This window comes from Nocardia sp. NPDC049737, assembly GCF_040674755.1.
Classification (GTDB): Bacteria; Actinomycetota; Actinomycetes; order Mycobacteriales; family Mycobacteriaceae; genus Nocardia.
Window position 1 is genome coordinate 1 of the sequence record NZ_JBFANH010000021.1, and the last position, 56,172, is coordinate 56,172.

The following is a 56,172-nucleotide window of genomic DNA, read 5'->3' on the forward strand; positions in this document are numbered from 1 at the left end:
GCCGCGGAATTCGACACCTCCCTACCGCACTGGCTGGGCAGCGCCGACGGCGGCACGGTCGAGCTGCTCATCCTGTTCGGCTTGCAGGGGCTGCGGTCGCATGTACACGCCGAGCCGCATCGGTGAGCTTCCCCGGCAGCCGGCTCATGCGGTGTTGACGCGACGAGGAAGGTCACGGCCGGGGCGGACGCGCACCCGGCGGAACTCCCACCCCGACGCGACCCGCTAGCGCACCAAATTCCTGGCAGGGTGCCCGTCCTCCAACCGCGCGGCGATGCTTGACTCGTTCCAGAAAGCGGACGAGACTCTGGGCGTGTCCACGGCCACGGAATTCCAGCAGATGCTGCGGGGAGTTTCGCTTCGCGTGACCGCTCCGCGTATTGCGGTGTTGAGTGCGGTGCACGACCATCCGCACGCCGATACGGATGCGATCATCCGCGCCGTGCGATCTCGGCTGTCAGCGGTATCGCACCAGGCGGTGTACGACTCGTTGCGCGTGCTCACCGCCGCGGGCCTGCTTCGATGTATTCAGCCCTCCGGCTCGGTCGCCCGGTACGAAACGCGGGTCGGCGATAACCACCATCACGTCGTATGCCGGGCGTGCGGGTTGATCGCCGATGTCGACTGCTCGGTCGGGGAGGCCCCGTGTTTGTCCGCGTCCGACGACCGCGGCTTCTCGATCGACGAGGCCGAGGTCATCTACTGGGGTCTGTGTCCCGATTGCGCCGCATCGCACGCCAGATGATCACGTCCTGACCGCAGCCCGCCTTACTCATTCAGGAAGGAATGTCATGACATCCGATAGCCGTCCACCCGCTCCGGAGACCGGAACTCGAAGCGCGAGCGAGAGTGAGAACCCGGCCATCCCGTCTCCGACTGCGAAAACCGACCATCGCCCGCGCACCATCAAGGACTGGTGGCCCGAGCAGATCGATGTCTCGGTGCTGCACGCACATTCGTCCAAGTCCAACCCACTTGGCGAGGATTTCGACTACGCCGAAGAGTTCGCGAAGCTCGATGTCGACGCTCTGAAGGCCGACGTCGCCGCCGTTATGACCGACTCGCAGGACTGGTGGCCCGCGGACTACGGCAACTACGGTGGCCTGTTCATCCGGATGAGCTGGCACGCGGCGGGCACGTACCGAATCGCCGACGGCCGCGGTGGCGGCGGTCAGGGCGCGCAGCGCTTCGCGCCGCTCAACAGTTGGCCGGATAACGCCAGTCTGGACAAGGCTCGTCGACTGCTGTGGCCGGTCAAGCAGAAGTACGGCAACAAGATCTCCTGGGCCGATCTGTTGGTGTTCGCCGGCAATGTCGCTCTCGAATCGATGGGTTTCCAGACCTTCGGCTTCGGTTTCGGCCGCCCCGATATCTGGGAGCCGGAAGAAGTGTTCTGGGGCCCGGAGGACACCTGGCTCGGCGACGAGCGCTACAGCGGTGACCGGGATCTGGCGAAGCCGTTCGGCGCTGTCCAGATGGGCTTGATCTATGTGAATCCGGAAGGGCCCAACGGCCGCCCGGATCCGGTGGCCGCCGCGCGGGACATCCGAGAGACCTTCGGCCGCATGGCGATGAACGACGAGGAGACCGCCGCCCTGATCGTCGGCGGCCACAGTTTCGGCAAGACCCACGGTGCGGGCGATCCCGATCTGGTCGGCCCCGAACCCGAAGCGGCCCCGCTCGAGCAGCAGGGCCTGGGCTGGAAGAGTTCCCACGGAACCGGCAAGGGTAAGGACGCGATCACCAGCGGTCTCGAGGTCGTGTGGACTGCCACTCCGACCAAGTGGGGCAACGGCTTCCTGCAGAACCTGTACGGCTACGAGTGGGAACTGACCAAGAGCCCGGCCGGGGCGTGGCAGTGGAAGCCGAAGGACGGCGCGGGCGAGGGCGCCATTCCAGATCCGTTCGGCGGGCCGGCCCGCACCCCGACCATGCTGACTACCGACCTGTCGCTGCGGGAAGATCCGATCTATCGGGAGATAACCCGCCGCTGGCTCGAGCACCCCGAGGAACTGTCCGAGGCGTTCGCCAAGGCGTGGTACAAGCTGCTGCACCGCGATATGGGACCGCTCAGCCGCTACCTCGGGCCATGGGTTGCCGAGCCGCAGCTGTGGCAGGATCCGGTGCCGGCCGTCGATCACGAACTGATCGACGAACAGGACATCGCGGAGCTCGAGCGCAAGGTCCTCGACTCCGGCCTTTCGATCGCGCAGCTGGTCAAGACCGCGTGGGCGTCGGCAGCGAGCTACCGCAGTACCGACAAGCGCGGCGGCGCCAACGGCGCCCGGATTCGGCTCGCGCCCCAGAAGGATTGGGAGGTCAACGAACCCGCCGAGTTGGCGAAGGTCCTGCCCGTGCTCGAGCAGATCCAGCAGGAGTTCAACGGTTCGGCAGCCGGCGGCAAGAAGGTGTCGCTGGCCGACCTGATCATCCTGGCCGGATCCGCGGCGGTCGAGAAGGCGGCCAGGGATGCCGGCCACGACATCAAGGTGCCGTTTGCGCCTGGACGGACCGACGCCACGCAGGAGAACACCGATGTGGAATCGTTCGCGGTGCTCGAACCGCGCGCGGACGGGTTCCGCAACTACGTCCGCTCCGGCGAGAAGGCCCCGCTGGAGCGTCTGCTGCTCGATCGCGCGTACATGCTCGACGTGACGGCTCCGGAGATGACGGTACTGATCGGCGGCCTGCGCGCCCTGGGCGCCAATTACGGCGGCAGCAAGCATGGTGTGCTCACTGAGCGTCCGGGCCTGCTGACGAACGACTTCTTCGTCAACCTGCTCGATATGCGCACAGAGTGGAAGACGTCCGAGTCGGCGGAAAACGTCTACGAAGGTTTCGACCGGTCCTCCGGCCGACCCAAGTGGACAGCCACGGCCAACGACCTCATCTTCGGCTCGCACTCGGTGCTGCGCTCGGTAGCCGAGGTCTATGCGCAGCAGGACGCCACCGAGAGATTCGTGAAGGACTTCGTCGCCGCGTGGGTCAAGGTGGTCGACAACGATCGATTCGACCTCGCCTGATCTCGGTTGGGCCGCCGGTGGCGTGGCAGCACGTTGTGTGTCACGCCTGTTTCGACGCGAGCTCGATCACGGTGATATCAGAGGGTGCGCCGACGCGGACCGGGGGTCCCCACGCGCCGGCGCCGCGGCTGACGTAGAGCTGGGTGTCGCCGTAGCGGTCCAGGCCCGCGACGGTCGGACTGGCAAGGCCCGCAAGGTAATTGCCGGGCCATAACTGGCCGCCGTGGGTGTGGCCGGACAGTTGCAGGTCGACTCCGAATTCGACCGCATCGTGGATCTGCACTGGCTGATGCGCCAACAGCACCGCGGTACGCGCGAGATCACGGTCGCCGAGCGCGGCGGTGAAGTCCGGTCCCTGTCCGATGCGTTCGCCTTGAATATCGTTGACCCCGGCGAGGTCGAAATACGGCAGCTCGGTGCGGCTGTTCGCAAGCAGCCGCAGTCCGAGTTCCTGCACATGCTCGATCCACTGCTCGGCACCGGAGAAGTATTCGTGGTTGCCGGTCACGAAATAGGCGCCGTGTCGTGCCTGCAACCGCGCCAGTGGTTCGACCGCCGAGCGCAGGTGTTCGACGCTACCGTCGACCAGATCACCCACTACGGCAATGAGATCCGGTTGGGTGTCGTTGATCGTCTCGACCACTCGCTCGGCGAATCCTCGGCCCAGAATCGGACCGAGATGGATATCGCTGACCACTGCGATCCGGTAGCCGTGCGCGGTGCGTGGCAGATGGGCCAGCGGCACCGTCAACTGCTTTACTCGCGGGCCGGTCAGCACGCTGTGGGTACCGTAGCCGACCGTGCTCACCGCCGCCAGGGTCGCCGCGGCGCCTACCGCCCGAGAGACGAAGAGTCGCCGTGAAACCGGCGCGGGATGATCCGCGGCCACGGTTGCCGCAATGTCTTCGGCCGTCCTCGAATGCGCCATCCAACGCCGCAAAAGCGGCCGCACCAGCTCACCCGCAAACAGCCACAGCACGAGATAGACGAACAGCGCGCCCCACATATAACCGGGCCAGGCGATGATCTGGATGATCAGAAACGGAACACCGGCCGATTCGGACGCGAACGCACCGATCAAAAGTGCTGTCCCCGCGACGATCACGCCGGTACCGACCCGGCGGGCGATCGACCCGCGCTCCGTCGTATCCCACACCAGCCGCCGCCAGAGATACCAGTGCACGCCGACCACTCCCAGAACGACGATCACCGCACCGACGACGATTCCCACAACGACCACCACGTCCACGGCAGCACTCTATGTCGTCCGAGCATTGGGTGAGAGTGCCGAGTAACGGCCGACGAGTGTTGGATCGGGATCGCGAGTACTACGGTGCCAACCGCGAGTGGCTACCACAGGTGCAGGCCGGCGATGACCCCTAGAACGTGTTCTGCCTCGTGCGGAGTGTGCCGCCCGATGAGCGAATCTACGGTATGACTACGTAGTAATCGGCTGATCCAGCTACCCTGGGACTTCAGAGATGTCCAGTAGTTGATGAGGGAGTCGGCATCGTGCGTGGATTCGGGGATTTGGAGGCGGTGATCATGGACCGCATTTGGGATCGGGACGCGGAAACGACAACGGTCCGCGAAATTTTCGACGAACTGGCCGCCGAGCGTGGTATCGCCTACACCACGGTCATGTCGACCATGGACAACCTGCACCGCAAGGGCTGGTTGGCGCGCGAACGCGCGGGTAAGGCATATCGATATTGGCCGACGCTCACTCGTGAGGAACACAGCGCGCGGCTCATGCTCGAGGCACTCGGCTCCGGCGGCCGCTCGGATCTGGTGCTCAGCCATTTCGTCGATCGGATCAGCGACGAGGAGTCGGCCGGACTGCGGGCCGCACTGCGTCGGCTGACCTCGCGTAAAACCCCAGAGGCGCCGTGAATGTAGCCGTCAGCCTGATGATCTACGGCAGCTTGGTGGCCACCTTCGGCCCGACCGTGCTGCGCAGACTCACCCGGCGCGGCGTCGCACCCCGGCTCGGGGTGCTCGCCTGGCTGGTCGCGATCGCGGGCGCATTGGGAGCCTGGGTCATCGCGGCCGGCATACTGATCGTCGAATTCGCCACCTACTGGCATCCCGCCGATACGCTGCGCGACTGCTACAACGCGCTGGCCACACCGATGCGCATGCACGGTGGCCTGCTGGTCCAATTGGGCACCCTGACCTGCGCGGCCCTGGTCGCCATTGCGCTCCTGGGCATCCTGGCGCACGCCGCACAGGCGGTGTTGTACATGCGACGCAAGACCATCGCACACGGACGCGCCGTTCGCATGGTCGGTCGTCGCGTGCCCGGCGTCGGTGCGGTCGTGCTGGACTCGCCGGAGCGCCAAGCCTATTGCGTGGCCGGCCGCCCCGACACCATTGTCGTGACCAGCGCGGCCGTCGACGCACTGACCGAGAAGCAGCTCGCCGCGGTGCTCGCTCATGAGCACGCACATCTGAGCGAGCGGCATGCCGGACTGCTCCGATTGCTGCGCGGTATCGCGATCACGCTGCCCGGGATGCGTCTGGTGACCGACGGGACGCACGAAATCGGCCGACTACTCGAAATGTGCGCCGACGATACGGCGGCGCGGACGCACGGCCGGGAGCCGCTGCTCGGCGGCCTGCTCGCGATTGTCGGCGCGACCGAACCGCTGCCGACAGCGGCGTTGGGCGCCGCGGCCACCGCCGTACTGGATCGGGCCGAGCGCTTGGTGGCACCGGTCGGCGCGGTGCGGCGCGCGACGAATCGGACCGCATTGCTCGCCGTGATGGCGGCGACCGTGGTGGGTCTTCTCGAGATTGCGGTCGGAGTACTGTTCTGCAGCACAGTGCTGGGATGAATCCGGTACCGGACCGGATATCCGGTGCGGGGTTGGGTCCGGTTGGCCGGCAGAACAGAGGAGGGGCATAGGTGCACGTCACCTGGGAGCAGGTTTTCGCTTGGCGGCTGCGCAGGCAATTCGTCATGTCACCTGACGATGTCGGTGTCACCGAGATCGTCGAGCGCCTGTGCGGTGTGCAGGCTCAGGTGACCGCGGCCGCCGATCTCGCGGTGGCGCTGCGGCGCAGCAAACCCGATCCAGGTGCGCTGCTACCGGAATTGGCGGCGGGCACCCTGATGAAGACCTGGGCCATGCGCGGAACTCTGCACGCGCTCACCCCTGATATGGCGGCCGCAGTTCTTTCCTTGATCGGTTCTGCCCGCACCTGGGAAAAGCCCGCCTGGCAGCGCACATTCGGGGCGTCGCCCAAGGATGTCGCGGCGCTGGTCGATGCGGTGGCGCAGGTGCTCGATGGCGTGGTGCTCAGCCGGGACGAACTGGTCGACGCGCTGGTCGCCGACCCCGCATTCCATCGGCTCGGCGAGGAATTGCGCTCCGGCTGGGGTGCGCTGCTCAAGCCGCTGGCCTGGCAGGGGGCGCTGTGTCACGGTCCCGCCCAAGGTAATCGGGTCACGTTCACCAGCCCGGCCCATCTGGTCAACGGTTGGCGTGGCCTGCCCGAACCCGATGCCGCCGCACCTGTAGCCATTACCGGTTACCTCGGCGCATACGGCCCGGCGACCCCGGAAGCCTTCGATGCCTGGCTCAGCCGCAACAGCCTCCAGAAGACGAGGGTGCGTCGATGGTTCTCGGAGTTGGGGGACGCACTCACCGAGGTCGATATCTCAGGCAGGCGCGCCTACATACTCACCGAACATGCCGACGAACTGGCAGCCACGAAACCGGCCCGCACCGCGGTACACCTTTTGGGCGCCTTCGACCAATACGTCCTGGGGCCGGGCACCGGCGACACCGAACTACTTCCCACCGAACATCGCTCCCGAGTAAGCCGGGCAGCAGGGTGGATTTCTCCCATCCTGGTCCTCGACGGCCGCATCGCCGGCACCTGGGAGACCAGCGCCGACGACCTATCCATCACCACCTTCAACGGCTCACTGCCTCCGACCCTCGAGCTGAAAGCCGCTGCCGACCACGTCGCCGCAGCCATGGGCCACACCGGTTTCACCGTCCACGTGGCGTAGCAACCATCCGCGGCCGACCGAAGGTGACCGCGGTGGATGCGACGGACCTGCCGCTTCCTGATGAGTTCTTTGAAGCAACCAACTATGCTGAGGCGCATGCGCAGGACCAGCTTCGACGAGATGAACTGCTCGGTCGCCCAATGCCTGGAGGTGGTCGGCGAATGGTGGACGCTGCTGATCGTGCGCGACGCACTCTTCGGCGTGAGCCGCTTCGACGACTTCCGCGCACGTCTGGGCATCGCCCGCAATGTACTCACCCAGCGCCTGGAACACCTTGTCGCGCACGACATCATGGTCAAGGTGCCCTACCAGGAAAATCCGGTGCGCTACGACTACCAGCTCACCCCAAAAGGTCGCTCGCTCTGGCTCGTCGTCAATGCCATGCGCCAATGGGGTGACCAGTGGGCCGCGCCCGACGGCCCGCCGGTGCAGGCCGTGCACGAATCCTGCGGCAAGACCACCGTGATCGAACCGGTCTGCGCCGAATGCGGCCAGCGGGTGCACGGGCAGGACCTGAGCCCCGTCGACGGTCCTGGCGCTGCGGGCGGCCGCTCGATCCTGCCCGCCGACCTCCAGCACGCCCACTGATCGATACGTCCATTAGGCTGCGGCGGTGGCGGATGGGCGAGTGCGGAAGTTGATCGACACGGTCGCGTGGGTGCGCATCGAGGACGGCCGCATCCTCTGTGCACGACCTAAAGGCAAGGACATCTTCTACATTCCGGGCGGCAAACGCGAGGGTGCGGAGTCCGATCTGCAGACGCTGCTGCGCGAGATCGAAGAGGAGTTGACCGTCGCGCTGGTTCCGGAAACCGTCGCCCACGTCGGCACGTACGAGGCCGCACTGCACGGGCCGGCCAACGATGTGATCGTACGGATGAGCTGCTACACCGCCGACTATCGTGGCATCCTCGCGGCGAGTAGTGAGATCGAAGAGGTCGCGTGGTTCTCCTATGCGGATCGCGCGTTGGTGCCGCCGGTCGATCAGCTGCTGTTCGACGACCTGGTCGATGCGGGCCGACTGGCCTGAGGTGCCCGCGCATCCGCCGCGCGGGATACGGTCGATGGCATGACCACGGTTCGCTCACTGTTGCGTTGGGCCGCATACGCGTTGGTTGCGCCGGTAATCGGCCTCGGCCCGATAGCGAGCCGGTTTCGCGTCCCGCGCCGATTGCTGGGCATTTTCATCGCGCCGCGAGATCGTCTGGCAGTGCGTGCGGTCGCGCATTCGGTGCTGGCCGGTGCGGTCGGCCTGCTGACCTGGTTTTTTGCCTTCCTGGCGACCATCGCCGCGGTACGCGGAATCTTCTATCCACTCATCGCGGACAACGATCTCGAGCACTCCTGGGGTGGTCCGACGCTGGCCGGAGCCTGGGCGGTGCATGCACTGCTCGGGGTCGGGCTACTGCCCGTATGGGGTCTGGCGCTGGCCGGATTCGGTGCAGTGCAAGTGCGCCTGACCCGCCGGTTACTCGGTCGGCACGGTCCGTGGTGGCCCCTTCCGGTATCGCTGTTGTTGGTCGTCGGTGGGGTGGTGCTGTTCATCTCCTGGTGGCATCAAGTCTGAATGGGGCATGGGCAGGGCCCGCAGATGCGGTGGTGAATCACGTGCGGATCGTGGGGGGCCGGTGAAACGTGCGGGCGCCTGGCTGGCCACTCTCGAACCGGCGCTCGGTGAACATGCCGAACGCCGTCTCGTCGGCTGCCTCATCGACTGGAAGGTGGACGGCATCGCCGGCCACCACATCAGCGCCAGGCTCGAATACCGGTAGCCGCGATCAGGTGGCGACCGGAGACCGCCCGGCCCGTTCGATGAGGTGTTGTACCAGGTTGAGTAGTACTTCTTTGCTGGAGGTGCGGTCGCGGGCGTCGCACAGCATGACCGGGATGTGGTCATCGAGGTCGAGTGCGTCGCGTACCTCATCGATGGTGTAGACGGGTGCGCCCTGGAAGCAGTTGACCGCGACCAGGAATGCCAGTCCGCGGCGTTCGAAGTAGTCCACGGCGGCAAAGGAATTGCCGAGCCGACGGGTGTCGGCGATGACGATTGCGCCGAGTGCGCCGCGGGAGAGTTCGTCCCAGAGGAACCAGAATCGGTCTTGGCCGGGGGTGCCGAATAGGTAGAGGACGAGGTCGCGGTCGATGGTGATGCGTCCGAAGTCCAGAGCCACGGTTGTGGTGGTTTTGTGTTCGACGCCGGATAGGTCGTCGACCCCGGTGGAGACTTCGGTGATCAACTCCTCGGTGCGCAGTGGCGCGACCTCGCTGATGGAGGACACCATGGTTGTTTTGCCGACGCCGAATCCGCCGGCGATGAGGATTTTGACCGAGGCCGCCAGTTGTGGTGTCGCACTGGGGTGGGTGGGGTCAAAGTTTTCGGATGCCATCCAGTACCGCTCGCAATATGTTGAGATCGCCGGGGCCTGCTTCCGGCTGGACCGGTGCCCGGAAGATCAGGTGGCCCTCGCCGATCAGGTCGCCGACGAGGATCTTGGTGACCGCTAGGGGGAGTTTCAGGTGGGCCGCGACCTCGGCGACGGATTGTGGTGCGCGGCAGAGTCGCACGATATCCGCGTATTCCGGTTCGGCTCGCCGCAGGGTGGGTGGTGGGTCGGTGGTGACGACCACGGTGAGCATGTCCAGGTCGTGGCCTGCTCCCATCACCCGCCCGCGGGTGAGTGCGTAGGGCCGGACCAGTGGGCCGGCTTGTTCGTCGTACCATTGCCCGCCGTGGTGTGTCATGGCAGTCGTGCTGGGGTGGATAGGTAGGTGCCGACGCGTTGGACGGTGACGTTCATTTCGTAGGCGACCATGCCGAGGTTGGCTGTTTCGGCGGCTTGTAGTGCTAGGCAGGCGTTGTCGCCGGCGGAGGTGACGAACAGTATCGCGCGGTCGAGTTCGATGACGGCTTGGCGGACGCTGCCGCCGTCGAAGCGGGCTCCGGCGCTGCGGGCGAGGCCGTAGAGGGTGGAGGACATGGCGGCGAAGTGTTCGGCGTCTTCGCGGGTCATGGTGGTGGAGCGGCCGAGGAGTAGGCCGTCGGTGGATAGTACTACTGCGTAGCGTACGCCGGCGAGGCGGTCGACGAGGTCGTCGAGTAACCAGTTGAGGTCACCGGGGCTGGAAGAAGTCACCGTTACCTTCCTGTTCATCCGAGTGTTTACCGCTCGGTCCCTGATAGGTGCCGAATTGCTCGGCGGCCGCCACCTCTGGCAGCACGGCATCGGGGACGGCACGGCGGCCCTGCCTGGTCCCGTTTTCGATGGCGGACATCAGATCTCGCGCCTGCTCCGCCGAACGTTCCCGCTCCGGTGGCTGCTCGGCTTCGGGTTCGGCCGGAGTCGATTGCGCCAGTTGCGGTGCGATGCTGGCTTGCCGGTTGCGGCGCGGCAGCGCTGGCCTGGTGTCGGGCGCGGTGGGCTGCGGCGCCTCGAACGTGGGCGGCGCTTCGACGGCGGGCGGCGCCAGCGGCGGCGCGGTGAGCACCGCGGACTCGGTTTCAGCGCCACCATAGGGGGAGGAGTCGACGAACGGGACCGGATGCCGTCGCCTGCGCGCTGATTCCAGCGGCTCGGAATCCGTTGTCAGAGCGGCTTGTTCATTGGCGAGCAGGGCCGAGGGGATGAGCACGATGGCACGGATGCCGCCGTAGTCGGACTCCGACAACCGGACCGATACCCCGTGCCTGGCGGCCAGCTGGGCGACCACGAACAATCCGAGCCGGGAGTCCGAAGACAACGCCGCGACACCGAAATCCGGTGGCTTGCGCAACATCTCGTTGACCCGGGCGATCTCGGCCTCGGTCATGCCCATGCCCTGATCGCTGATCTCGGCGACCACGCCTTTGCCGACCACATTGCCGCTCACCTCGACCCGCGACTGTGGTGGCGAGAACGAGGTCGCATTGTCCACCAGTTCGGCGAGCAGATGGATGAGGTCGGCCACGACCGAGCCGAGCACATGCGTCTCGGGTAGCCGGGCCACGCGAACCCTTGCGTAGTCGAGGGTTTCGCCGACCGCGCTGCGCACCAGATCGATCAGCGGCACCGGATTGCGCCACTGCCGCCCTGGCTGGCCGCCACCGAGAATGATCAGGTTCTCGGCATTGCGACGCTCGCGGGTGGCGAGGTGATCGAGCCGGAACAGGGTGTCCAGCAGGGCCGGATCCTCCTGGCGCTCTTCGGCCTTGTCAAGAATCTCCAGCTGCCGGTGCACCACGATCTGGCTGCGGTGGGCGATATTCAGGAAGACCGCCTTCACACCCTCACGGGTGCGGGCCTCGTTCACCGCACCCGCGACGGCCGCGGCATGCGCGTGCTGGAAGGCCTTGGCCACCTGACCGATTTCGTCGTGACCGTAATCCAGTTCCGCGGATTCGACCTCCGGATCGATGAGCTCACCCTCGCCGAGCCGGCGCATCAGCTCGGGCAGCCGCTCATCGGCCAGCGCCAGGGTTTCACCGCGAAGCCGCTTGAGCCGGTTGATGACTCGGTTGGCCAGCACGATCGCGATCACGAACGCCAGCAGGCTGACCACAATGACACCGCCACCGGCCCACGCCGATCGCGCGGTGGCATCGGCGGCCTCGTCTTCGGCCAACTTCTGCGAGTACTTGTTCTGGGCGATCCACACATCGATCAGCCCGCGGTTCACCTCGCCGGCCGCGCTGTGCCACTCCTGGGGGCTCAGCGGCAGGGCGGGTGGCGTCGCCTGTTTGGTGGAGCTGCTCGACGAACTGGATGAACTCGACGAGTTGGAGGTGGTGCTCGTTGCCGTGGTGTTGCGTTGGGCCAGCGCGTTTTCCATGGCTATCAGCTGCTGCCAAGCCTGGCTCGCCATCAGCGTGTGCAGGCTCTCCTGCTGCTTCGGGTCCAGTTCGCCCGCGAGATTGGCGGCCTCGGCGTGATAGAAGCCGATCTGGCGCAGGTACTCGTCCATCGGAATGGGGGTCGGCCCATTGGAATTGACGATCATGCCCGCGAGCGCGGTGCTGCGCGACATCGCTTCGGCCACCAGGAAGATTCGCATACCGTCGGCGATGTGCACGCCGATCGTGGCGTCCGGTGCGGACTGCTCGGCGATCTCGGTGCCGAAGGAGATGATGTCGAGCAGTCGGTTGTAGAAGTTGTATGCGTCCGGGACGGGCAAGGTGCCGGCATCGGTGAGCGTTCGGACCTGGTTCATCGACGTCGACAGCGTCATAAAGTTCGCGGCGTTATCGCCGATCTTCGAATCGTCCACCGCCCGGAGTCCGGCGGAGGCATCGATCAGGCCCTTCAGCGCGCCATCGAGGCGCATCCTGGCCACACCTAGTGCGGGGGTTGCGGTCTCGTCGCCGGTCAGCGCGGCCAACGTAAGCTGGCGTTCGCTCTGGACCGCCTCCAGCAATTCGCGGGTGGAGGGTATGGCCTGCTGATTCTGGGCCGCCCAGTCCTTGGCCTTATTTCCCTCGGCAACCAGATATCCCGCCGCACCCACGCCGACCACGAGCAGAGTCAGGCTCGGCACGAGCGCGATCGCCAGAATCCGTGTTCGGACCCCGAGCCTCGCTCTGAACATCGCCATAATCTAAACCAGTTGTGACCATTTCGTTGCGCATGTCCTGCTGAGCGGGACTCGAGTTGACATTTCCGTAGTACTTGCGCTGGCCCGTTCGATGAGATGCTGGACCAGCATCAGCAGGGTGTTCTTGCAGTACTTCCGGTGACGAATACGCGTCGTCATCCGCCAACCCCGAGGAGAGGCTCCTACTGAGAACGGACGCGGCGTATGTTGTGTGTATCTGGGGGTTACTCACAAGTAGGAGGCACCGATGCCCGCGCCGAAAGCCGAAGTGTTCGACCGCCTGAGCGCGATCGCCGCGATCGCTGATCCGGATGGCCGTGCGCGCAAAACGATCGCCGAAACCTTCACCGGCAACCCACTCGGCAGCGTGCCGGTCGGCACCGCCGATGACGTGGTGGCCGCATTCGACAAGGCCGAGACCGCGCAGGCCCGATGGGCCGCGCGTCCGGCCAAGGATCGTGCCGCGGTACTCGAGCGATACCGCGAATTGGTCGTCGAACAGCGCGAATTCCTGATGGACGTGATCCAGGCCGAAACCGGTAAGGCGCGCTGGGCCGCCCAGGAAGAGATCATGGGCCTGATGTTCGCGGCCCGCTATTTCGCCGGGGTCGCACCAGATCTGCTCGACGCACACCGCGTGCCCGGCGCCTTCCCGGTGCTCAACCGAGCGACGGTGCGCCACCAGCCCAAGGGCGTCGTCGGTGTGGTCGCGCCGTGGAACTATCCGATGCTGCTGTCCATCGGCGATTCGATCCCGGCGCTACTCGCGGGCAATGCGGTGATCGTCAAACCGGATAGTCAGACCCCGTTTTCCGCGCTGGCCAGCGCCGAACTGCTGTACCAGGCCGGACTGCCCCGTGACCTGCTCGCCGTCGTCCCCGGACCGGGCACCGTCGTCGGCACCGCCATCGTGGACAATTGCGACTACCTGATGTTCACCGGCTCCTCCGCCACCGGTCGCACCCTGGCCGAACAGTGCGGGCGCAGGCTCATAGGATTCTCCGCGGAACTCGGCGGCAAGAACCCGATGATCGTCACCCGCGGCGCGAAACTGGACAAGGCCGCCAAGGCCGCGGTGCGCGCCTGTTTCTCCAATGCGGGTCAACTGTGTATTTCGATCGAACGGCTGTATGTGGAGAAGGCGGTCGCCGCGGAGTTCACCGAGAAGTTCGTTGCCGCCGTACAGGCCGCGAAACTCGGTGCGGACTACGATTATTCGGCCGATATCGGCAGCCTGATCTCCGAAGCGCAATTGGAGACCGTGTCCAAACATGTCGCCGACGCGACCTCCAAGGGCGCTCAGGTGCTCGCGGGCGGCAAAGCGCGTCCGGATCTGGGACCGCTGTTTTTCGAACCCACCGTGCTCGCCGATGTCACCGACGAGATGGAATGCGGCCGCAACGAAACCTTCGGTCCGCTGGTCTCGATCTACCCGGTCGAGAGCGTGGAGGAGGCGATCGGGCTGGCCAATGACACCGAATACGGTCTGAACGCGAGCGTCTGGGCGCAGAGCAAGGCCGCGGGGGAGCGGATCGCCGAGCGGTTGCATGCGGGCACCGTCTGCGTCGACGAGGGGTATGCCCCGGCTTGGGGCACCACCGCCGCGCCGATGGGCGGTATGGGCATCTCCGGTGTCGGGCGCAGGCACGGCCCGGACGGTCTGTTGAAGTTCACCGAACCTCAGACCGTTGTAGTCACGCGATTCATGAATCTCGATGCGCCGCCGGTGATTTCGCGGGACAAATGGCAGCGGCTGCTGATGACGCTGGTCCGTGGTTTCCGTTTCCTGCCCGGCAGGTAGACACCGCACCCCGCCGTCCCGGTCTGCAGCGGGACGGCGGGGCTTAGCGGTGTCGGCCCAGGGCTGCGGACCCCCTGGCCGATCACCGGTTGGCCGCCCGCGGACGCACCCGCGGGCGTGAATCAGGTATCGACGACTGCGTTTTCGGTAGTCAACTCATCCGATCGGCTCCCGTCCGCGGTGGCGGTCCCGCCGCCAACGCCGCCGTCTCCTCATCGGACAGCAGGCGCGATCTGATGATGAACCGCACGCCCTCTGGCGCCTCCAGCGAGAATCCGCCGCCGCGCCCGGTCACCACGTCCACGGTGAGATGGGTGTGTTTCCACAGTTCGAATTGATCACCGCTGATCCAGAATTCGGTATGCCACGGCAACCGACCCAGCAGCACATCCGCGCCGCCTACCCGGAATTCGCGCACTCCGAAGCACATCGGTGAACTCCCGTCGCAGCAGCCGCCGGATTGGTGGAACAGCACCGGTCCGTGCTGTTCTATCAACCGGCGCAACACTTCTCGTGCCCGTTCGGTGATCGCGACGCGGGCTACTCTGCCGTGCATCAGTAGAACCCGAGTTTTGTCGGTGAATAACTGACCAGCAGATTCTTGGTCTGCTGGTAGTGCTCGAGCATCATTTTGTGGTTTTCCCGGCCGATGCCGGACTTCTTGTACCCGCCGAAGGCGGCGTGCGCAGGGTACGCGTGGAAACAATTGGTCCATACTCGCCCTGCCTTGATTGCCCGACCCATCCGGTAAGCCGTGGTGATATCCCTGGTCCACACCCCGGCGCCGAGGCCGTAGAGGGTGTCGTTGGCGATCATGGTCGCCTCTTCGACGGTGTCGAACCTGGTCACCGCCACCACTGGGCCGAAGATCTCCTCCTGGAAGATCCGCATCGTATTGGTGCCCTCGAAAATCGTCGGCTGGATGTAGTAGCCACCCGGCAGTCCGTCTACCTTGCGTGCTTCCCCACCGGTGAGCACACGGGCGCCTTCCCGCCTGCCGATATCGATATAGGACAGGATCTTTTCGAATTGGTCGTTACTGGCCTGGGCACCGATCATGGTGGTGTCGTCGAGCGGATTACCGCCCCTGATGGCTCGGGTCCGTTCGATGCAGCGGGCCAGGAATTCGTCGTAGATCGACGAATGGATCAGCGCGCGCGAGGGACAGGTGCACACCTCGCCCTGGTTGAGCGCGAACATGACAAAGCCCTCGACGGCCTTGTCCAGGAATTCGTCATCGGCGGCCATGACATCGGGCAGGAAGATATTGGGGCTCTTACCACCCAACTCCAGGCTGACCGGGATGATGTTCTCGCTCGCGTACTGCATGATGAGCCGTCCGGTGGTGGTCTCGCCGGTGAAGGCGACCTTGGCCACGCGCGGACTCGCCGCCAGCGGCTTACCCGCCTCGACACCGAAACCGTTGACCACGTTGAGAACTCCGGGCGGCAGCAGATCCGCGATGAGCTCGATCACCAGCAGAATCGATGCCGGGGTCTGCTCGGCGGGTTTGAGCACCACACAGTTGCCCGCCGCCAAGGCCGGAGCCAGCTTCCACGCGGCCATCAGGATCGGGAAGTTCCACGGGATGATCTGACCGACCACGCCGAGCGGTTCACGGAAGTGGTAGGCGATGGTGTCGACATCGATTTCGGCGATGCTGCCCTCCTGGGCGCGAATGGCGCCGGCGAAGTAGCGGAAGTGGTCCACCGCTAAAGGCAGGTCGGCGGCGAGGGTTTCGCGCACGGGTTTGCCGTTATCCCAGGTTTCGGCGATGGCGAGGGGTTCGAGGCTGTGCTCGATCCGGTCGGCGATCTTGTTGAGGATATTCGCGCGCTCGGCGGGGGAGGTGGCGGCCCATTTGGCGGCGGCGCTGTGCGCGGCTTCGAGAGCCATATCGATATCGGCGGCACAGGAGCGCGCCACCGAGCAGAAGGTCTCGCCATCGACGGGGGAGGGGTTCTCGAAGTACCTGCCCTCGATCGGGGCCGCCCAGTCACCACCGATGAAGTTGTCGTAGCGACTGGCGTAGGTGACGATGCCGGTGGCAGACCCCGGTTTGGCGTAGATCATGTGTAGGCGCTCCCTCGCGAATCTTGCCTGCCGGGCCACTATGTCCCGAGAAGGTTGGTGCGAGGTTGGTGCCGCTATCGCGGCGGGCCGTCAGCAGCGCAGTGCGGTATACAACCGGGCGACGACCACGGCGCGGCGCACATCGTCGGCGGGCAGCAATCGCAGCGCGTGCTCGTGCACTTCGATATCGCCGGGGGAGCGCTCGCCGAAGGCAACGGCGTGATCCGCCCGGTCGCTGGCCAGTACGGCGGTGCGCACCCCGACATCGAGATGGTTGCGCCACTGCAGCACACGTGGGCTGTCCGAACCGGGCAGCAGCGGTCCACGGTAGAGCCAAACCGCAGAGGTCGTGTCGCCAGCCTGGATGGCGGCGAGCAGGTCGACCGCATCGCAGGAGACCGGACCGGTGAGCATGTACCGGCGGTTGCTGATCTCGCCGCCGGTGGTGCGGCGCAGATGTGAGACATCAGCCTTGAGCGTGCTGGAGGAGACCGGGCGGTCGCCGTAGACCGCGGCCTGCAGTTGTTCGGGGGTGAACCCGTCGGGCTCCAGGGCGAGCAACGCCAGGATTTCCAGGTGGCGCGGCGGCAAGGGCACCGGCCTGCCATCGCGGACCAGCCGTGCGCCGTCGAGACATTCGAGCCGCACGCCGCGTGCGGGTGTCGGAGCGGCCGCACGCAATATCGTCTCGACCGCGGTGACCAGCGCCCGGACCGAGGTCATCACCATCGGATGCGAACGCTCCCAGGAACTGGACAGATCGAGCACACCCAACTGGTGGCCGTCGGGTGCGTGGATCGGTGCGGAATAGCAGACCCAGCCGTGTAGCGCGGCGACCAGGTGTTCGGCGGAGAAGACGGTGGTCGGGCGGTCGCTGTGCAGCGCGAGCGATAATCCGTTGGTGCCCATATGGCTTTCGTCCCAGCAGCCGCCTGGTGCGAAATTCACCGCCTCGGCTTGACGACGCAGCGCACGATCGCCGCAGGACCAGAGAATGGTGCCCGCGGCGTCGGTGACGACCGCGAGATAGCCGGAGTCTTCGGAGATGCCGCGCAGATCACCGGCGAGTTCGGTAATGGGTTGGCGCAGTGGGGATTCGGTCCAGCGCTCGCGGACATCATCTAGCCCGGGGGCCGCGGTGCAACTCGGATCGACGGTCGTGAGCGAGCGCCGCCAGGATTGGATGACCTCATTGCGTAGCGAGGTCGAGTCCGCGGATATGCCGAAAGCGCTATTCGGAGCGGACGTCCAACGTGCCCATTCTTTTTCCAGTGCGGCCCGTTGTCGGGTGAGGGTGCGGAATTGTGCCACCTCGTTGACCCCATCGTTAGTGTGAGCTCACATTCGCTATCTCATGATGGCGTACGCATCTAGGTTGAGTCGAGAGTTCGATGGCAAACCGACCGTTCCCCATTGAAGATTCAACTCTGCTGTGCGATCACGGTCTACGCTGCTGGATATGGCAAGGGTTTCGCGACGAGCCAAGGTGGCCGACGTGCACGAACTGGCCACCGGCATGCCGTTCGTCAACCGCGTGGACGGTCCGCACGGCAATGCGGTGTACCAGGTCGGCGGCAAATCCTTTGTCTTCTTCCGCAACCCGCGCCCCGACGCATTCGATCCGGACACCGGTGAACGATATACCGATGTGATCGTGATCTGGGTGCCCTCGGAATCGGACAAACTCGCGCTGGTGCAGGATCCGGATTCACCGTTCTTCACCACTCCGCATTTCGACGGGCATCTGTCTGTCCTGGTGCGCGGCAGTCGCATAGGTGAACTCAGCAAGCAGGAGTTGGCCGAGGTCATCCAGGACGCCTGGCTCAGCCGGGCCTCCCGCAAGCGGGCGGCCGACTGGCTGGCCGCGCACAATGTCGCGGACTGACCTGCCGTGGCCTGTCCTGCGTTCAGCGCAGCAACTCGATTACCGCGCCCATCGGCTCCATACTGCTCTCGAGTACCGAGACGTAGCTGAATCCGAACCGTTCCCGGCGCTGTTCCAGCTGCCGCGCCATTTCCTTCGGCGTCCCGATCAGCAATGCGGGCAACTCCTCCGGCTGGTCGGCGGCATCGGCGGGCAGATGCGGCCCATACAGTTCCAGTGCGGCCGACCGTTCATCCGGCGGAACCACCCGCTGCAGCAGGATATTCAGCTCGACATCCTCGGCCCGTGACCCGAGCAACTCGCGTAGATACGTCATTCGCGCATCGGTGGCGTCGAGTCCGACGAACTGCAGCGGACCGCCGTTGTATGCCGGTGCGGCACCGGGCAGCGCGACGATATCGGCATATTCGGCCGCGACCCGCAGCAGCCGATCACCCCAACCGGCGATGACCAGCGGCGGGCCCGAAGGCTGCACGGGCCGCGGCTGATACTCCGGATCGGCGAACAACCGCCGCAGTGTCGCGACGGTCGTCGCCAACTTCTCGACCCGCTTGCCCGCGGTCTCGAAAGTGATTCCGGCCGTTTCGAATTCCTCCCGGACATATCCGGCTCCGAGCCCCAACTCGACGCGTCCATCGGTGAGTTGATCGGCCGTGGCGGCATCGCGTGCCAAGAGCGTCGCGTTATAGAAGGGTGTGTTCAAGACGAGGGTGGTCAGCCGAACCCGCTCGGTGGCCTCGGCCGCGAGAATCATTGCCGGAAACGGCGCGGGCAACCCCAGGTGATCGGCCACACCGATCACGTCGTACCCGAGTTCCTCGGCCCTGCGACACTTTCGTATCCACTCCGCTCGCGAAGCGGGAGCGAGCAGATTGACACCGAACCGGAACTTGCGTCGCGCAGCCGTCACCGTTCCTGTCTACCAGGCCCGATCAGCAGGGTGCGAGCACCAGTCCCACCCAAACCATCCCGGCCGATGTCACGACCGCCGCCAATGCCGGACCTGGCCGCTTGAACGACTTGACGGTCCGCCGCAACGCATTTCGCCATTGCGGCACATCGGGTTTCGTCTCCGATGTCCGCCTGCCCAACCAGCGTCGCACCAATCCGATGGTGCCGATGACGAGTGTCGCGATCAGCACGGTCCACCCCTACGCATTCACGGCTGTCCGCCGCGACGAAGCCTCCGCCGCCCGTGGCACGACGCCGAACTCGATCAGACTCTCCGCAGTGTCCAGGACGGTCTCCCGCACCGGTCGCATCGACCATCCGAGTTCCCGCCGCGCCTTCTCGTAGCTGAGCTGTTCGGTGCGGCCCAACATCGGCACCGTCAATCGAATCCCCTTGTCGAACAGGGCGATCGCCCGCACGAGAACATCCGGGATCACCCGAGTCGGTACCCGGTATCCACGCGGCCCGAATTCCTCGGCAAGCATTCGCCCCATATCCGCCATCCAGACATGTTCGCCCGCACAGATATACCGATTCCCGACCGCTGCGGCAGACTCCAGTGCAAGCCGATGCGCCACCGCCAGATCCCGCACATCCACCACTGCCCACCCCACCCGAGGTGAACCCGGCGCGTCGTGGGCGAGCAGTCGGCGCACCGGTTCGTGTGAGGTGCTCGTCGCCGCGGATTGCAATGGGCCCAATATCATTCCGGGATTCACCACCACCAGCTCCAGACCCGAATCCACCGCGAAATCCCATGCCGCCCGCTCGGCCAGTGTCTTGCTCTTCTGATAGGCGGCACTGCGTTCGACCACCGACCAATCGGCTTCGGTGCGCACCGCATCCGTCTCATGGCCGTAGGTCACCGCGGCGATCGAAGAGGTGAGCACCACCCGCTGAACGCCGCCATCGGCACACGCCCGCAATACCCGCAATGTCCCGTCGACCGCGGTACCGATCAGTTCCCGTTCATCGTCTGGCGGCGTTGCGGGAAACGGTGACGCCACGTGCAGTACGTACGCACAGCCGGAAACTGCCGCCGCCCACCCCGCATTGTCGTTCAGATCCGCCGCGACGAACTCCAACTCGCCGCCGAGCCGATCCGCAAGCGCCACCAGATGTGCGCGCTTATCCGCATTTCCGAGATCGCGAACCGTGCCACGCACGGCATATCCGTGCTCGAGCAGTTCCGCGATGACGTGTCCAGCGACGAATCCTGTTGCGCCGGTGACGAGTACCCGTGAACTCATATGCTTACCCGCTTCGAAGGAGGAGATGCGAACAGCTCATCTGAGCGCCGCTCAGATCATCTAAGCACTGCATAGTTAGGCTGTCCAGCAGGTGTCGAATACGCTCGATTGGTGACGCGGACCAGTTACCACCACGGCGCGCTGCGCGACACGCTCCTCGCCGCCTGCCTGCGGCTGATCGAAACCGAAGGCCTCGGTGCGGTAAGCCTGCGGCGGGTGGCCCGCGAGGCGGGCGTGAGCACCGGCGCGCCGTACCACCATTTCGCTGATCGCTCGGCATTGCTCGCCGCCCTGTCGACCGAGGGTTTCCGACAGCTCGGCAGCGATTTGGCCGACGCACGCGCCGCCGCCGTCAGCCCGTTACAAGCACTGACCGCGCTGGCCGAAACCTATGTGCGGTTCTCCCAGGAAAATCCCGGCTACTTCCGTCTGATGTTCCGTCCGGAACTCTCGCAACCCGATAAGCATCCGGACGCGGCGGCCGCGGGCGATGCGGCCTTCGATGTCCTTGCCGACAGCATCGCCGACGCCGTCGCCGCCGGGTTGCTGCCCGCCGATAAGGCCGACACGCTGGCCGTCATGTGGTGGAGTCTGGCGCACGGCATGGCCTCGCTGTGGCTGGACGGTCAGCTCGAAAAACGCAGCATCCAGCTCGGGACCACCGCGCCCACACTGGTCGAGGACATCATGCGCACCTTCACTGCATTGCTCGGTCCCGGCGCGTGACGCCCGCGCGGGCACACCCGACACTAGAGTGAAGCCGAACATTTGCTGTCCGATGCACCCGCACTCTTCGAGAGGGATGTTCCGATGACACAGCAGCTCGATCCCACGGTCCAGGAATTCGTCGCCGCGCTCAACGACAGCGACCAGGACCGCTTCTACGCCATCCTCACCGACGATGCGACCATGTCCGATGACGGTGTGGAGCGCAATCTGGTCCAGTGGACCGATTCCGAGATCTTCGGCAGCAATGGGCGCATGAATGTCGAATCGGTCGGTGACAACGGCACCGAATTGGTTGCCGACTACACGAACTCCCGCTGGGGTTCGATGCGCACCGCCTGGCGCTTTATCGTGCACGACGGCAAAATCAGTCGATTCGAGACCGGCCAGGCCTGAGTACCCTGAGTTCGTGTTCAGTCCGCCCGCCGCCCGACCACCACCACCCACGGAGTCGCTGCGCGACGCTGTGTTGCCTGATTACGGCACGGGCTCCCTGGCTGATCTTTTCCCCTCACTCCTCGCCGGGCTCGGCGTACCCGGCGAGGTCGACCGGCTCGGCCTCGAACTCGCCGCCGATCGGATCTGTGTACTGCTGATCGACGGTCTCGGCGCGGATGCGCTCGCCGCGAATTCCGATGCGGCGCCGTTCCTGTCGGCGCTGGCGCGACGCACGCTGACGGCCGGCTTCCCGAGCACGACGACGGTCAGTCTGAGTTCACTCGGGGTCGGTGTGCCCCCCGGTGAACACGGGTTCACCGGATACCTGATACACGTGCCCGGCTACGACCGGCTGGTGAATGCGCTGACCTGGCGGCTACACGGCGCGGGACCGAAGATCGACCTGCTGCACGATCTGGTGCCGGAGCAATTCCAGCCCACCGCCACGGTTTTCGAGCGCGCCGCCGCCGACGGTATCGCGGTGGCCCAGGTCGCGCCGCGCCTACAGGCGGGTTCCGGGCTGACCAGGGCCGTGCTGCGCGGCTGCGAATTCCGCCCCTACGTATCCGTCGGTGATTTCGTCGACGGCGTCGCGATCGCATTGCGGGCGGGCTCGCGGTCGTTGGTCTACGCCTACCACGGCAACCTCGACACGACCGGTCATGTGCGCGGACCATCCTCCGACGCTTGGCTTTTGGAGCTCGCGCATGTCGACCGGCTGGCCGCGACCATCGCCGAACATCTGCCGCCCGATGCCGCGCTCATCGTCACCGCCGATCACGGCATGGTGGAACTTGTCGACCGTATCGATTACGACAAGACCGAGGTACTGCGCGACGGCGTACGCCTACTCGGTGGCGAACCGCGCGCCCGTCACGTCTTCACCGTGGATGGCGCCACCGCCGATGTGGCAGCGACATGGCAGGAATTCCTGGGCGTCGACTTCGATGTCATCCCCCGCGCCGAGGCGATCGACCGCGGCTGGTTCGGCCCCACCGTGGCACCGCATATCGCCGAGCGCATCGGCGATCTCGTGGTCGCGGCCCGTGGTCTGCGCGGTGTCGTGCGCACCGGCGCCGAACCGCTGGAATCCAGGCTGATCGGACATCATGGTTCGCTCACATCGGCGGAGATGAATGTGCCGCTGCGCACGTTCCGACCGTAACCGGCCATTGCCCTAGGCTGTACGCGTCGTCGCGGGCATGGTCGCCCGCCGAAGCGCCAGGAGGATCTCTATGAACGCCACGCTCTTACGGACCGGACTCGGCGTCGCGGCCGTCGCGGCACTGCTGGCCGGTTGCACCGAAATCGAGCGGGCGCTCAACCAGGGTGGGGACACCACCTGCCGCGATTACGTCAAACAGGATCAGGACACCAAGCGCACGACGATCACCAAATTCATCAAGCAGCAGACCAACGATGATCACGAGCCCGCGGGCACGGCGGTCGATGCGACGATGATCCAGGTGGATCTGCTCTGCGGTGCGCAGGTCAATCAGGACACCCCGATCAAAAAGGCTGATATCGCAGGTATTTTCCTCAACAAGTAGTGCGAAGACGGCAGGCGGATATCGACCGGTTGGGAACGAATGGCCCGCCGAATACGCAAAACGGCCCCCAGCTAAAGGTTGAATTCTGGGGGCCGCTCTACTGCCGCAACCTATGTCCGGTCCAACTCGCCGTTGTTCACGCCTGCGGTGAAGGCGTCCCACTCGGACGGAGTGAACGCCAGCGCGGGGCCGGTCGGGTTCTTGGAGTCTCGGATGCCGATATGTCCTTCTGCGAGGAAAGCAACTTCAACACAGTCGGATCCCCCTTGGCTGTGGCTCGACTTGAACCACCGAGCGCCAGTCAGGTCAAGGTTCAATCTCGTGTCTCCTTGCTGCTATCTCTCTCAGGCATCGGGACTACAGCCGGTCGAACTCGCCATCATTCACACCGGCCATGAAGGCGTCCCAATCGCCGGGTGTGAAGACCAGGGCGGGGCCGGTAGGGTTCTTGGAGTCCCGCATGCCGACGTGCCCGCCGTCGAGGAAGGCCACCTCAACGCACTCTTTTCCGGCTTCACTGCGTCGGGACTTGAACCATTGCGCGCCGGTCAGGTCAACGTTCATTCTCAAAGCTCCTCGCTATCTCTCTCAGTCGGATGCGACTTGGGCCAACATCCAGCGCCGCCTGCGAGACAGCACGGAACGCGCGCCGGAACCGCTGCACATCCTCACGCTTCTCAAGATACGTATCCCCTGTGAAGCTTTCGGCATAGACCACCGAAGGCTCTACCGGCTTGCCCTGCGCGTCTTTGGGGAAAGTCAATACGATGAAAGGGGGGAAGACTCGACCAGTCGGGAAGCCTACGTGGTAGGGCAACAGGCGGATCTCGACATTCTCACGGGTCCCCATGTCCGCGACATGCCTCAACTGGTCAGCCATCACGGCAGATCCGCCGACGACAGTCCGAGTGACGTTCTCGTGTACCACAACCAGAAGCCTGGTTGGCTGTCGCGCCCGCGTGATCAGGTGCTGTCGCTGCGTCCGCAACGCCGCCAGCCGGTCCAGATCCTCGTCTGGAAGTCGAGGCTGGGTCGAGCGGTTCATCGCGTCCGCATACGCGTGAGTCTGGAGCAAGCCAGGGAAGACCAGCGGCTGAAAGATCGCCAATTCGCTTGCAGCTGACTCCAGTTGGACGTATGTGTTGAACTTCGTAGTCAGCACGTCGCTGTAAGTTCGCAACCAGGATCGGACCGGAGCCTGTGCGGCAAGTTCCTTCCACGCCTCTAGGTCATCCGCGCTGACGACGTACAGCTCCGCCAGAGCTTGCAGATCGCGGGCTCTGACCTTCTCGGTTTTTCCATTCTCAAGACGGCTCAACGTCGCCTTGCCCCAATCCATCAGGCGTGCAGACGATTCCAAGCTCAGGCCCGCGGCTGTCCGTGCGTCGCGCAGCAACCGGCCCAACTGCCGTCGCGGCAGGGTGCTACCGGTGTCTTCGGCATCCTCATCAACGTCTGTCACCATCAGCGTTCCTTCCCCCTGTTCCGTTTCCACCACATGGGTTTGTTCCGAACCGGAAGGATCATAGGTGCCGAACTGGCCCGTTCTCAGGTGATTCGCGGAGATATATGCGGCTCGCCTATTGAGGCCCGCCCGACACCGGCACTTGACACACCCTTGCGGCATGTCCACGCCGAAACGAGAACTTCCACAACGAGATCCGTTCACCGGGCCGCCAGTCGCGTACAGCGGCGCACCGCCCGAACTGGTCGAGCAGGTCGCGGCCGCGGTCCGCGAGTGGGCAGGCCCGCCGATAGCTCCATCCGTGCGCCGTCTGCTCGACGACTTCCATAAGGACACCCAGCAGAAACTCGACCTCGCTCCCATCGACAGCCGTCCGATATTTCAGGGTGCGGACGGCTCGTTGGTTCCGGTCGACGAGGACGGATGGATTTGCGACTCGGACGCCGATCCGGACAAAGCCGACGCAAACACCATCCAGCCCACCGATGTTCGCGACCTCGAGGAATCGTGAGCACGAAACCCCGAGACCTCGAGAACGTTTCGCCTCGTCCCAACGAACCGGATGTACACCTCAGCGTGTTCCTGCACGGCGTGCGCCTCGACTACGCCGCGTGCCTTACCGCCGCGCTGATATTCACGCGCGAACACCAGCGGCGGCATTACGCCGACGCGGTCACCATCGACCTCGGCGACACCAGCCGCTATCCGCGTCTTCCGTGCGAACGCCTGTTCCTCGGACGATGAGATGGGCGAAATTCGAGAGCGTCAACGGAATCCGTCGGGCCATTCGACTTTCCCAGCGGCAGCCGACGATTGTGCTGGTCAAGGCCGAATTGACGGTTCATGCGCATTCTGCATTACTGTGATCTACATCACGTTCCGTCGGGCATTTTGTCGGTGGGGCCTGGCATGGTGGGCGACATGCCTTTCGCCGATTCCGTCGTCGCCACGGATGTCATCCGCGTGCTCGGTGCCCGTGAGCACAACCTGCGCAATGTCTCGTTGGAAATCCCCAAGAACAAGATCACCGTCTTTACCGGCGTCTCCGGGTCGGGCAAATCGTCGATCGTTTTCGACACGATTGCCGTGGAGTCCCAGCGTCAGCTGTATGCGACATTCCCGGCATTCATTCTCAACTTCCTACCGCGCTATGAGCGGCCGCACGCCGAGGCGATCGAGCACTTGACGGCTCCGGTCATCATCGACCAGCAGCCCGTGGGCGGTGGGCCGCGCTCGACCGTCGGGACGATGACCGATATCTACTCGATGGTGCGGGCGATGTTCGCCCGATTCGGTTCGCCCTCAGCCGGATTCGTATACAACTACTCGTTCAATGTGCCGCAGGGCATGTGCCCGGACTGCGATGGACTCGGGGTCACGGTGCGGGCCGATCCGGATCGGTTGGTGGACCGGAGCAAATCGCTGAGCGAGGGTGCGATTCTGCTGCCCGGTTATGCGGTGGACAGCGGCGAGTGGCAGATGTACGGCAAATCCGGGCGCTTCGATCCGGATAAGAAACTGGCCGATTACGACGAGGACGAGTTCACCGACCTGCTCTACGGCACCGGCGGCAAGGTGGAGCTGACCTTCGCCAAGGGCACCTGGAAGGCGAATTACGAAGGGCTGGCGGCCAAATTCACCCGCACCCGATTGCAGCGCGACACCACAACGCTCAGCGAGAAGACGCGCGAACAGATGCAGAAATTCCTCACCGAGGGTGTCTGCGCGACCTGCCGTGGTGCTCGGCTCAACGAAGCGGCATTGGCCACGAAGATCGATGGCCGCAATATTGCCGACTGGTCCGGACTGCAGATCACCGATCTGATGACGGTACTCGATGCGATCAGCGATCCGGCCGCGCTCGGACTGGCCGCCGCGATCCGGACCGCGCTGCAGCGGGTGAGCGATATCGGACTCGGTTATCTGAGTCTGGATCGGCCGACCTCCACCCTGTCCGGCGGTGAGGGGCAGCGGCTCAAGATGATCAAACACCTGTCGAGCACGCTGATCGGGATGACCTATGTATTCGACGAACCGAGCGTCGGATTGCATCCGCGTGACGTAGGCCGGTTGAACAACCTACTGAAGGCACTGCGGGACAAGGGCAATACGGTGCTGGTGGTCGAGCACGATCCGGATGTCATCCAGATCGCCGACCACATCGTCGATGTCGGGCCGCGCGCCGGTCTGCACGGTGGGCAGGTGGTATTCGAGGGCACCTTCGCCGAGCTGCGGGCCGCGGATACGCCGACGGGTGCGGGATTGCGCAGGCCGTTCACGGTCAAGGACACCTTTCGTAAGTCGAACGGCTCGTTGCTCATCGAGCATGCGAATGTGCACAACCTGAAAGATGTGACCGTCGCGGTGCCGACAGGCATTCTCACCTCGATCACCGGTGTGGCCGGTTCCGGCAAGAGCAGCCTCATTCGCGATGTGTTCGTCCGGGAGCATCCGGATGCGATCTTCGTCGACCAGTCGGCGATCGGGGCATCGTCGCGGTCCACGCCCGCAACGTATCTGGGCCTGATGGATCCGATCAGGAAGCTGTTCGCCAAGGCGACGGGGGAGTCGCCGGGCCTGTTCAGTTTCAACTCGACCGGAGCATGTAAGCAGTGCGAGGGGCGCGGTGTGATCATTACCGAGGTCGCCTACATGGACCCGGTCACCACCCACTGCGATGCCTGTGACGGACGCCGGTTCTCCGACGAGGTGCTGGCATTGACCTTGCGCGGCAAGTCGATTGCCGATGTGCTGGCAATGTCGGCCGAAGAAGCCCTCGGATTCTTCACCGAAAAGGCACTGTCGGCAAAGCTGCGGACGATGAACGAAGTGGGTCTGGACTATCTCAGCCTCGGTCAGGCCATGAGCACCCTCTCCGGCGGCGAACGCCAACGCATCAAACTGGCAACCCAACTCCAGAACACCGGCACCGTCTACGTTCTCGACGAACCGACCACCGGCCTGCACATGTCGGATGTGGACACCTTGCTGGCTCTGATGGACGGCTTGGTCGACCGCGGCAACACCGTAGTGGTAATCGAACACAACCTCGATGTGGTCGCCCATTCCGACTGGGTGATCGATCTGGGCCCCGACGGCGGCAAGGACGGCGGCGAAATCGTCTTCACCGGAACTCCCGCCGAATTGCTGACCCACCCGACCTCTCTCACCGGGGAGTACCTGCGAAAGTACAAGGCCGCCGGGTAGGGGTCAGGCGGAATCAACGAGCGGGCGGACGTGCGCGGCGGCGGAGGCGTCGTCGCGCCACGTGCACGCGAGGCCGAAGGCGGCTACTCGGCCGGTGGCCAAAACGGCTCGTATGGACGCTGAGACGTCGGCCAGTGTGGGGCCGTTGGGGGCAGGGAAGAGTAGGCCCGGGAGATCCTCCGGGGTAACTACATCGAAGTCGACATGAAGGTAGAGCGGGCCGTCCGGCAGGTCGCCGAGGTCGTCGACCGGGCGGTGCCGGATCTGCGCGGCGCGCAGGTATTCGGCTTCCGGTGGGTCGAGGTCGCGGCCGCCGACCAGGACGGCGCGCTGTTCGGGGATGGCGCGCAAGCCGATTCGGTCGGCTATGAGGTGACGCCCGTAGCCGACCAGCATGCGCAGCGGGAAGCCGCCGAGGTAGCCGGATGCGGAGGTCTCGAGGGTTTGCACATCACCGTGCGCGTCGAACCAGACGAGCGCGGGATCCAATCCGGCCCTTTGTAATCCGGCCACCGTGCCGAGGGCGGTGGTGCAGTCGCCGGAGGCGACGATCGCACGTTCACCGCGAATCGCGGACTCCGCAACCCGGTCCGCCACCGCGTCATAGAGCACGGCCATCCGCGCCCATGGATCATCGACATCCGGCAACTCGGCCGTGACCACCGCGTCCGGGGTGATCGGAACATCCATCTCCGGCCGGTATTCATCGAGGTGGTACGGCACGAGCAAGCGCATCTATCCGAGCCTATTCGGGACCGAAGCACGCGCCACCGAATTAGGAACAGGGCCGCGGGAACGTGCGTCCGCCCGGCGCGGAGGGGCCGCCTCGGTCCGTCGTTGTGGCCATCGACGCTTCGGCTCAGCGCGCCGCGTTCACTGATGCGGACTGGTACCCGACCGTCCGCACCGCGTCGGTGATGAGCTCCCGAACGTCACGTGGTGCGCGCGGAAGCAGGTCGTGTAGGTCGGATTTCGATGCTTCGAGGAGTCCGGCACCGAGATTCGCGAACAACGAGAGCGTATGCGTGATTTGATACGGCTCCAACCCGATGCCCTGCAACATATCTCGCATGTCTGCGAGTGAGACGGGCACGTATCGCACCGGGCTGCCGAGGGATTCGTTCAGAATCTCCGCGATATCCGCACCACCGACCGCGGTCACGCCTTCCAACTCGTACACCTTGTCCGCATGCCTGCTACGCCGTCCTGCGGTCAGATCGCGCTCGGTCTCCGCGGCCACCCGTACGGCGACCTCGGCCAGATCCTCCCGTGCCACCACCGAGATTCGACCGGTGCCGAATGCGGCGGCGAATACCCCGGACTCAGCCGAGGCGACGGCACCGGCGACGGCGAGCCCGACCGGCACCTCCGCGTAGAGTCCGTTGCGCAGGATCGTGACGTCGAATGGTGCGGCGGCCAAACGCTTTTCGGTCCAGCGGTGCGGCAGCGCAATCGTCATCAGATCGCCGGAACCCGCGAGACTGGTGTAGATCACGTGCCGGACCCCGGCTGCCGCTGCGGCGTCGATCACCGCACCGTGCCGGGCCAACACCACATCGTCTTCGGCATATCCGGCCGAAATCAGGACGAGGACATCGACATCCCGCAGTCCCGCGGGCAGCGTTGCCGGGTCGTCGAAATCGATTCGGCGCGTGGTGGTGTCGTCACCGGAGCGGCTGCCCCCCGCTACTGTCAGTCCGTCGAGGGTGGACAGGCCTTGGTGGACGAGGCTGCCGAGGGCTCCGGAGATACCGGTTACCAGGATCATCGCAACGCTCCCGATTGTTGTAGTTGCTGGATTCGTCCCAGCATCGGCGGCCGCGAAGCGCGGCATAAGGAGGCACTTTCATGTCGGTCACGAACACCGCGGTCACCGCGCAGGTCGCGGGCACTATTCCCGATGGGCCCTGTGGCGATGACGACTGTGGCATCCGCGATGTGCTCGACCGGTTGGGGGATCGGTGGACGGTATTGGTGATCGTCGAATTGAGTAAAGGGGTGCGGCGTTTCCGCGAGTTGGAGCGGGCGGTTCCCGGCATTTCACAGCGGATGCTGACACTGACCACCAAGCGGCTGTGCCGCGACGGCATGGTGGAGCGGATCGCGTATCCGACGATTCCGCCGCAGGTCGAATACCGGCTCACCGAGACCGGCCAGAGCCTTGCCGCGGCGATCGGCGGACTGGCCGACTGGTCGCGCGATCATAAGGACCGCATCGCTTACGCCCGCCGACGCTGGGATGCCGAGCACGGCGATTGAACACCTGTCGCGGGCGGGCCAACAGCGCTTGAATGGAAGCATTCCCCAGGGAGGTTCCGATGACCCTTACCGCTTGTGACCTGCTCGACGGGATCCAAGCCGAGCTGGCCCCGCACGACAACGACAACCGCATGGTTCCGCTTATCTCGGTCGGCAAAGCACCGCGCGCGGTCTTCGCCGCGATCGCCGCCGAGGAGCAACGCATCACCAGCAGCGACTGGCGCAGCTTCCACGCCATGGCGGCACGAGAGGACGAACCGCACGTCAGAGCATTCCTCGACGGACTCCCACCGGGCGAGCAGCAGGCGCTAGCCCTGTTGGACGCGCTCATGGCGGCAGTTGGACCAGACCAGGGCATGGAGCTGCCCAGAGCGGGTTGTCAGGCCTACCCGGCCTACGTCGCCTGGTTGGCGCTCAACGCCGAGCCCTCCGCCGCTGCGGCGGGCATCTACGCGAACGTCGCCGCATTCGGCCGCTACTGCCGTGCCGTCGCCGAAGGCATGCGCGCGCACTACGACTTCGACGACCCGGCCTGCGCATTCTTCGACTTCTTCGCCGCCGACGCCGCCCCCGAAGCCGAACAGCGGGCCTTCGCCGCAATCCAGGCCGGACTCGACTCCGGACGATTGAATCCGAACGAGGCACACTTGTATGCCAGACTCTTCCAGAACTACGAACTCATGTTCTGGAACACCCTGGCCGACGAGTTCTCCGGATAACAAGGTGCACAGTCAAGCCGTTGGTGTTCGTCCGACCGTGGAAGTCGAGCCGACCGACCACCCGTTGGCCGTGATATGCGAGCACAGGCGTTTCAACCGCAAAGCCCAATCGCGCGTCGAGCGCGGCGCTATCGCTGCTCGCTCAGCTGCTGCGTGCCCGTGATGCGGAGCAGTTCCAGCGCTGTGGCGGCAGGAGTGTCAGGTCCCGCGGAGTACACAACTACGGCCTGGTCGCTGTCGGGGACGAACAGCGCATCGCAATCCAGGACCAAACGCCCGACCTCGGGGTGATCGATGGTCTTGGTGGCGCTGCGCCAGTTGCCGGTGCTCCCTTCGCGCCACAGCTGATCGAATCGCTCACTGCGCGAACGTAGTTCGGCGATGAGCCGAGCGAGGTCGGGATCGTCGGGATAGGCCGCCTTCGCGCTGCGCAGCGAGCTGACCCAGGATTCGGCGGCCGCCTCGGCCTCGGCGGGGGTGAAGACCACCCGGGAGGGTTCGGTGCCGAGGAAGGACTGCCAGATGATGTTGCGTCGGGCGGGCGACCATGCGGAGAAGTCCCCGAGCAATGCGGCGGCCATCGGATTCCAGGCCAGCACATCGGCCTTCGCGGAGATCACCAGTGCGGGCAGATCCGCCATGCGGTCCAGCAGCCGCAGCACGCTCGGTCGCACCACCATGTTGATGCGACCCGCCTGCGGTGGCGCGGAACCGGCCAGCCGGAACAGCAGATCGCGTTCGGGATCCGCGAGCCGTAGGGCGCGGGCGAGCGCGCCGAGCACCGCCACCGACGGTCGCGGTCCCCGCCCCTGTTCAAGCCGGACCACATAGTCGACGCTGACACCGGCCAGTTGCGCGACCTCCTCGCGTCGCAGCCCCGGCACCTGGCGTCGCGAACCACTGGGCAGCCCGACATCGCGCGGCCGCACCCGGGCGCGGGCCTGCCGCAGTAGCGTGGCGAGTTCGGCGCGATCCATGCCTCGATGATGCCGCAGCGTGCGGGTGCCGGGGTGGTACTGCCGGTCCCAGGAGTTGGCGGCCCTGGAGCCACATTCGGGTGGCAGGCCAGGCTCGAGTCATGACCAACACGACAACAGCCCTGGTGACCGGGGCGAATAGGGGAATCGGCCGCGAGGCGGTCCGGCGGCTGGCCGAACTCGGCTGGCAGGTATTCCTCGGTGCTCGCGATGCGGAGCGCGGTAAGGCGGCCGCGTTCGACCTCGCCGAACAGGGATTGAATGTCGAATTCGTCCAGTTGGACGTGACTTCGGTCGAATCGATCACGGTCGCCGCCGAAACCATCGCGGCGCGGACGCCGCACCTGGATGTGCTGATCAACAATGCCGGTATCGGAGGCACGCGGGCCACTCCCGCCGACACCGTTGCCGCCGATTTCCGGAATGTCTTCGAGACCAATGTTTTCGGGCCCGTCCAGGCGACCCACGCTTTTCTTCCGCTATTGCGTGCCGCCACCAATCCACGCATCGTGATGGTGTCCAGCGGCATCGGTTCGATCGCAATCACGTCCGATCCGAGCCGGATCGAATCGCAGATCCTCGGCCTGGTCTATCCCTCCTCGAAGACCGCGCTGAACATGATCACCACGCAGTACTCGCGCGAACTGCCGCAGATGCGAATCAATGCCGCCGATCCTGGTTACACCGCAACGGATTTGAACGGAAACTCAGGGCATCAAACGGTCACCGAGGGCACCGACGCCATCGTCCATCTCGCGACCATCGGTCCCGACGGCCCCACCGGCGGCTTCTTCAACCGCGTCGGCCGGGTGCCGTGGTGAGCACCCGACCTTGCAACCTTGTCGCTCCGGGATTCAGCGCGCTCCGCCGTTGACATACAACGTCTGGCCACTCACATAGGACGCCTCATCACTGGCCAAGAACGCGATCACCGCGGCGACCTCCTCGGGCTGGCCCACTCGACCGAGCGGAGTCCGTTCGGCGGCGGCCTTCTGATGGTCCTCGGCCGTGAGCCCGACCCGATCGGCGGTCGCGGCCGTCATCGCGGTGGCAATGTAGCCTGGCGCGACGGCATTGACATTGACGTTGTATGGCCCGAGCTCGAGGGCGAGCGTCGCGGTCAGGCCCTGTATCCCGGCCTTCGCGGCCGCATAATTCGCCTGACCGCGATTGCCGAGCGCCGAGCGGCTGGACAGCGAGACGATCTTGCCGTAGCGCTGGGCGACCATGTACTCCTGGGCCGCCTGGGTGCAGTGGAATGCACCGGTCAGATTGACCGCGAGCACCGCATTCCAGTCGTCCTCGGAGAGCCGGAAGAACAGATCGTCGCGGGTGATGCCCGCATTGTTGACCAGAATGTGCGGCCCGCCGAAAACTATTGCGATATCAGCGAATACGGATTCCACCGAGGCGCGATCGGTGACATCGCAGACATAACCGCGGGCCGTGCCGCCCGCCGCGACGATTTGCGCGGCGGTGTCCTCAGGTGCATTGCGGTCGAGCACTGCGACCTGCGCGCCTTGGGCGGCGAGCAACTGCGCGGTGGCCGCGCCGATACCCTGTGCCGCGCCGGTGACGACGGCGACCCGGTCGGTGAATCTGGTCATCGAAAGTCCTCCTCGAGAGTTCGCTACGGCGCCCATCAGAATGCGCTCACGCCGGTCAGCGCACGACCGATCAGTAGCTTCTGGATCTGGCTTGTGCCCTCGTACAGGGTCATCACCTTGGCATCGCGTAGATATTTGCCGACAGGGAATTCGTCGATATAGCCGTAACCGCCGAAGACCTGTAGCGCCCGATCGGCCGCGCGTACCGCGGCCTCGCTGGCGAACAATTTGGCCTTCGACGATTCGATGGCGAATTCGGCACCGCGGTCGATCAGGTCGGCGACCCGCCACACCAGCAGCCGGGCCGCATCCACATCGAGGGCGATATCGGCGAGCAACTCCTGCACCAGCTGATGCCCGGCGATCGGCTTGCCGAATTGTTCGCGCTCGGTGGCATATCCGACCGCGGCGTCCAGGCAGGCTTGCGCGATACCGACACAACCGGCGGCCACCGACATTCGGCCCTTGGCCAGTGCCGCCATCGCGACGGTGAAACCCTTGCCCTCATCGTGCAATCGGGCGCTGTCGGGAACCCGTACGCCGTCGAGCACGATTTCGGCGGTGGCCTGTCCGCGCAATCCGAGCTTGCCGTGGATGGTTCGGGCGGTGAAACCGGGGGAGTCGGTCGGGACCAGGAATGCGGTGATGCCGCGATGTCCCGCACCGCCGGTGCGCGCGAAAATGAGGGCGATATCGGCCCAGGTGCCGTTGGTGATGAACATCTTGGTCCCGGACAGCACCCAGTCGTCACCATCGCGGACCGCGCGGGTGCGCAATTGCGCGGCATCGGAACCGGTTCCGGGTTCGGTGAGGCCGAAGCAGCCGAGTGCGGTGCCCGAAGTCAGGCGCGGCAGCCAGGTACGCTTCTGCTCCTCAGTGCCGTAGTGGTTGATCGACTTGGTGACCAAACCCAAAGAGACCGAGACGATTCCGCGCACCGCGGAGTCGCCGCGGCCGAGTTCCTCCAGCACCAGACAGTAGGTGAGATGGTCGCCACCGCTGCCGCCGTACTCCTCGGGAATGGTCAGGCCGAGAAAGCCGACTTCGCCCAGTTTGGACACGATCGCGATATCGACGGATTCAGTCCGGTCCCACTCCGTCGCATGCGGCGCGATCTCGCGGTCGACGAATTCGGCGGCCAAGCGCTGGGCGGCGGCCTGTTCGTCGGACAGTTCCAGGTTCATCGCGACTCCGGGCAGGAAAACTAACGGCGAAAGTTTCTCGTATGCTAACCCTCGATAAACTAACGATGCAAGTTTGATGTTGTGGGTATCCACCGTGTGATACTGGATCGATCGACCAGGAGGTTTTCGTGGGAAGGCCCCGCCGCCCCTTGCTCAGTCGCGCCCGCATCGTGGCGGCCGCGCTGGATCTGGTGGATGCCGAAGGTCTGGAGGCGGTTTCGATCCGTCGACTCGCCGCCGAACTCGGGGTGCAGGGCCCATCGCTCTACAACCATGTGGCCACCAAGGACGATCTGCTGGACGCGATGATCGATGCCGTACTCGGCGAGATCGATCTGTCCATGTTCACCAACATCTCGGATTGGCGTGTGGCACTACGCGATTGGGCCAGGTCGTATCGGGCGGCCCTGGCGGCGCATCCGAAGGTCGTACCCGCCCTCAATCAGGGCATGGGTCGACGCCCGAATGCCTTGCGGCAGGCCGATGCGGTCTTCGGAGGTCTGGTGGCGGCGGGTTGGCCCCGAAGGGAAGCCACCCAGGTGGGGGCGCTGATGCGGTTCTTCGTCACCGGGTCGACGCTGGGGTCGTTCGCTGGTGGATTCCCGGAGGACGCGGCGGTCTATCGCGGGAATTATCCGCACCTGGACGAGGCGCATCTGCTATCGGGACGGCAGCGCGATATCGATGACGCCGCCTTCGAGACCGGATTGCGTGCGTTGCTGGACGGGTTGTCGTTACGGTTTGAGACGCTGGAGGGTGCGGCGGGCTAGCGCGCGGCCAACCAGTCCGGGAATTCGGTCAGCTCACCCAAGACGAAATCAGCTCCCGCCGTGCGCAATTCGTCGGCATCGCAGGGCCCGGTCATGACCCCGAGCGCGTACACACCCGCCGCCCGCGCCCCGCGCATATCGCCCTCGTGATCGCCGACGAACAGGTCCGCGCCATGCTCTCGCAATGCCGCCGCCTTGCCGTCGGACCAGAGATCACCGACCACCTCATCGATTCGCCACCCGAGCTCGGTGACGTGCAGTCGGGCCAGCGGTTCGTGCTTGCCGGTCACGATGAGCACCCGTCCGCCGCGCGCACGGACGGCATCCAGTGCGGCATCGGCCCCCGGCATGGCCGGAATGTAGGGCACGATCGATGGATAGATCTCGCGGTAGCGGGACACGAGTGCCGGAATGAGCTCCTCGGGCGCACCGACGTCGGCCAGCAGCATCGCCAGTGGGGGGCCGAGTCGGTCGGCTAATTCGGCCCCGCGCAACGGCAGGTCGAACTCGGTGGCCAATTGCTCGATCGCTTTGCGCACACCCGGTCGGGAGTCGATCAGTGTCATATCGAGGTCGAATCCGACGGTCCAGGTCATCCCATGACTCTATCGTCGACGCTCGATCGGCCGCGCGACAGCGTCGGCGGTTAACCAAACCGGGCACGGCGAAGATCAATCAGGCGAAACATTTCCGCAGGCGGCGCGAAAAGCCGATCGCCGACCTTACAGTTAACCGACAGCGAACGGCTCCGGTCTGCATCGCGGAGGACGAGATGACGAGCCAGCGCCAGCCACTGACCATGGGCTCGATTTTCGGGCACTATCGGTTGGATCAACTGATCGGGCGCGGCGGCATGGGCGAGGTCTACGAGGCCTACGACCTGCGCAAGCGCCGCAGTGTGGCGATCAAGGTGCTCCTGGAACGCCTCGCGCAGGACGAGGGGTACCGCGAGCGGTTCCAGCGCGAGGCCGATGCCGCCGCGCGACTGCGCGAACCGCATGTCATCCCGATTCACGATTACGGCGAGATCGACGGCCGCCTCTACATCGACATGCGCCTGGTGGACGGTGCCAGCCTGCCGTCGGTATTGCGGAGTGAGGGGCCGATGCCCGCACCGCGGGCGGTGGCGGTGATCCGGCAGATCGCCTCGGCATTGGATGCCGCACACGCCGAAGGGCTGGTCCACCGTGATGTCAAACCGGACAATATTCTGCTCACCCCGGATGGTTTCGCCTACCTGGTCGACTTCGGTATCGCGCACTCGGATGCAGATCAGGGGCTGACCACACACGGCGCGGTGATCGGTTCGTTCAGCTATATGGCGCCGGAGCGGTTCCGCGCCGAGCACGCCACGCCCGCGGTCGATGTCTACTCCCTGGCGTGCGTGCTCTACGAATGCCTCACCGGTGCACGGCCGTATCGGGGCAGCACCGACGCCGAGATCATCAGCGCGCATTTGTTCGAACCGGTGCCGCGACCGAGTACGAATCGGCCTGATGTGACGCCCGCGCTCGATACCGTCATCGAGCACGGCATGGCCAAGGACGCGCGCGAACGCTACCGGGCGGCGGGGGACCTCGCGCATGCGGCGGAGGCCGCACTGACGAGTGCGGGCGCGGTTACCGAAGGACGCAACGCGGTATCCGATACCGACGGACGAACCTCGAATAGTGAAGCAGGACAAGTCGGTTCACCCGATATCGCGACTCGTGACGATCTGTCATCCGTTGTCCGGAATCCCGGTACGCAGCGATCCGACGTTGAGCAGCCCGAGGCCGAGACACACGATACCCGGGGACCCACTGTCGCCGAACCGCGCCGCCGACGGCGTGTGCTGACCGCCCTCGTCCTGGCACTCGCCGCCGTGATCGCCGCTGGGGCCGGTTTCGGAGCCTGGACCTTGCTCGGAGATCGCAAGGGCACCGCGGTCGCCGACGCCACCGCATTGCGCGACGCGGATATCGATCTGCTGAAGATCGTCGCACAGACCGGCCGCAAACGATCCACCTGCCAACACGAGCAGCCCGACGCCTCAACCACCGTCGCGGTCATCTTCTGCCCGGACAACCCCGCCGCCAGTGAGTCGGCGGTCCGATACATGCGTTTTCGCAATATCGACGCATTGCGCGACTACTACAACCTCCTGGTCCGCACCTTCCACGCCACGAACTGCCCGAGCGACCCCGCCGGGGCGGACGGCCCGGTGATGTACGAGGGCAAGGAGATCGGTCGCAAGGCGTGCATAGCCAACCGCGCCGAGGCACCCAACGCGCCGAAACCATCCCTGCTACTGACCGATGAGACCCAGCTGGCGCTGGCCTTCTTCATCTGGCCTGCGCCCAGCGACGAGCCGATGCGCGACTACATGGCGAAGTCCATGCCCAACCAGTTCCTGACCGCTGAAGCCGCTCGCGACCCGGACTTCTTCACACCCGAGGACCGCGACCTCCTCGGGCGACTCGGCAGTGCCTTCGGCCCGGGGAACTGTGGGCACGTGCCGCCGCCCGGCGGCACGGTGATCGCGGCCATCGCGTGCAGTACGCCGTCCGACTATCCGTCCGCCCTCTTCTTCGGATTCCCGGACGCCCAGTCGGCCGATACCCTGTACCGCGCCGATGTCGGGGTCCTCGGCGGACACAGTTGCCACGGCGGGGGCGCCGACGACGTGTGGCGCAGCGGGGGCCAAGAAGTCGGCCGATTCTTCTGCTTCGTGGACAACGAACCGGACATCGGCCCCCGGACGTGCCTGGTGGCCGTACACTCCGCTACCCGCATGCTCGCCCAGTTCTGCACGCTGATACCGGGAAACCCGCTCCCCGGACCGAAAACCGAAGCCCAACTGGTGGACTGGTTCGATAAGCACGTCAGCTAGTTGGGCGGCATGACACCGAAGGTGAATTCGGTAGCGCCGATGCGGATCGTCACACCATCGGTGAGCGCGGCGCCGTCGATGACCCGAATCCCGCCGACGAACACACCGTTGGAGGACAACAAATCCTTCAGCACGCATGTCACCCCATTGCTGACGATCACGGCGTGATGGCGGCTGACCTTGCCGTCGTCGAGCACGATGTCGTTGTCGGGCAGGCGGCCGATACGGGTGAACGGGCTGGTGATCGGGAAGGTCTGCCCGCTCGAATCCCGCAGGTACGCTTGGGATTCAGGCGCTATCAGATCGACGACGGTGGTGGCGCGCAGTGCGGATGCGACGGCATCGGCGGGCGGGGTCAGCGGTTCCTGCCGCAGCATCTTGGCTTCGAGTTCGCGAATCGAGGCAACCGGATCGATCCCGAGCTCATCGGCGAGCGTCACCCGCAATCGGCGCAGCGCCTCGAGTGCGTCGCTCTGTCGCCCGTTCACATACAGCGCGGTGATCAGCTGCTCCCACAGCGGTTCGCGCAGCGGATACCTATCGGCCAATTCGGCCAATTCGGCGATCACGCCATCGGCCCGCCCCTGCGCGATCTCGGCCTGGGCACGGGCCTCGACAGCCCCGATACGTTCGTCGTCCAGGGCGGTGGCGAAGGCATCAGCGAAGCCGAGTCCCTGCAGATCCGCCAGCGCGGTGCCGCGCCACTGGTCGAGCGCGTTGGAGAGCACCTCGCTGGCCACTGAGAACCGGCCCGCGGCCATGGCCCGCAATCCGGATTCCCTGCGGGCACGGAATCGCTGGACATCGCAACTGTCCGCGGGCGCCGCGATCCGGTATCCGGTGCCGGCGCGCGAAAGGATCGTGCGCGCATCGAGTCCGGCATCCCGCAACGGCTTTCGCAGATTCGACACGATGGTATGCAGGCTGATCCGGATATCCGGCGGCGGATTTTCCTCCCACACCGCCTGTGCCAGCGCCTCCGTCGACACCGGCCGGTTCGCATTGACCACCAGATACGCCAGTACCGCGCGCTGTTTGACGCCGCCGAGCGGTTGCGCCACTCCGTCGATCGTCAACTGCACCGGTCCGAGCACCCCGTACCCCGCCCGCATATCCGACATCCCCCAGTCCTCCCGTTCTCGAAAATAACTATCGAGCGCCACGACCTCGCCGTTTCCGGTATCAATCGTGGCAGCGGGTGCCGCGTTCGGCGACCGCGTTGAAGAAGTATCAGACGATCCGGTCGAATCGATTCGTGACGAATTGCCGCGCCCGCAATAGCGAATACGCGCGCACTACGTTCCGCCCGAACGTCAGTCGAGCTGCGCCCCAGTGGCGATCCGGACTACTTCCCGGTCGGGGTGAAGCACCGCTACACGCGCTGAGCGCGTTATTCCTCGGCGCGGAACTGGGCGCGCTTGTAATCGCCGTATGGTTCGTCGCGTTCGCGCACGGCCTCGCGGAAACCTACGGTGGCCGAACGCAGTTGGAATGCGTAGCCCTCGCGCGTGTGCCGCGAGATCCCGTCGAATACCGTGCTGATCATCGCGGAATTCGTCACGCCCTGCGAATGCAGCGCCGAATTGAGCGCCAGTTTGGCCATCATCAGCTGGTTGATCGGCATCCGCGCGATGCGAGCCACCAATGCCTCGGCGCGTTCGTCGAGTTCATCGGCCGGACACGATTCGACCGCGAGGCCCCAATCTTCGGCCTGCTTTCCGCTGATGCAGTCACCGGTGAACAGCAGCCGCTTCGCGCGCTGATCGCCGAGGCGATGCGCCCACATACCCGCCGCCGGAATGCCCCATACACGGGTGGGTGGGTAGCCGATTTTGGTGTCGTCGGCGCAGATGATCTGGTCGGAGTAGAGCGCGATATCGGTGCCGCCCGCGATGGCGAACCCGTGCAATTTCGCGACGGTCGGCTTATCGGCGTTCATGAGGCTGGCGAAACCGCGGTTGAACCGACTCATCATGGCGTAGTCGATCATCGGATCCCATGTGCCCCAGGGATTGTGATTGACCGCCTGCACCACTGGATCGGCCACGGTGCCGGTGGTGTCGATCGAGCCGTCGACACCGTGGCTGCCCTGTTCGGCGAACATATCCAGGTCGTAGCCGCCACAGAAACCCTTGCCGCGCCCTGACACCAGGATTACGTGCACCCGCGGATCCAGATCGGCTCGCTCGACCGCATGCGCGAGATCGACCGGGGTGTCCGGGGTGATCGTATTGCCCTTCTCCGGGCGGTTGAAGGTAATGCGCGCGATGCGCCCGTCGCGCTCATAGGTGAGTGTGCGGTACTCGCGTTCGCCGGCGGGCTCGGGCCGATCCCGCCACGGCGAATCGGGTACCTCTGTCCAGTTCTCGTACCAGGCCGCGGGGCGGGTGCCCGCATGGTTCGAAAAGGCTTCGCTATCAGGCTGATTCACGTGGAACTCCCGGTGCACTCGATGCCGTATTCGCGGCAACGGTGCACCACGCCACCGGCGTTCGCTGCATCGTTGCGCTCGATGCCACCGTAGCGAACCGGCTCGAGCTCAGGCCTCGGGTGCCGCGGTGTCGTCGGGGAAGGAGTGGTGTTCGTGCATCACAGACCAGCGCCCGTGCTGTTTGCGCAGGCCGAAGGTGATGCGCAGGCGCTTGGCCGGATCGCGGGCGAAATCCTCCGCCGTGCCGCACAGCAGCAGTGCGTGCGCGAATGCCACGTCCGCGCCCGCTGCTACCTCCAGCGAGACGATATCGAAGGTTGCACCCGATGCCTGCCATTCGAAGAAGCCGGGCCAGATATCCCGATACGCGTCGATGCCGCGCACACCTTCGTTCGGCGGGGGCACATCGAACATCACGATATCGTCGGCGTGATCGGTGAGCACCCCGGCCAGATCGCCGGTATGCACCGCCGCCGCCCACCGCTCGATCAGGATCCGGATCTGCTTTTCGTCATCGGACATATCGGGTCGTCGTCCTCTCCGGCCCGGCCGCGATGGTGTGCGCCGTGGCTCTTACCCACAGAGCGTGCCGAATTCATCACGCAGACGCAATGATTCGGAATGCATTCGTGCAAGATCCCAATGGCGAATTTCGCGCCGGTTACCGATCGGCCCCGCCGTCAGCACCTTGTCGACTAGACGTTACTTTAGATAACAGGTAATCTTGGGGGACGGTCGGGCAAGGGTGCCCGGGTGAGAGCAGACGAACGGATTACCTCAATGACGCGGCATGTCGACGTACTGATCATCGGCGCGGGCCTGTCCGGCATCGGGATGGCGTGCCATCTCACCCGCGAGCACACCGGACGCAGCTATGCGATCCTGGAACGCCGCACCGCCATCGGCGGGACCTGGGATCTGTTCCGGTACCCGGGCATCCGCTCCGACTCCGACATGTTGACCTTCGGCTTCGGTTTCCGTCCATGGGTCGGCACCAAGGTGCTCGCCGACGGGCCGCACATCCGCCAATACATCGAGGACACCGCCGCGGAATACGGCGTCACCGAGCACATTCGGTTCGGGCGCAAGATGACCAATGCCAGCTGGTCGAGCGAAACCGAGCTGTGGACCGTCGAGGCGCTCGACGAGCAGACCGGCGAGACCAAGATCTACACGAGCAACTTCCTGGTCGGCTGCACCGGCTACTACGACTACGACAACGGATACCGCCCGCAGTTCCCGGGCGAGGCGGACTTCCGCGGGCAGATCGTGCACCCACAGCACTGGCCGGAGGGACTCGACTACCGCGGAAAGCGCGTCGTGGTCATCGGCAGCGGCGCGACCGCGATCACGCTGGTTCCGGCGATGGCCGACGACACCGCGCACATCACCATGCTGCAGCGCTCGCCCACCTACATCACCGCACTGCCCGCCGATGACCCGGTCGCGGTCGGTATGAAGTACGCGCGGGTGCCGCAGAAGATCGCCTATCGGACCGGACGGGCGCGCAATATCGCGTTGCAGCGGGCCAGCTTCCAGCTCTCGCGCACCAATCCCGAGTTGTCGAAGAAGTTGCTGCTCGCCGCGGTGCGGATGCAACTCGGCAAGCAGATCGATATGCGGCACTTCACGCCGTCGTACAACCCGTGGGACCAGCGGCTGTGCGTCGTCCCGAACGGCGACCTGTTCAAGGTGTTGCGCAGCGGTAAGGCATCGATCGTGACCGATCACATCGACCGCTTCACCGAAACCGGCATTCGGCTCGCATCCGGGGAGGAACTGCCCGCCGATATCGTCATCAGCGCGACCGGTCTCACCGTGCAGATCCTCGGCGGCGCGGCGCTCGAGGTGGACGGGGAGCCGGTGTCGACCCGCGAGCACGTGATCTACAAGGGCGCCCTGCTCGACGGCATCCCGAACGCAATGCTTATCCTCGGCTACACGAACGCCTCATGGACGCTGAAGGCAGATCTGGCCGCCGAATACTTCTGCCGAATCCTCAACCACATGAAGTCCCACGGCTACACCAAGGTCGTCGCGATCGCCGAAGACGCCGACCGCTCCGATCAGTCACTGATGGGCGGCGCCCTCACCTCCGGCTACATCCAACGCGGCGACGGCGTCATGCCTCGTCAGGGCGCCCGCGGGCCCTGGCAGGTCATCAACAACTACTTCCGCGACCGCGTACTCCTACGCAAGGCGCCCCTGGAGGACGGGGTACTCACCTTCGACGATGCAGCAGGCGCCGCCCAACCCGGGCGCAAGTCGAGGGCCCAGGCACGCAAGCGGATCGCCTAGGGCGCGAGAAGTCGCGACGGCGCCATCCACACGGCACCAGGATGGCGATGGAATCGAATTCGACTACGCGACCGGGATCCGCACCGACACCGCCTCGACCGAAGCGATCCTGCGGAGATTCATAAAGGCCAACAGTTCAACACGAACATCCGCTTGGCCCTCGGAGGGAGCGGCACACAGGTCGGCGATCCACGGCGAGTTCGACCCGCCAATGGCGACGTCGTGTTCGCCGTGGATCGCCGAGATTCCATGTCTATTTGCGGTATTCGCGGAACGTGGCGCGCAGATCGTCGACGATGAGATCGGGTTCTTCCATGGCGGCGAAGTGCCCGCCGCGCTCGAATTCGGTCCAGCGCACGATGTTGTGGTTTCGCTCGGCGATGCGGCGGACCGGGATACCGAGGTCGTGCGGCATCACCGCTACGGCGACCGGTACATCGGTCTCGGGCTCCGGCGCTCCCCAAGTGGCGGCGCCTTCGTAGTAGTAACGTGCCGAGGAGCCCGCGGTGGCGTTGAGCCAGTAGATCATGACGTTGGTCAGCATTGCGTCACGGTCGACGGCGTCTTCGGGTGCGTCGGTGGAGTCGGTCCAGTCCTTGAATCGTTCGACGATCCAAGCCAATTGGCCCACTGGTGAGTCGGCGAGGGCGTAGGCCAGTGTTTGCGGGCGGCTTGCTTGCAGCATCGCGTACGCACCGAGTTCGTATTGGGCGCGGCGGCCCAGTTCGAGTGCACGCCGTTCGGCCGGGTTGTCGAGATCGGCGGTTTCCGGGGTGACCGTTGCGGAGGCGATCATCGTCAGATGTACAGCGACGAGGTGTTCGGCGTCGATGACCGCCAGCTGTCGGGAGATCGCGGCGCCAGTGTCTTCACCGTGCGCGGCGTAGCGGTCGTAGCCGAGTCGGCGCATCAGTTCCGCCCAGGCCTTGGCGGCCCGCGCGGTCGACCAGCCGACCGCGGGTCCGGAGAATCCATAGCCGGGGATGGTCGGCACGACGACGTGGAAGGCGTCCTCTGCTTTGCCGCCGTGGGCCACCGGGTCCGTCAGCGGTCCGATCACGTCGAGGAATTCCACGATCGATCCGGGCCACCCGTGCGTGAGCACCAACGGCAGCGCGTCGGGTTCGGCTGAGCGGACGTGGATGAAATGCACGTCGTGGGCGTCGATTTCGGTGCGGAACTGCGGAAAGGAGTTGAGCCGGGCCTCCTGAGCACGCCAGTCGTAGGTGTTGCGCCAGTAGTCGACCAGGTCCCTGGTGTAGTCGAGCGGGATGCCCTGTCGCCACCCCGCAGCCGGATCCGCGTCGGTCCAGCGGGTGGCGTCCAGTCGCCGATCCAGGTCATCGAGCTGCTCTTGGGGGACGTCGATGCGGAAGGGAGTGATCTCGGTGCTCATGTGAATCACCCTAGAACGCAGCTAGGACAACATCGGCCCTAGGTTCTGGCGGTGAACGCGCAGTGTGTTCGAGACCTCAGCTCGACTGCTCGAGCTCTCGTCGCTCCTGCTGCGGATGCGCCTGGCGGTCGACGGATTGATGTCAATCGCCGCATTTGAGTCCGGGGTGAATCAGGTTGGGGACAAGAGGGTTTCGGCGACTGTCTGCATGTAGGCAAGGTAGGTGGCGCGGGCGCGCGGGGTGGCGTCGGCGCGGGTGAGGGTGCCGCGGGTCAGGGCATAGCCGATGGTTTCGGCGACTATTCGCGGTGGGACAGCGGGGGAGATGCGGCCCGCGGTGTGGAGGCGTTCGAGGTAGCGGGTGAATCGGCGGATGGGGCGTTCGGCGATTTCCTGGGCGAGCACAGCTACTCGGTCGTCGACGGCACCGCGTTCTTCGATGAGGCGCAGCATGGGTCCGGCATTGTGGACTGCGGCGGCGAAGGCATCGATGGTGGCGGTGAGCATCACTCGGGGATCGTCGGTATCGACATCGGGCTCCTGCGCGGCCAGGAAGCCGTCCCGAACCTGGGCGGCGAGGGCGAGGAAGATTTCGTCCTTGGAGGCGAAGTAGACGTACATCGTCGCGCGGGAAACGCCTGCGGCGGCGGTGATATCGGCGACGGTCGTCTTGTCGTAGCCGCGCTCGGCGAAGACGCGGGCGGCGGCATCGAGCAGCGCGCGATGACGGTCGGTATGGGATCGTTCCCGCGCCGCTCGCACCGACCAGCCTGCCTGCGTCATGGATTCCATCGTCGTTGACATTGACGTCAATGTCAAAGCAGACTGTCGGCATGCGTGTTGTGGTGGCGAACAGGGGTGAGGTGGCGGTCCGGGTGATCCGGACGGCTCGCGAGCGGAATTACTCCACCCTCGCGCTCTATACCGGCTCGGAGGCTGCGACCCTGCCGGTGCGCTTGGCCGATGCCGCGTTCCAACTGCCGGGCACCGGCGCGGCCGCCTACCTCGACATTGCCGCAGTAGTCGGCGCGGCCAGGAGCGCCGGCGCCGATGCGCTGGTGCATCCCGGGTACGGATTCCTCAGTGAGAGCGCCGATTTCGCGACGGCATGCGCGGCCGCCGGTCTGGTATTCGTCGGGCCTTCGCCAGAGGTGCTGCGCATTTTCGGCAATAAACTGTCGGCACGCGACGCCGCACGGCAGGCGGGAGTCCCGGTGCTGCCCGCGACGTCCGTCGGCGCGGACCTGGCGGAGATTTCGGCGTTCTTCGCCGACCACCCGACCGGTGTGATGCTCAAGGCGTCGGCCGGTGGCGGCGGACGAGGTATGCGTGCGGTCCACACGGCCGACAAACTCGCCGATTCATTCGACCGCTGCCGAGCCGAAGCCCGCGCCGGTTTCGGCGACGACACCGTGTACGCCGAAGCGCTGGCCGCCGATGCGCGTCATATCGAGGTTCAAGTAATCGCCGACGGACACCGCGCCATCACGCTGGGCGACCGCGACTGCAGTATCCAACGCCGCCACCAGAAACTCATCGAAATCGCCCCGGCCCCGAATCTCCCTGCTGCCCTTCGAGAACGCCTGCACCGCGATGCCATCGGCATAGCCGAATCGGTCTCCTGCCGCGGCGTCATCACCGTCGAATTCCTGGTCACCGGAACCGAAGCCTGGTTCCTCGAGGTCAACCCGCGCCTCCAGGTCGAACACACCGTCACCGAGGCGGTAACCGGCGTGGACTTGGTGGCAGCCCAACTCGATCTCGCCCGCGGCGCCGACCTGCACGACCTTGCTCTCGGGGATCTGCCCGGCTCGGATTCGCCGCAACCGGAGAGCACCGCGACCGCGGTGGGAATGAGCGCGGCGGCCACCGGACGGACGAACCGTGGCCTGGTTGTGCAGGTGACGGGTCGTGATGATCGAGCGAATGCCTTTGGCGATCTGCGGGGGTTCGCGGTGCAGGCACGGGTCAATGCCGAGATGGTGACGGTGGGCAGGGAGGTTTTGCCGAGCACCGGTGTGTTGACGGAGTTCGCCGCGCCGACCGGCGTCGGGGTTCGGGTGGATACCGCGGCGTTCACGGGGATGCGGCAGGGGGCGCAGTTCGATTCCCTGCTGGCGAAGGTTATTGCGCAGGGGCCGACATATTCGGCTGCGGTGCGGCGGTGTTCGGATGCTTTGGCGGAAACCGTGATTGCCGGTGTCGATACCAACGCGAGTCTGCTGCGCGCAGTATTGGATCAGCTCGCCGACGGTGTCGGTGTTTCCACTTCGTGGTTCGAGAAGAGCATCGGCGAACTTCTCGGTCGGGCAGGCGATTACACGCCCACCGTGGCCCAGCGCGCGGGCGACTCGGCGACCGGAGATCCCGCGCATGCGCTCGCCGAGCATCGAAGCCCGGCGGTAGCGGATCCGGCGGCCATAGCGATAGCGCTCGAAGACGATGAGCAAGGCATCCGGTCGCCGATGGGCGGGACTGTCGTGAGTCTGGCGGAGTCCGGCAGCATTGTTCCGGCCGGTGCGGAAGTCGTTGTGCTCGAGGCAATGAAGATGCAGCACGTCCTGCGAGCGGAGCAGCCGCTGCGGATATCGCGGCATCTGGTGGCACCGGGTGCGACGGTCGATCCGCATGCGTTGCTGCTGACCTGGATTCCAGCCGACCATGATGGTCCGGCCGCCGATATCGATGCGATCGACCTGGATGCGGTGCGTGCCGATCTGGCGCAGGTGCGGGAACGTCATCGGATCGGGCTCGATGCGGGCCGCCCGGCCGCCGTCGCGAAAAGACATAAGCTGGGCCGCCGTACGGCCCGGGAGAACATCGCCGACCTCGTCGACGACGACAGCTTCCTCGAATACGGCGCTCTCGCCGTCGCCGCACAGCGACTCCGCCGCAGTCCCGAGGATCTGATCGCCAACACACCCGCGGACGGCCTGATCGGCGGCATCGCCACCATCAACGCGGACCGGTTCGGCGCGGAAGCCGCACGCGCACTGGTCATGTCCTATGACTACACCGTGCTGGCCGGCACCCAGGGCATGCGCAACCACGCCAAAACCGATCGCATGCTGCAACTCGCGCACGAACAGCGCCTGCCCGTGGTGTTCTTCACCGAGGGCGGCGGCGGGCGACCGGGGGATACCGACTATTCGGGCATATCCGGCCTCGATGTGACCACCTTCCGCGCGATGGGCGCACTATCGGGTCGAGTTCCGTTGGTAGGCATCGTCTCCGGACGTTGCTTCGCGGGCAATGCGGCGCTGCTCGGTATGTGCGATGTGGTCATCGCGACGCCGGACGCCAATATCGGTATGGGCGGGCCGGCAATGATCGAGGGCGGCGGACTCGGCGTCTACGCACCCGAGGACATCGGCCCCATCGATGTCCAACGCCGCAACGGTGTCGTGCACATCGTCGCCGCCGACGAGGCCGAGGCGGTCGCCACGGCACGTCGCTATATCTCGTATTTCCAAGGGCCACTCGGGGATTGGACGGCACCTGATCCGCGCCTCGCCCGCCACGTGGTGCCGGAGAATCGGCTGCGCGCTTTGGATATCCGCGAGGTCATCGCAGCGGTAGCCGATATCGACTCAGTTCTGGAACTGCGCCGCGACTGGGGCGTCGGCGTGGTCACCGCCCTGATTCGGGTCGAAGGTCGCCCCGTCGGACTCATCGCCAACGACTGCCACCATCTCGGGGGTGCGATCGATGCCCCCGGCGCCGACAAGCTCAGCGCATTTCTGCAACTGTGCGATGCCCATGGCCTGCCTATCGTATCGCTTTGTGACACACCGGGTTTCATGGTGGGCCCGGAGGCGGAGAAGGAAGCAACCGTCACCAAATTCAGCAAGCTGTTCATCGACTCCGCCGCACTTACCGTCCCCTTCGGCACCGTCATCATCCGCAAGGGTTACGGCCTCGGCGCACAGGCCATGGCCGCAGGGTCCTTCCGTGCCCCCCGCTTCGTAATCGCCTGGCCCACCGGCGAAATCGGCGGTATGGGCCTGGAGGGTGCGGTCCGCCTCGGCTTCGCCAAGGAACTCGCGGCCATCGAAGATCCGGATAAACGCCAGGAAGCCTTCGACAACCTCGTCCAGCTCGCCTACGCCAACGGCAAGGCCTTGACCGCCGCCACCGTCTTGGAACTCGACGACGTCATCGACCCCGCCGACACCCGCCGTTGGATCCGCACCCTGCGCTGAACCGCCCAGCACCTAGGCGATGGCGTTGTTCACCGCGTCAACGAGATTGCGGGCACGCAGGTCCGGTGCGCCTTCGATGATGTAGTTGGTGACGTAGGCGAAGGCGATACCGGTGTCCGGATCGGCGAAGGCGAGGGAGCCGCCGCGGCCCGCATGGCCGAAGGCGTTGGGCCCGCCGAGTGCGAAAGCTTCGGTGGGGAGCATGTACCCGGTGGCGTAGCGGCTGGGCAGCATAATGACGCGGTCGATGCCCGCGACCTGTTCGCGTGTTGCGGCGGCGCGGGTTTCGGGGGTGAGCAGGCGGACGCCGTCGACCTCGCCGATGGTCGCCGCGTAGAGCCGGACGAGGCCGCGTGCGGTGCCGAGGCCATTGCTGGACGGGATCTCGGCGGCGTGTACCTCGGGATCGTTGAAATCGATATCGGCCGGATCGGTGACCTCGAAGGCGCGGTTGACCAGTGCCTCCGGATCTCGCATCGCGACGACCATCGGACGGAATTCCTCCGGGATGAACTCGTCCGGGACTGTCGCCAGATCGACCTTGGGTGCGAATACAAGTCGGCTGACGCGATGCCGTTCGGATTCGGGCAAACCGATGAAGAACTCGACTCCGAACGGTCCGGCGATATCCTCGGCCAGAATCCGCCCGACGGTGCGACCTGTCGCCCGCCGGATCACCTCACCGACGAGCCAAGCGAAGGTCCGCCCGTGGTATCCGTGCGCGGTGCCGGGCGGCCAGTTCGGCGTCTGCGCGGCGAGCGCCGCCACCATCGGCTCCCAGGCCAGCGCATCCGCCAGCGGCACCGGCTTATCCAGCGCCGCCAGCCCCGCCTGATGGGTCAACAACCATCGCACGGGGATATCGCCCTTACCCGCCGCCGCGAATTCGGGCCAGTACTGCGCGACGGGCGCGTCCAGATCGAGCTCACCACGCTGGGCGAGCAGATGCGCGACGGTCGCGGTGACGCCCTTGGTCGCCGAATAAACCAGTTGCAGCGTGTCCTGCGCCCACGGCCGTTCACTGTCCGGATCGGCCAGGCCACCCCACAAATCCACCACCGGCTGGCCATCCCGATACACCGCGACCGCCGCTCCGATATCTCCCTGCTCGGCGAAATTCGCCGCGAACACCTCCCGCACCGCCTCGAACCCGGACGCGACAACTCCATCCATCACCATGTCTCCCAGCATGTCACGCGTCGCCCCGACTACCGCCGCCAGTGACGGACCCGTTGGCGGGCTCGTGGCACAGTCGGCGCTGGGCGACCCCATTGATCACCGCACTCGTGCTGGTCGAGCGACCCACCTACCGCGCTCGGAAGTTTTTTCCGCGGACATGTCCGAGAATGGTCAGCGGCTGCGACGTATCTGACGAGCGGCGCCACCAGGGCGCCGCCGGAGCGGAGGAGTTGTCATGAAATACATGATTCTGAGCTACGGCTCGCAGCAGGACTACGACGGCATGGTCGGTAAGGACACCGGCAAACCCGCATGGAGCGCCGGGGATTTCGCGGCCATGGCCGAGTTCATGGGCAACCTCAACAAGAAGTTGGAGGAATCCGGCGAACTGGTCGAAACGCGTGGTCTGGCCGAACCGGTGCACACCCGCCGCGTCATCACGAAGAATGGTGCACCGTTCGTGACCGACGGTCCCTACGCCGAAACGCAGGAGGTGCTCGCTGGATACTGGATCGTCGAATGCGAGAGCTTCGACCGTGCCACCGAAATCGCCGCCGAACTGAGCAAATGCCCGGCCCCGCCGCATATCGCCGAGACGGCCTACGCCGATATCCGGCCCATCGCGGAGTCCGCACCCGAATTCGGCTGAGCCCCTTCCGATGTCGGATACCGAGGTCGAGGACCTGCTGCGCACCTGTGCGCCGCAGGCCCTCGCCGCGCTGGTGCGGCGCTACGGTCATTTCGACACCGCGGAGGACGCCGTGCAGGAGGCATTGCTCGCCGCCGCGACTCAATGGGCGAACACGGGCATTCCCGACAACCCACGCGCCTGGCTGATAACCGTCGCCTCCCGCCGCCTGACCGACCTGCTCCGCAACGAACAGGCCCGCCGCAGGCGCGAGGACGCCGTGGCCCGCTGGGCACTGTCCGAGGACTGGCTCACCCCGCCCGCCGACCGCGAACCCACCGACTCCGACGACACCCTCGTCCTGCTGTTCCTGTGCTGCCACCCATCGCTCACGCCCACCGCACATGTAGCACTGACACTGCGCGCGGTCGGCGGCTTGACCACCGCCGAAATCGCCCGCGCCTTCCTGGTGTCCGAGGCGACCATGACCAAGCGCATCGGTCGCGCCAAGAAGACGATCAAGGAAAGCGGAGTCGGCTTCGCCGCACCCGCCGGCGCCCACCGCGACGCGCGCCTGGCCGCCGTCCAGCACGTGCTGTATCTGATCTTCACCGAGGGTTACGCCAGCACCTCGGGACCGAGTCTGCACCGCGTCGAACTATGCGCCGAGGCCATCCGTCTGACCCGTCTCGTGCATCGTCTGCTGCCCGACGATGCCGAAGTCACCGGCCTGCTGGCACTGATGCTGCTCACCGATGCCCGCCGACCCGCCCGCACCGGCCCCACGGGTGAACTTGTTCCGATGGAAGACCAGAACCGCGCACTCTGGCGCACCGAAGCCATTACCGAAGGCATCGCGCTGATCACCGCGGCGCTACCCAGCGGCGCACCCGGTCCGTATCAGCTGCAAGCGGCCATCGCGGCGCTGCACGACGAGGCATCGACCTACGAGGACACCGATTGGCCGCAGATCATGCTGCTCTACGAACGCCTGCTCGCGCTGGTCGACAATCCGATCATCGAGCTCAACCATGCCGTGGCCGTCGCCATGGCTCGCGGACCGATGGCCGGATTGAAACTCGTCGACGATATGGCCGACAGCGGCAAGCTGGCGGGCGACCACCGCATGGCAGCCGTCCGTGCCCATCTGTTGGAATCGATGGGGGACCGGACTGGCGCCCGCGAGGCATATCTGCTTGCCGCACAACAGACGATGAGCGTCCCCCAACAGCGCTACCTGCATACCCGCGCCCGCCGAACCACCGACGAGTAGAAAGATAGCGATGCTGATCGTCGTAGATGCCGCGAATGTCGTCGGCTCGCGCCCCGATGGCTGGTGGCGCGATCGTGCGGGCGCGGCTCGGCGATTGCTCATGCGGTTGAGCACACTGGACCGCACACAACCCGCCGACGTGGTCGTCGTATTGGAGGGCGCTGCGAAGGCCGCGGCATCGGATGACTTCGAAGGCGTGCGCGTGGTTCTGGCGGACGGTTCGGGAGACGATGCGATCGTCGACGTCGTGGCGGCCGCGGCCAGCGAGCAGGACAGGATCACCGTCGTAACGGCCGATCGTGGACTCCGCGAGCGAGTCGAAGCGCTCGGCGCCGAATCGGTCGGCCCGCGCTGGCTGCTGGACCGCATCGACCCCTGATCTGTCGGATCCGACTGGTAGACAAGGAGAAGTGTCGCCGAACCAGGAGGTCAGCAGTGCCCAACGAACTCGAGGATCTGCCCTACGCGCGCTATCTCACGCCGCTGGAGAGCGATCTCGAATCCGAGGGCGACTACGATTGTGTGCACATCACCGGCGCCGATATCGATGACATCGAGGCAGGCAACTGCCGTTTCGCCGAAACCGTCTTCACCGCGCTGGCGGTCAATCGCGGCAGCCTGCGCTTCTCCCGCTTCACCGATGTCTGGCAGCGCAATGTGCGCTGGGTCGGCACCGACCTGTCCGATACCTCCTGGCAGGACGTCGAATTGCTCGCCGGTGCGCTGTCCGGCGTCGATGCGGGCGGTGCCAACTTGCGTCGAGTGCGCTTCGAAGGCTGCAAATTCGACTCGGTGAACTTCCGCAAGGCCAAACTGCGCGAGGTGCAATTCGTCGATTGCGTGCTGCGCCATGCCGACTTCGGTGATGCCGAGCTGACCAAGGTCACCTTCCCCGGCACCACCGTGGAGGGTCTGCTGCTCAACCGCGCCCGACTGCAGCAGGTCGATCTACGCGGCGCGGCACACCTCGATATCGCCGAGGGCCTCGACGCCCTGCGCGGGGCGACCATCACCCCGCTCCAACTGCTCGATCTGGCACCCGAGTTCGCCAAGGCGATAGGCATTACCGTCCGCGACTAGTACTGCTTGCGGTGCGGCACGAATTCCAAGGTGAGCAGTGCCGCAGCTGCCAGCAGCACCTCGCGCCACCGGATCAGCACGAACCGCTGATCCGACATCGATTGGAACTTGCGAAGGAATCGGTACAGCGATTCCAGCCGGATCAGCGGGTCACCCAGATGCGCGAGCACATAGATCAGCCTCCCGGTCCGCGAGCGCTCCTTCTCGGCGAACAGTTCCGGGAACGGGGCGAATGCCAGTGCGATCCGTTCGATGCCCTGCGTGCGGGCGTGGTCGACGAGATCGACGATCATCCGTTCGTCCAGTCCGTTCGGGGCATCCTTGCGCCGCCACGGCACATCAAGGCTGAGCTCGCGGCCGCGCCCGGAGACGCCGTAGCGTTGGAAACCTGCCACGCGCCCGTCCGCATCGCGGGCCAGTACCAGCAGCATGCCGGGATTCCGACCGTCCAGCAGGTGGTCGAGGATCATCGAGAAGCCGCGATTCTGCCGGCCGGCACGCCACTCGTCGACGATATCGAGCAGTTCGGCCCGCAATGGTTCGGTCAGGTCGGCCTCGCTGATGACCTCGGTGGTCACCCCGAAATTCCGGGTGCGGCTCACGGCCTGGCGCAGATTGCGGAAGGAGCGACCGACCATCGCGAAGGTTCCGACATCGATGACCACATCGCGACCGACCGGAATCGCGCGCAACCCCCGATGTTCGATCGCTCGATGCCGCCACATCTCGGTCAGTTCCGGACTGGCGCCGAGCACCGCTACCCGCCAGCCGTGATTCGCCGCGAATTCGGAGAAGTCGGTGAGCAGCGCCGGGAAGTCGGCGTGATCGCCGATTGGATCACCGGCGACCACCGCGATCCCGAAGCGGGCCCGATAGCCGATCGCCGCGGTCGAATTCGCATTGAAGTAATAGGACTTCGACGAGTGCAACGCGAATGCGGCGAGGGGATCGCGTCGGGTACGGCCGACGAGTTCGGCGACGCGATACAACTGCTCGGGCTGGGGCCGACTCGACTGCGGCAGCACCAGGATGAATCCGGTCGCGGCCAGGAAGACGAAGCCGAAGCCCGGATGTGAGGCGCGATAGGCGGCATTGGCCGCCGCCAGCACGAAGACCGCGATGGTGAAATGCGGCAGGGTGATCGGCCGACGCAGATGCAGTCCGCGCACCACGAAAAGGCCGGCGATCGACACAGCGACGAACCAGCCGTGATCCTGCCCGGGTGCGGCGCGACCGGCCTCGTAGACCAGCCCGACAACCATCAGCAGCAGGACGATGGAGATCACCGGGCGGACGGCCGCTGTGGTGGTGATCGAGGCATCGCGGTACCCCGCGAGTGTGGAATTCCGTGCCGCCGTTTCCCGTCCTTCAGCCACGTCTGCACCCGACTAGGGCGGCGGGTCCGAACAGGTTCCCCATGTGGTCCTCCCGATGATCCTGTACACGCAACAATATTCGAAACATGGGATGAGTGCTCGAACATTCCTGGCGTACCAAGATCGTTGGAGTCCGCGAGTGTTCGCCCGACGACCGCGCCATGCGGAAGCTGGTGTGTCGGCCACGATCGGACCGGGGTGAGCGCGCCATTGGCCGCTCCAATCGAGTATGCCACCCTGGTGCAATCGGACAAGGGCCGTTCCGTGGCCGTATTCCCGACCATCGGCCCTGGTATCGACGCCATGACATCGGTCTCATCACTTGTATATCGCCTCGGTGCCGGTCTGTGTGAACGGCGGCGACGCTCCGACGAGTCGTCATGAGCACGATTCGTGGTCGACAGCTATCGTTCAGCGATGCATGTACGAATCACATCCCGGTAGCTGTCGACGGACGGCCGAATATTGCGTCTGAGACGCATATCGGATCTATAGACAACAGTGTTCGTAATTGTCTATCGTTTGGTTCATGACGAAGTTCCACGGCAAGAGCTGCCTGATCACCGGAGCGGCCAGTGGATTGGGGCGCAGTACGGCGTTGGCGGTTGTCGCCAAGGGCGCATCGGTCATCCTGACCGACATCGATGACGTCGGACTGCAGCGCACCGCCGATGAGGTGCGTGCGCGGGGTGGTGCAATGTGCCTGGCCGCGCCCGCCGATGTCAGCGATTACGACGCCGTGGTGGCACTGGCCGCGAAGGTGCACGGCGAGGTGGACAGCGTCGATATTGTGATGAATGTGGCGGGCATTGCCACCTGGGGGACCGTCGATCGGCTCACACACGAGCAGTGGCGGCGCACCATCGATATTGATCTGATGGGCCCGATCCATGTGATCGAGGAGTTCGTGCCACGAATGATCGAGGCCGGGCGCGGCGGACATCTGGTGAACGTGGCCTCGGCCGCCGGGCTCTTCGGGCTGCCCTGGCATGCGCCCTACAGTGCGGGCAAGTTCGGATTGCGCGGCGTATCGGAGGTGCTGCGCTTCGATCTGCGGCAGCACCGGATCTGTGTCAGCCTGGTCTGCCCCGGTGCGATGGCGACGCCGATGGTGGACAGCGTCGATATCGCGGGCGTCGACCGGCAGGGCGCGGCGGTGCAGCGGGCGGTCTCGCTGTTCATGCGGCATGCGGTCACGCCGGAGCAGGCCGCCCGATCCATCGTGCGCGGGGTCGAGCGCAACAAGTACATGGTCTTCACCTCCCCAGATATCCGGGTCGGCTATCTGGCGCAGCGCCACTTCCCGCCGTCCTACAACCTCGCGATGCGCGGGCTGAACTGGGCGATGAGCCGCTATATCGATAAAGCATCCGTGCCGACGAAGGTGTAACCGAACAGGACCGACCATCACTCGGCAGCGGCCGGGTCGCGCGGCTACGTCGACTGATGTGGCATCGGAAGTTCTACGCGGCCACGGGGTTCTCCTCCTGAGCCTCCGCTCGAGTTTGGACAGATGCCCACCATGCACTGGTGTTGATGGTCTCTCGACCGATGCAGCGCAATGCATGGTGATCACCTGACCAAATATGTTGGGGCGCAGGTCTATTCGAACCCTCGCACCGCTGCTCGAGGTGACTTCGGATTGACCTCCGATTCCGCTGCCCTCGCCGCGATGGGCAGCAAACCCGAATTCCCTCCCGTACTATCGCGATCGGGAACACCGGCCGGGTAGATGAAGGGGGACGGTGTTGGAGATTCGCCTACCGGCGACCATGCGCAACGGGGGTGCGTGGTTACAGCGCTTCGTCGGGACTACTCCAGGTGCCATCGGCGCGGTCGCCGTCGTCACCGTGGTGTTGTGTCTGCTCGCCGGGTCGACCTCGGCCGATCAATTGAGCGGCAAGATCGCTCGGCGCGATACCGTGCTGGAACACACCGAACCACTGGCCTACGCCGCCCAGACCCT

Annotated in this window: 58 protein-coding genes and 1 pseudogene (1 of these 59 only partly in view); 32 read left to right on the forward strand and 27 right to left on the reverse strand. The window is 65.4% G+C overall.

Translation table 11 applies throughout. The features are described 5' to 3' along the window. The 3 genes and pseudogenes from AB0J47_RS26125 to katG form a co-directional block, all read left to right on the forward strand. Positions 1–126 (forward strand): annotated as a pseudogene (locus AB0J47_RS26125) (XRE family transcriptional regulator); the annotation flags it as partial. A 187-nt stretch (positions 127–313) separates the two neighbouring features. After that, positions 314–745 carry a Fur family transcriptional regulator gene (locus tag AB0J47_RS26130; protein ID WP_364351163.1) on the forward strand — a complete coding sequence of 144 codons (432 nt, stop codon included), beginning with the start codon at positions 314–316 and terminating at the stop codon, positions 743–745. A gap of 46 nt (positions 746–791) precedes the next feature. Further along, positions 792–3,023: a catalase/peroxidase HPI gene (gene katG / locus AB0J47_RS26135; RefSeq protein ID WP_364351166.1), complete on the forward strand. Its 2,232-nt coding sequence runs from the start codon at positions 792–794 to the stop codon at positions 3,021–3,023. 40 nt (positions 3,024–3,063) lie between these two features. Here katG and AB0J47_RS26140 read toward each other — a convergent pair whose 3' ends face one another. After that, the gene (locus AB0J47_RS26140; protein WP_364351169.1) at positions 3,064–4,272 is read right to left on the reverse strand and encodes a metallophosphoesterase; all 1,209 of its coding nucleotides are present in this window, start codon (positions 4,270–4,272) and stop codon (positions 3,064–3,066) included. Positions 4,273–4,535: 263 nt separating this feature from the next. On the opposite strand from AB0J47_RS26140, the gene AB0J47_RS26145 reads away from it, so the two are divergent. The 7 genes from AB0J47_RS26145 (at position 4,536) to AB0J47_RS26175 (ending at position 8,816) form a co-directional block, all read left to right on the forward strand. Beyond that, positions 4,536–4,916 carry a BlaI/MecI/CopY family transcriptional regulator gene (locus tag AB0J47_RS26145; protein ID WP_364351172.1) on the forward strand — a complete coding sequence of 127 codons (381 nt, stop codon included), beginning with the start codon at positions 4,536–4,538 and terminating at the stop codon, positions 4,914–4,916. Continuing rightward, positions 4,913–5,860, forward strand: a complete 948-nt coding sequence (locus tag AB0J47_RS26150) for a M56 family metallopeptidase (protein WP_364351175.1) — start codon at positions 4,913–4,915, stop codon at positions 5,858–5,860. The genes AB0J47_RS26145 and AB0J47_RS26150 overlap by 4 nt, the downstream gene beginning before the upstream one ends. Positions 5,861–5,931: 71 nt before the next feature. Beyond that, positions 5,932–7,044 carry a winged helix DNA-binding domain-containing protein gene (locus AB0J47_RS26155; protein WP_364351178.1) on the forward strand — a complete coding sequence of 371 codons (1,113 nt, stop codon included), beginning with the start codon at positions 5,932–5,934 and terminating at the stop codon, positions 7,042–7,044. 96 nt (positions 7,045–7,140) lie between these two features. Beyond that, entirely contained in the window at positions 7,141–7,632 is a 492-nt protein-coding gene (locus tag AB0J47_RS26160; RefSeq protein WP_364351181.1) for a helix-turn-helix domain-containing protein, read from the forward strand. A gap of 25 nt (positions 7,633–7,657) precedes the next feature. Further along, entirely contained in the window at positions 7,658–8,074 is a 417-nt protein-coding gene (locus AB0J47_RS26165) for an NUDIX domain-containing protein (RefSeq protein ID WP_364351184.1), read from the forward strand. Positions 8,075–8,113: 39 nt separating this feature from the next. Continuing rightward, positions 8,114–8,611 carry a sensor domain-containing protein gene (locus AB0J47_RS26170; RefSeq protein ID WP_364351187.1) on the forward strand — a complete coding sequence of 166 codons (498 nt, stop codon included), beginning with the start codon at positions 8,114–8,116 and terminating at the stop codon, positions 8,609–8,611. A gap of 61 nt (positions 8,612–8,672) precedes the next feature. Next, a complete protein-coding gene (locus AB0J47_RS26175; RefSeq protein WP_364351190.1) occupies positions 8,673–8,816 on the forward strand; it encodes a hypothetical protein in 144 nt (47 codons plus the stop codon). Positions 8,817–8,822: 6 nt separating this feature from the next. Here AB0J47_RS26175 and AB0J47_RS26180 read toward each other — a convergent pair whose 3' ends face one another. The 4 genes from AB0J47_RS26180 to AB0J47_RS26195 are packed head-to-tail and all read right to left on the reverse strand — an operon-like array spanning position 8,823 to position 12,603. Continuing rightward, positions 8,823–9,431 (reverse strand): ATP/GTP-binding protein, encoded by a 609-nt coding sequence (locus AB0J47_RS26180; RefSeq protein ID WP_364351193.1) that lies wholly within the window; start codon positions 9,429–9,431, stop codon positions 8,823–8,825. Next, positions 9,412–9,786, reverse strand: a complete 375-nt coding sequence (locus AB0J47_RS26185) for a DUF742 domain-containing protein (RefSeq protein ID WP_364351196.1) — start codon at positions 9,784–9,786, stop codon at positions 9,412–9,414. Before AB0J47_RS26185 ends, AB0J47_RS26180 begins: the two co-directional genes overlap by 20 nt. Then, positions 9,783–10,178 (reverse strand): roadblock/LC7 domain-containing protein, encoded by a 396-nt coding sequence (locus tag AB0J47_RS26190; protein ID WP_364351199.1) that lies wholly within the window; start codon positions 10,176–10,178, stop codon positions 9,783–9,785. Before AB0J47_RS26190 ends, AB0J47_RS26185 begins: the two co-directional genes overlap by 4 nt. Next, positions 10,156–12,603 carry a nitrate- and nitrite sensing domain-containing protein gene (locus AB0J47_RS26195; protein WP_364351202.1) on the reverse strand — a complete coding sequence of 816 codons (2,448 nt, stop codon included), beginning with the start codon at positions 12,601–12,603 and terminating at the stop codon, positions 10,156–10,158. The genes AB0J47_RS26190 and AB0J47_RS26195 overlap by 23 nt, the downstream gene beginning before the upstream one ends. Before the next feature lie 253 nt (positions 12,604–12,856). Between AB0J47_RS26195 and AB0J47_RS26200 the strand changes: the two genes are divergently transcribed. Beyond that, the gene (locus AB0J47_RS26200) at positions 12,857–14,410 is read left to right on the forward strand and encodes a succinic semialdehyde dehydrogenase (protein WP_364351205.1); all 1,554 of its coding nucleotides are present in this window, start codon (positions 12,857–12,859) and stop codon (positions 14,408–14,410) included. Between the two features lie 151 nt (positions 14,411–14,561). Here the strand turns inward: AB0J47_RS26200 and AB0J47_RS26205 are convergent, their stop codons facing one another. From AB0J47_RS26205 to AB0J47_RS26215, 3 genes are all read right to left on the reverse strand, one after another. Beyond that, positions 14,562–14,966 (reverse strand): DUF779 domain-containing protein, encoded by a 405-nt coding sequence (locus AB0J47_RS26205; RefSeq protein ID WP_364351208.1) that lies wholly within the window; start codon positions 14,964–14,966, stop codon positions 14,562–14,564. Continuing rightward, a complete protein-coding gene (locus AB0J47_RS26210) occupies positions 14,966–16,483 on the reverse strand; it encodes an aldehyde dehydrogenase family protein (protein ID WP_364351211.1) in 1,518 nt (505 codons plus the stop codon). The genes AB0J47_RS26205 and AB0J47_RS26210 overlap by 1 nt, the downstream gene beginning before the upstream one ends. A gap of 90 nt (positions 16,484–16,573) precedes the next feature. Further along, a complete protein-coding gene (locus tag AB0J47_RS26215) occupies positions 16,574–17,794 on the reverse strand; it encodes a transcriptional regulator (protein ID WP_364351214.1) in 1,221 nt (406 codons plus the stop codon). A gap of 148 nt (positions 17,795–17,942) precedes the next feature. Between AB0J47_RS26215 and AB0J47_RS26220 the strand changes: the two genes are divergently transcribed. After that, the gene (locus AB0J47_RS26220; protein WP_329409618.1) at positions 17,943–18,368 is read left to right on the forward strand and encodes an MmcQ/YjbR family DNA-binding protein; all 426 of its coding nucleotides are present in this window, start codon (positions 17,943–17,945) and stop codon (positions 18,366–18,368) included. 22 nt (positions 18,369–18,390) lie between these two features. Here the strand turns inward: AB0J47_RS26220 and AB0J47_RS26225 are convergent, their stop codons facing one another. From AB0J47_RS26225 to AB0J47_RS26235, 3 genes are read right to left on the reverse strand one after another with little or no spacing between them, the layout of a single operon-like run. Further along, on the reverse strand, positions 18,391–19,278 hold the full coding sequence (locus AB0J47_RS26225; RefSeq protein ID WP_364351219.1) for a TIGR03621 family F420-dependent LLM class oxidoreductase: 888 nt from the start codon (positions 19,276–19,278) through the stop codon (positions 18,391–18,393). Between the two features lie 22 nt (positions 19,279–19,300). Continuing rightward, entirely contained in the window at positions 19,301–19,510 is a 210-nt protein-coding gene (locus tag AB0J47_RS26230; RefSeq protein WP_364351222.1) for a hypothetical protein, read from the reverse strand. 9 nt (positions 19,511–19,519) lie between these two features. Then, positions 19,520–20,569 (reverse strand): NAD-dependent epimerase/dehydratase family protein, encoded by a 1,050-nt coding sequence (locus AB0J47_RS26235; protein WP_364351225.1) that lies wholly within the window; start codon positions 20,567–20,569, stop codon positions 19,520–19,522. 111 nt (positions 20,570–20,680) lie between these two features. On the opposite strand from AB0J47_RS26235, the gene AB0J47_RS26240 reads away from it, so the two are divergent. The 4 genes from AB0J47_RS26240 (at position 20,681) to AB0J47_RS26255 (ending at position 23,283) form a co-directional block, all read left to right on the forward strand. Then, positions 20,681–21,295 (forward strand): TetR/AcrR family transcriptional regulator, encoded by a 615-nt coding sequence (locus AB0J47_RS26240; protein ID WP_364351228.1) that lies wholly within the window; start codon positions 20,681–20,683, stop codon positions 21,293–21,295. 84 nt (positions 21,296–21,379) lie between these two features. After that, positions 21,380–21,691 carry a nuclear transport factor 2 family protein gene (locus AB0J47_RS26245; protein WP_364351231.1) on the forward strand — a complete coding sequence of 104 codons (312 nt, stop codon included), beginning with the start codon at positions 21,380–21,382 and terminating at the stop codon, positions 21,689–21,691. A 13-nt stretch (positions 21,692–21,704) separates the two neighbouring features. After that, positions 21,705–22,898, forward strand: a complete 1,194-nt coding sequence (locus AB0J47_RS26250) for an alkaline phosphatase family protein (protein WP_364351234.1) — start codon at positions 21,705–21,707, stop codon at positions 22,896–22,898. 70 nt (positions 22,899–22,968) lie between these two features. Then, positions 22,969–23,283 carry a hypothetical protein gene (locus AB0J47_RS26255; RefSeq protein ID WP_364351237.1) on the forward strand — a complete coding sequence of 105 codons (315 nt, stop codon included), beginning with the start codon at positions 22,969–22,971 and terminating at the stop codon, positions 23,281–23,283. A gap of 110 nt (positions 23,284–23,393) precedes the next feature. Here the strand turns inward: AB0J47_RS26255 and AB0J47_RS26260 are convergent, their stop codons facing one another. Genes AB0J47_RS26260 through AB0J47_RS26270 form a run of 3 tightly spaced genes read right to left on the reverse strand, consistent with a single transcriptional unit; the run spans position 23,394 to position 24,748 of the window. Beyond that, positions 23,394–23,600: a DUF397 domain-containing protein gene (locus tag AB0J47_RS26260; protein ID WP_364351240.1), complete on the reverse strand. Its 207-nt coding sequence runs from the start codon at positions 23,598–23,600 to the stop codon at positions 23,394–23,396. A 40-nt stretch (positions 23,601–23,640) separates the two neighbouring features. After that, a complete protein-coding gene (locus tag AB0J47_RS26265; protein ID WP_364351243.1) occupies positions 23,641–23,847 on the reverse strand; it encodes a DUF397 domain-containing protein in 207 nt (68 codons plus the stop codon). Beyond that, positions 23,837–24,748, reverse strand: coding sequence for a helix-turn-helix transcriptional regulator (locus AB0J47_RS26270; protein WP_364351246.1), 912 nt, complete (start codon positions 24,746–24,748; stop codon positions 23,837–23,839). Before AB0J47_RS26270 ends, AB0J47_RS26265 begins: the two co-directional genes overlap by 11 nt. Before the next feature lie 160 nt (positions 24,749–24,908). Between AB0J47_RS26270 and AB0J47_RS26275 the strand changes: the two genes are divergently transcribed. The 3 genes from AB0J47_RS26275 to AB0J47_RS26285 all read left to right on the forward strand — a co-directional run bounded on the left by AB0J47_RS26275 (position 24,909) and on the right by AB0J47_RS26285 (position 27,955). After that, positions 24,909–25,259, forward strand: coding sequence for a hypothetical protein (locus AB0J47_RS26275; protein ID WP_364351249.1), 351 nt, complete (start codon positions 24,909–24,911; stop codon positions 25,257–25,259). After that, on the forward strand, positions 25,256–25,492 hold the full coding sequence (locus AB0J47_RS26280; RefSeq protein WP_364351252.1) for a hypothetical protein: 237 nt from the start codon (positions 25,256–25,258) through the stop codon (positions 25,490–25,492). The genes AB0J47_RS26275 and AB0J47_RS26280 overlap by 4 nt, the downstream gene beginning before the upstream one ends. A 177-nt stretch (positions 25,493–25,669) precedes the next feature. Beyond that, entirely contained in the window at positions 25,670–27,955 is a 2,286-nt protein-coding gene (locus AB0J47_RS26285; protein WP_364351255.1) for an excinuclease ABC subunit UvrA, read from the forward strand. 3 nt (positions 27,956–27,958) lie between these two features. Here AB0J47_RS26285 and AB0J47_RS26290 read toward each other — a convergent pair whose 3' ends face one another. Both AB0J47_RS26290 and AB0J47_RS26295 read right to left on the reverse strand, forming a co-directional pair. Next, positions 27,959–28,690, reverse strand: coding sequence for an arginase family protein (locus tag AB0J47_RS26290; protein WP_364351258.1), 732 nt, complete (start codon positions 28,688–28,690; stop codon positions 27,959–27,961). A gap of 124 nt (positions 28,691–28,814) precedes the next feature. Beyond that, the gene (locus AB0J47_RS26295; RefSeq protein WP_364351261.1) at positions 28,815–29,723 is read right to left on the reverse strand and encodes an NAD(P)H-binding protein; all 909 of its coding nucleotides are present in this window, start codon (positions 29,721–29,723) and stop codon (positions 28,815–28,817) included. 80 nt (positions 29,724–29,803) lie between these two features. Between AB0J47_RS26295 and AB0J47_RS26300 the strand changes: the two genes are divergently transcribed. Both AB0J47_RS26300 and AB0J47_RS26305 read left to right on the forward strand, forming a co-directional pair. Further along, positions 29,804–30,214: a helix-turn-helix domain-containing protein gene (locus AB0J47_RS26300; protein ID WP_364351264.1), complete on the forward strand. Its 411-nt coding sequence runs from the start codon at positions 29,804–29,806 to the stop codon at positions 30,212–30,214. A 59-nt stretch (positions 30,215–30,273) separates the two neighbouring features. Next, the gene (locus AB0J47_RS26305) at positions 30,274–30,933 is read left to right on the forward strand and encodes a hypothetical protein (protein WP_364351267.1); all 660 of its coding nucleotides are present in this window, start codon (positions 30,274–30,276) and stop codon (positions 30,931–30,933) included. A 128-nt stretch (positions 30,934–31,061) separates the two neighbouring features. Here the strand turns inward: AB0J47_RS26305 and AB0J47_RS26310 are convergent, their stop codons facing one another. Next, on the reverse strand, positions 31,062–31,910 hold the full coding sequence (locus tag AB0J47_RS26310) for a helix-turn-helix transcriptional regulator (protein ID WP_364351270.1): 849 nt from the start codon (positions 31,908–31,910) through the stop codon (positions 31,062–31,064). Between the two features lie 101 nt (positions 31,911–32,011). Here AB0J47_RS26310 and AB0J47_RS26315 point away from each other — a divergent pair, with 101 nt between their 5' ends. Next, positions 32,012–32,731 (forward strand): SDR family oxidoreductase, encoded by a 720-nt coding sequence (locus AB0J47_RS26315; RefSeq protein WP_364351273.1) that lies wholly within the window; start codon positions 32,012–32,014, stop codon positions 32,729–32,731. 33 nt (positions 32,732–32,764) lie between these two features. Here AB0J47_RS26315 and fabG read toward each other — a convergent pair whose 3' ends face one another. Beyond that, the gene (fabG, locus tag AB0J47_RS26320) at positions 32,765–33,517 is read right to left on the reverse strand and encodes a 3-oxoacyl-ACP reductase FabG (protein WP_364351275.1); all 753 of its coding nucleotides are present in this window, start codon (positions 33,515–33,517) and stop codon (positions 32,765–32,767) included. Between the two features lie 35 nt (positions 33,518–33,552). Further along, positions 33,553–34,701 carry an acyl-CoA dehydrogenase family protein gene (locus tag AB0J47_RS26325; protein ID WP_364351278.1) on the reverse strand — a complete coding sequence of 383 codons (1,149 nt, stop codon included), beginning with the start codon at positions 34,699–34,701 and terminating at the stop codon, positions 33,553–33,555. A gap of 128 nt (positions 34,702–34,829) precedes the next feature. On the opposite strand from AB0J47_RS26325, the gene AB0J47_RS26330 reads away from it, so the two are divergent. Continuing rightward, positions 34,830–35,471, forward strand: a complete 642-nt coding sequence (locus tag AB0J47_RS26330; RefSeq protein WP_364351281.1) for a TetR/AcrR family transcriptional regulator C-terminal domain-containing protein — start codon at positions 34,830–34,832, stop codon at positions 35,469–35,471. Here the strand turns inward: AB0J47_RS26330 and AB0J47_RS26335 are convergent. Further along, positions 35,468–36,067: an HAD family hydrolase gene (locus tag AB0J47_RS26335; RefSeq protein WP_364351284.1), complete on the reverse strand. Its 600-nt coding sequence runs from the start codon at positions 36,065–36,067 to the stop codon at positions 35,468–35,470. The two genes, AB0J47_RS26330 and AB0J47_RS26335, sit on opposite strands and share 4 nt — an antisense overlap. Positions 36,068–36,243: 176 nt before the next feature. On the opposite strand from AB0J47_RS26335, the gene AB0J47_RS26340 reads away from it, so the two are divergent. Then, positions 36,244–38,343 carry a serine/threonine-protein kinase gene (locus AB0J47_RS26340; protein ID WP_364351287.1) on the forward strand — a complete coding sequence of 700 codons (2,100 nt, stop codon included), beginning with the start codon at positions 36,244–36,246 and terminating at the stop codon, positions 38,341–38,343. On the opposite strand, the gene AB0J47_RS26345 is transcribed toward AB0J47_RS26340, so the two are convergent. The 3 genes from AB0J47_RS26345 to AB0J47_RS26355 all read right to left on the reverse strand — a co-directional run bounded on the left by AB0J47_RS26345 (position 38,340) and on the right by AB0J47_RS26355 (position 41,296). Next, positions 38,340–39,464 carry a BTAD domain-containing putative transcriptional regulator gene (locus tag AB0J47_RS26345; RefSeq protein ID WP_364351290.1) on the reverse strand — a complete coding sequence of 375 codons (1,125 nt, stop codon included), beginning with the start codon at positions 39,462–39,464 and terminating at the stop codon, positions 38,340–38,342. The genes AB0J47_RS26340 and AB0J47_RS26345 overlap by 4 nt on opposite strands. 269 nt (positions 39,465–39,733) lie before the next feature. Next, entirely contained in the window at positions 39,734–40,774 is a 1,041-nt protein-coding gene (locus AB0J47_RS26350) for a crotonase/enoyl-CoA hydratase family protein (RefSeq protein ID WP_364351293.1), read from the reverse strand. A gap of 108 nt (positions 40,775–40,882) precedes the next feature. Next, positions 40,883–41,296: an SgcJ/EcaC family oxidoreductase gene (locus tag AB0J47_RS26355; protein WP_364351296.1), complete on the reverse strand. Its 414-nt coding sequence runs from the start codon at positions 41,294–41,296 to the stop codon at positions 40,883–40,885. A 258-nt stretch (positions 41,297–41,554) separates the two neighbouring features. On the opposite strand from AB0J47_RS26355, the gene AB0J47_RS26360 reads away from it, so the two are divergent. Continuing rightward, positions 41,555–43,072 carry an NAD(P)/FAD-dependent oxidoreductase gene (locus AB0J47_RS26360; RefSeq protein ID WP_364351299.1) on the forward strand — a complete coding sequence of 506 codons (1,518 nt, stop codon included), beginning with the start codon at positions 41,555–41,557 and terminating at the stop codon, positions 43,070–43,072. Between the two features lie 253 nt (positions 43,073–43,325). Here the strand turns inward: AB0J47_RS26360 and AB0J47_RS26365 are convergent, their stop codons facing one another. Beyond that, entirely contained in the window at positions 43,326–44,468 is a 1,143-nt protein-coding gene (locus AB0J47_RS26365) for an epoxide hydrolase family protein (protein WP_364351302.1), read from the reverse strand. Positions 44,469–44,639: 171 nt separating this feature from the next. Continuing rightward, positions 44,640–45,251, reverse strand: a complete 612-nt coding sequence (locus tag AB0J47_RS26370; protein WP_364351305.1) for a helix-turn-helix domain-containing protein — start codon at positions 45,249–45,251, stop codon at positions 44,640–44,642. A gap of 50 nt (positions 45,252–45,301) precedes the next feature. On the opposite strand from AB0J47_RS26370, the gene AB0J47_RS26375 reads away from it, so the two are divergent. Next, the gene (locus AB0J47_RS26375) at positions 45,302–48,670 is read left to right on the forward strand and encodes a carboxyl transferase domain-containing protein (RefSeq protein WP_364351651.1); all 3,369 of its coding nucleotides are present in this window, start codon (positions 45,302–45,304) and stop codon (positions 48,668–48,670) included. A 12-nt stretch (positions 48,671–48,682) separates the two neighbouring features. Here the strand turns inward: AB0J47_RS26375 and AB0J47_RS26380 are convergent, their stop codons facing one another. Continuing rightward, positions 48,683–49,849: a serine hydrolase domain-containing protein gene (locus AB0J47_RS26380; protein ID WP_364351308.1), complete on the reverse strand. Its 1,167-nt coding sequence runs from the start codon at positions 49,847–49,849 to the stop codon at positions 48,683–48,685. 235 nt (positions 49,850–50,084) lie between these two features. On the opposite strand from AB0J47_RS26380, the gene AB0J47_RS26385 reads away from it, so the two are divergent. From AB0J47_RS26385 to AB0J47_RS26400, 4 genes are read left to right on the forward strand one after another with little or no spacing between them, the layout of a single operon-like run. Then, entirely contained in the window at positions 50,085–50,498 is a 414-nt protein-coding gene (locus AB0J47_RS26385) for a YciI family protein (protein ID WP_364351311.1), read from the forward strand. 10 nt (positions 50,499–50,508) lie between these two features. Further along, positions 50,509–51,750: a sigma-70 family RNA polymerase sigma factor gene (locus tag AB0J47_RS26390; RefSeq protein WP_364351314.1), complete on the forward strand. Its 1,242-nt coding sequence runs from the start codon at positions 50,509–50,511 to the stop codon at positions 51,748–51,750. Positions 51,751–51,760: 10 nt separating this feature from the next. After that, entirely contained in the window at positions 51,761–52,129 is a 369-nt protein-coding gene (locus tag AB0J47_RS26395) for an NYN domain-containing protein (protein WP_364351317.1), read from the forward strand. Positions 52,130–52,185: 56 nt separating this feature from the next. After that, positions 52,186–52,830 (forward strand): pentapeptide repeat-containing protein, encoded by a 645-nt coding sequence (locus tag AB0J47_RS26400; RefSeq protein WP_364351320.1) that lies wholly within the window; start codon positions 52,186–52,188, stop codon positions 52,828–52,830. Here AB0J47_RS26400 and AB0J47_RS26405 read toward each other — a convergent pair. Further along, positions 52,827–54,206 (reverse strand): phosphatidylglycerol lysyltransferase domain-containing protein, encoded by a 1,380-nt coding sequence (locus AB0J47_RS26405; RefSeq protein WP_364351323.1) that lies wholly within the window; start codon positions 54,204–54,206, stop codon positions 52,827–52,829. The two genes, AB0J47_RS26400 and AB0J47_RS26405, sit on opposite strands and share 4 nt — an antisense overlap. A 529-nt stretch (positions 54,207–54,735) precedes the next feature. On the opposite strand from AB0J47_RS26405, the gene AB0J47_RS26410 reads away from it, so the two are divergent. After that, positions 54,736–55,596 (forward strand): SDR family oxidoreductase, encoded by an 861-nt coding sequence (locus AB0J47_RS26410; protein ID WP_364351326.1) that lies wholly within the window; start codon positions 54,736–54,738, stop codon positions 55,594–55,596. Positions 55,597–55,951: 355 nt separating this feature from the next. After that, positions 55,952–56,172 carry the start of a hypothetical protein gene (locus AB0J47_RS26415; RefSeq protein ID WP_364351329.1) on the forward strand. 1,054 nt of this gene lie beyond the right edge of the window, so 221 of the gene's 1,275 nt are visible here — the first part of the coding sequence; it begins with the start codon at positions 55,952–55,954; its stop codon lies off the right edge, out of view.

Bases quoted from the DNA above. Each gene is read 5' to 3' on its own strand.
- katG (WP_364351166.1), top strand. From the start codon at position 792: ATGACATCCGATAGCCGTCCACCCGCTCCGGAGACCGGAACTCGAAGC.
- AB0J47_RS26160 (WP_364351181.1), top strand. From the start codon at position 7,141: ATGCGCAGGACCAGCTTCGACGAGATGAACTGCTCGGTCGCCCAATGC.
- AB0J47_RS26170 (WP_364351187.1), top strand. From the start codon at position 8,114: ATGACCACGGTTCGCTCACTGTTGCGTTGGGCCGCATACGCGTTGGTT.
- AB0J47_RS26180 (WP_364351193.1), bottom strand. From the start codon at position 9,431: ATGGCATCCGAAAACTTTGACCCCACCCACCCCAGTGCGACACCACAA.
- AB0J47_RS26185 (WP_364351196.1), bottom strand. From the start codon at position 9,786: ATGACACACCACGGCGGGCAATGGTACGACGAACAAGCCGGCCCACTG.
- AB0J47_RS26195 (WP_364351202.1), bottom strand. From the start codon at position 12,603: ATGTTCAGAGCGAGGCTCGGGGTCCGAACACGGATTCTGGCGATCGCG.
- AB0J47_RS26200 (WP_364351205.1), top strand. From the start codon at position 12,857: ATGCCCGCGCCGAAAGCCGAAGTGTTCGACCGCCTGAGCGCGATCGCC.
- AB0J47_RS26205 (WP_364351208.1), bottom strand. From the start codon at position 14,966: ATGCACGGCAGAGTAGCCCGCGTCGCGATCACCGAACGGGCACGAGAA.
- AB0J47_RS26210 (WP_364351211.1), bottom strand. From the start codon at position 16,483: ATGATCTACGCCAAACCGGGGTCTGCCACCGGCATCGTCACCTACGCC.
- AB0J47_RS26220 (WP_329409618.1), top strand. From the start codon at position 17,943: ATGGCAAGGGTTTCGCGACGAGCCAAGGTGGCCGACGTGCACGAACTG.
- AB0J47_RS26235 (WP_364351225.1), bottom strand. From the start codon at position 20,569: ATGAGTTCACGGGTACTCGTCACCGGCGCAACAGGATTCGTCGCTGGA.
- AB0J47_RS26245 (WP_364351231.1), top strand. From the start codon at position 21,380: ATGACACAGCAGCTCGATCCCACGGTCCAGGAATTCGTCGCCGCGCTC.
- AB0J47_RS26255 (WP_364351237.1), top strand. From the start codon at position 22,969: ATGAACGCCACGCTCTTACGGACCGGACTCGGCGTCGCGGCCGTCGCG.
- AB0J47_RS26265 (WP_364351243.1), bottom strand. From the start codon at position 23,847: ATGAACGTTGACCTGACCGGCGCGCAATGGTTCAAGTCCCGACGCAGT.
- AB0J47_RS26270 (WP_364351246.1), bottom strand. From the start codon at position 24,748: ATGGTGACAGACGTTGATGAGGATGCCGAAGACACCGGTAGCACCCTG.
- AB0J47_RS26275 (WP_364351249.1), top strand. From the start codon at position 24,909: ATGTCCACGCCGAAACGAGAACTTCCACAACGAGATCCGTTCACCGGG.
- AB0J47_RS26285 (WP_364351255.1), top strand. From the start codon at position 25,670: ATGCCTTTCGCCGATTCCGTCGTCGCCACGGATGTCATCCGCGTGCTC.
- AB0J47_RS26290 (WP_364351258.1), bottom strand. From the start codon at position 28,690: ATGCGCTTGCTCGTGCCGTACCACCTCGATGAATACCGGCCGGAGATG.
- AB0J47_RS26295 (WP_364351261.1), bottom strand. From the start codon at position 29,723: ATGATCCTGGTAACCGGTATCTCCGGAGCCCTCGGCAGCCTCGTCCAC.
- AB0J47_RS26300 (WP_364351264.1), top strand. From the start codon at position 29,804: ATGTCGGTCACGAACACCGCGGTCACCGCGCAGGTCGCGGGCACTATT.
- AB0J47_RS26305 (WP_364351267.1), top strand. From the start codon at position 30,274: ATGACCCTTACCGCTTGTGACCTGCTCGACGGGATCCAAGCCGAGCTG.
- AB0J47_RS26310 (WP_364351270.1), bottom strand. From the start codon at position 31,910: ATGGATCGCGCCGAACTCGCCACGCTACTGCGGCAGGCCCGCGCCCGG.
- AB0J47_RS26315 (WP_364351273.1), top strand. From the start codon at position 32,012: ATGACCAACACGACAACAGCCCTGGTGACCGGGGCGAATAGGGGAATC.
- fabG (WP_364351275.1), bottom strand. From the start codon at position 33,517: ATGACCAGATTCACCGACCGGGTCGCCGTCGTCACCGGCGCGGCACAG.
- AB0J47_RS26325 (WP_364351278.1), bottom strand. From the start codon at position 34,701: ATGAACCTGGAACTGTCCGACGAACAGGCCGCCGCCCAGCGCTTGGCC.
- AB0J47_RS26335 (WP_364351284.1), bottom strand. From the start codon at position 36,067: ATGACCTGGACCGTCGGATTCGACCTCGATATGACACTGATCGACTCC.
- AB0J47_RS26340 (WP_364351287.1), top strand. From the start codon at position 36,244: ATGACGAGCCAGCGCCAGCCACTGACCATGGGCTCGATTTTCGGGCAC.
- AB0J47_RS26345 (WP_364351290.1), bottom strand. From the start codon at position 39,464: ATGTCGGATATGCGGGCGGGGTACGGGGTGCTCGGACCGGTGCAGTTG.
- AB0J47_RS26355 (WP_364351296.1), bottom strand. From the start codon at position 41,296: ATGTCCGATGACGAAAAGCAGATCCGGATCCTGATCGAGCGGTGGGCG.
- AB0J47_RS26360 (WP_364351299.1), top strand. From the start codon at position 41,555: ATGACGCGGCATGTCGACGTACTGATCATCGGCGCGGGCCTGTCCGGC.
- AB0J47_RS26365 (WP_364351302.1), bottom strand. From the start codon at position 44,468: ATGAGCACCGAGATCACTCCCTTCCGCATCGACGTCCCCCAAGAGCAG.
- AB0J47_RS26370 (WP_364351305.1), bottom strand. From the start codon at position 45,251: ATGACGCAGGCAGGCTGGTCGGTGCGAGCGGCGCGGGAACGATCCCAT.
- AB0J47_RS26375 (WP_364351651.1), top strand. From the start codon at position 45,302: ATGCGTGTTGTGGTGGCGAACAGGGGTGAGGTGGCGGTCCGGGTGATC.
- AB0J47_RS26380 (WP_364351308.1), bottom strand. From the start codon at position 49,849: ATGGTGATGGATGGAGTTGTCGCGTCCGGGTTCGAGGCGGTGCGGGAG.
- AB0J47_RS26385 (WP_364351311.1), top strand. From the start codon at position 50,085: ATGAAATACATGATTCTGAGCTACGGCTCGCAGCAGGACTACGACGGC.
- AB0J47_RS26390 (WP_364351314.1), top strand. From the start codon at position 50,509: ATGTCGGATACCGAGGTCGAGGACCTGCTGCGCACCTGTGCGCCGCAG.
- AB0J47_RS26395 (WP_364351317.1), top strand. From the start codon at position 51,761: ATGCTGATCGTCGTAGATGCCGCGAATGTCGTCGGCTCGCGCCCCGAT.
- AB0J47_RS26410 (WP_364351326.1), top strand. From the start codon at position 54,736: ATGACGAAGTTCCACGGCAAGAGCTGCCTGATCACCGGAGCGGCCAGT.